Here is a 56,708-nt window from a genome sequence, read left to right as displayed (position 1 = left end):
GCGTGGCGACGACGGCGAGCCCGGTCGTTGCCCGGGCGGCTGGGACGAGTGGCAACATGCGAAGCAAATTACATGTATTGCCGTACGTGTAACACCCATCGCTCGTGTGGCGTGGGTCTCGCTAGGGTCCTCCCATGTCCGCCGAGCGCTCCTGGACCTTCCTCAGCAACCACGGCCACGTCCTCGTCGCCGTGGCCCGACAGCCGGACGGCCGCATACGCGACATCGCAGCGACGGTGGGCATCACCGAGCGTGCGGCGCAGCTGATCCTGCGCGACCTCGAGCAGTCCGGCTACGTGGCGAAGACCAAGGTCGGGCGTCGCAACGTCTACTCGGTCAACGCCGACGGCATGCTTCGCCACCCGGCCGAGACCGAGACCTCGGTCCGCGACCTGCTCTCGATCTTCCACTGATCCAGGCTGGATGCCGACGAGTGGATCCTGGTCGACCCCCCGCCCCCGGGGAACCCACTAGATTTGCGCCGTGACCGTCGGCTCCGAGCAGGACCAGCCCGTCTCCGCCTCCGCCCCGAGGCACTGGGAGGCCGACGTGCTGCTGCGCGACGGCAGCACCGCCCACATCCGGCCGATCCGCCCCGAGGACGCCGAGCTCCTCGTGGAGTTCTACGGCCGCGTCTCGGACCGCTCGAAGTACTACCGCTTCTTCTCCCCGATGCCGCGGTTGTCGGACCGCGACGTCGAGCGCTTCACCCGGGTCGACCACGACCGCCGGGTCGCGCTGGTGCTGACCCTGCAGGGCCAGATGATCGCCGTGGGCCGCTACGACACCATCCGCACCGGCGAGGCCGAGGTCGCCTTCCTGGTCGAGGACCAGCACCAGGGCCGTGGCATCGCCCAGCTGCTGCTGGAGCACCTGGCCCAGGCCGGGCGCGAGCGCGGCCTGGAGAAGTTCATCGCCGAGGTGCTGCCCGACAACTCCCGGATGATCCAGACCTTCCGCGACGCCGGCTACCGCGTGGCCACGGAGTACGAGGACGGCGTCCTGGTGCTGGAGTTCCCCATCGACGCCACCGACACCGCGATCGGGGTCATGCAGGGGCGCGAGCACCGGGCCGAGGCCGCCTCGATCGAGCGCTTCTTCAACCCGCGCTCCGTGGCGATCATCGGCGCGAGCCGTCGCCAGGACACGATCGGCCAGACCCTGGTGCGCAACCTGGTCAACGGCGACTTCACCGGGCGGGTGTACGCCGTCAACCCGACGGCCGGCGCGGTGTCGGGCCTGCCGGCGTACAAGTCCGTGACCGACATCCCCGACGACGTGGACGTGGCCATCGTCGCGGTCCCGGCCGACGCCGTGCAGGACGTCGTGCTCGACTGCGCCGCCAAGGGCGTGCACGGCCTGGTCGTCATCTCCAGCGGCTTCGCCGAGACCGGCGAGGAGGGCCGGCAGCGCCAGCGCCGCCTCGTCGGGCTCTCCCGCTCCTACGGCCTGCGGCTGATCGGCCCCAACTGCCTGGGCATCATCAACACCGACCCGGGCGTCTCGATCAACGCCTCGCTGTCGCAGGTGATGCCGCCGCGCGGGCGCGCGGGCTTCTTCTGCCAGTCCGGTGCCCTGGGCTCGGCGATCCTCGAGAAGGTGCAGAACCGTGGTCTGGGCCTGTCGACCTTCGTCAGCGCTGGCAACCGCGCCGACGTCTCCGGCAACGACCTCCTGCAGTACTGGGAGGAGGACGAGTCCACCGAGGTCGTCCTGCTCTACCTGGAGTCGATCGGCAACCCGCGCAAGTTCTCCCGCATCGCGCGCCGGGTGAGCCTGCGCAAGCCGATCATCGCGGTGCGCTCGGGCCGCACCACCCAGGGCGTGCCGATGGGCCACGCCGTGCGCAAGATCGCCGCGCCGCCGGCCGCCGTCGACGCGATGTTCCGCCAGGCCGGGGTGATCCAGGTCGACACGCTCGAGGAGATGTTCGACGTCGCCCAGCTCGTCGCCCACCAGCCGCTCCCGCGCGGGCGCCGGGTCGCGATCGTCGGCAACTCCGACGCCCTGGGCCTGCTGGCCGCCGACGCAGCCGCAGCCGTCGGGCTCGTGGTCAACAAGTCGGTCGCCCTGGGCGCCGAGGCCGGCGCGGAGGACTTCGAGGACGCCCTCGACGCCGCCATCGACGACCCCGACGTCGACTCGGTCGTCGCCGTCTACATCCCGCCGCTCAACGTCTCCGGGGAAGAGGTCGCCAACGTCCTGGCAGCCATCGGGGAGCAGTCCGACAAGCCCCTGGTCTCGACCTTCCTCGGGGTCGAGGGCGTGCCCGAGCTGCTCCGCGTCCCCGACGTGGCCGGGTCGACCGCCGGCCGCGGCTCCGTGCCGTCGTACCCCGCGGTGGAGGCGGCGGTGCGCGCCCTCGCGCGCGTCGTGGAGTACGCCGTGTGGCTGCGCACCCCCGACGGTCCGCCGCCGCACCCCGACGAGGTCGACGGCGACGGCGCCCGCGCGATCGTCACCCGGCTCCTGGGCGACCGGCCCAGCGGCGTGGACGTCTCCCGCGACCAGCTGCGCGAGCTGCTGGCCGCCTACGAGATCGACCTGTGGCCCGCGCCGGCGGTGACGACCGTCGACGAGGCGATCGCCGCGGGCGAGGAGCTCGGCTGGGACGTCGTGCTCAAGGCCACCGCCGAGCACCTGCGCGAGCGCCCGGACCTGGCCCACGTGTGGCGCAACATCGACGGTCCCGACCACATGCGCGACGCCTGGGCGGCCCTGCACGCCCTGGTCGGCGACGACGAGAGCGGCGGCTTCATCGTCCAGCGCACCGCGCCGCCGGGGGTCCCCATCGCGATCCGCAGCATCGAGGACCCGCTCTTCGGCCCGGTCGTCTCCTTCGGCATCTCCGGGCCGATGACCGAGCTGCTCGCCGACCGCTCCTACCGCATCCCGCCGCTGGGCTCGCGCGACGCCGCGGCGATGGTGCGCGAGGTGCGCTCGGCGCCGCTGCTCTTCGGCTACCGGGGAGCCGAGGTGGTCGACGTCGGCGAGGTCGAGCGGCTGATCCGGCGGGTCGCGCAGCTGCAGAACGACATGCCCCAGGTCAGTGCCCTCGAGCTCGGACTGGTCCTCGCCGGGCCCCACGGCTCGAGCGTGCTGAGCGCCGAGGCGCGCCTGGAGCCGGTCTCCGACGCGCGCTCGGACTGGTTCGTGCGCCGCATGCCGACGCAGGCCGGGGACACCCTGCCCTCCTGATGCGGGGGCGGGACGCCCGGGAAGTAGGCTGCCCGCCATGGTGATCTCCGACAGGGCACGCCTGCTCTTCGTGCACGTGCAGAAGACGGGCGGGTCGACGATCCACAACCGGCTGACGGAGGTCCTCCCGGACGCCCGCCAGGTCAAGGGTGTGGACCGGCACGGCACCCTGAACCAGATCCTGCGCCTGGAGCCGGAGCTCTCGACGTACTGGACCTTCGGGTTCGTCCGGAACCCCTGGGCCCGGATGCTGTCCTGGTACAACATGGTCGACCGCTTCCGCGCCTCCAAGGAGGGCGGCGCGGCCCGCCTGGACCGCAAGAACAACTTCATGCGGTCGGTGGGGGAGACCTGCCCCGACTTCGAGTCCTTCGTCATGAAGGGCCTCGACGAGTTCAAGCGGCTGCAGACCCCGCAGTGGCGCTACCTGGCCACCAAGACCCGGCGCGCTGACTTCATCGGCCGCCAGGAGACCCTCGAGGACGACCTGCGCGCCGTGCACGCCAAGTTCGACATCGAGTGGACGCCGCTCTCCAGCGTCAACATCGACCGCTCGCGCCCCGACTACAAGACCGGCGCGCCCCAGCTCGGCGGGCGCGACACCCGCTACCGCGAGCACTACACCGACGAGATGCGCCACCGCGTGGAGGCCGTCTTCGCCCGCGACGTGCAGGCCTTCGGGTACGAGTTCTGATGCGCTCCACCCAGGACCGCGACCTCTCCACCGAGCTGCGCAAGGCGATCGAGCGCACCGGCTACTACCCCGAGGTCGTCCACGACGCCGTCGCCTCCGCGGTCGCGGGGGAGCAGGTGGTCTCCTTCTACGTCCACCACGAGCCGACCTTCGAGCACGACGAGGTACGCCGCCACCAGAGCGTCGTCGTGCTCACCCCGACCCGGCTGCTGCTGGCGCACACCGACGAGCACGCCGGCGACGACCTGCTGCCCGAGCCCTACACCTCCACCTCCACCGAGGCGATCTCGCTCGCCGCGGTCCGCTCGGTCGTGGTGACCCGGATGATCACCAACCCGACCAAGGGCCCGAGCCGGCCCGCCGAGGCCAACGTGACCATCGGCTGGGGTGGCGTCTCGCGCGTCGACCTCGAACCGGCCGGCTGCAACGACCCCAGCTGCGACGCCGACCACGGCTACACCGGGGTCCTGGCCTCCGATGACTTCTCGCTCCGGGTCTCCGCCGCCGCCGACGGCGACGACGCGGTCGTGGGGCTGCTCGCCTTCGCGGAGCAGCTCAGCGCCCGGACCCGTTCCTGACTCGCGTGGGGTTCCTCCCGCCGGCGTACGGCGACCGGTCGCTGGGTGACGTGGTGCCCGCCGTCGGCCGAGCGCTCGGCGTCGGCGGGCCCGAGGACGGGCCTAGCGGGCTGCACCTGCCCGAGGCCCCGGCGTACGTCGTGTTCCTGGTCGACGGGCTGGGGGCGCGGCTGCTCGAGCGCTACTCCCACGCCGCGCCGTACCTCTCCTCCCTGCGGCAGGTCGCGCCCGACGCCACCGCCGGCGTGCCGTCGACGACCGCCACCTCGCTGACCTCGCTGGGCACCGGGCTGGTCCCGGGTGCCCACGGCGTCGTCGGCTTCACCTCACGCATCCCCGGCACCGACCGGCTGCTCAACGCCCTGGCCTGGGACAAGGGCGTGGACCCGCAGGAGTGGCAGCCGCACCCGACCGCCTTCGCGGGGCTGCGCTCGGCAGGCGTCGACGTCACGGTGGTCAACAAGCGCGAGTTCCGCGGCAGCGGCCTCACCGTCGCCGCCCACCGGGGTGCCGACTACGTCGGCGCGGACAAGGTGGGCGAGCGGATCGCCGCGGCGGTGGCTGCCTCCGTCGAGCGGCCCGCGCTGACCTACCTCTACGACGCCGACCTCGACTGGACCGGCCACAAGTTCGGTGTCTCCTCGTCCCAGTGGCTCCAGCAGCTGGCGATGATCGACGCCGAGGCCGAGCAGCTGCGCGAGGCGCTGCCCCGCGACGTGCGGCTGGTCGTCGTGGCCGACCACGGGATGGTCGACTCCCCGGACTCCGCCCGGATCGACGTCGACACCACCACCGAGCTGCGCGACGGCCTGGCCCTCTTCGGCGGTGAGGCCCGCTTCCGCCAGCTCTACTGCCTGCGCGGCGCGGTCGACGACGTCGTCTCCACCTGGACCGGCATCCTCGGCGCCCGCGCGACGGTCCTGCGGCGCGAGGAGGCGGTGGCCCGCGGGTGGTTCGGCGCCGTCGGCCCGGGGGTCGGGCCGCGCATCGGCGACGTCGTCGTCGCCTGCCATGACGACGTGGCGATCCTCTCCACCGAGGAGTGGGGCTACGAGGCGACGCTCGTCGGGCTGCACGGCTCGCTCACGCCCGACGAGATGCTCATCCCCGTCCTGATCGACTAGGGTCCCTCCCGATCCACCAGATCGACATCCTTTAAGTAGGCGTCCCGTGAGGCGCAGAAGGAGGTCCGGGAGCGCGTGTCCGCACAGCCGCCGCCCAGCCCTGAAGCAGGTGTCCCCGAGGGACGCACCGTTCTCGACGAGCGCGACATCGCCCGGGCCCTGACCCGCATCTCGCACGAGATCCTCGAGCGCAACAAGGGCGCCGCCGACCTCGTGCTGCTCGGCATCCCGAGCCGTGGTGTGCCGTTGGCCCGCCGGGTCGCCGCGCGGATCGCCGCGGTGGAGGGCGTCGAGGTGCCCGTGGGCAGCCTCGACGTCACGATGTACCGCGACGACCTGCGCAAGCACCCCGCCCGCGGCCCCCAGCACACCGAGATCCCGCCCGGCGGGATCGACGGCCGCACCGTGGTGCTGGTCGACGACGTGCTCTACTCCGGGCGCACCGTCCGCGCCGCGCTGGACGCCATGAACGACATCGGCCGCCCCGACGTCGTGCGGCTCGCCGTGCTGGTCGACCGCGGCCACCGCGACCTGCCGATCCGCGCCGACCACGTCGGCAAGAACCTCCCCAGCGCCCGCACGGAGCGCGTCGCCGTCCGCCTCTCCGAGCTGGACGGCGTCGAGGGGGTCTGGATCTCGTGAACCGGCACCTGCTCTCCATCGACGACGTCACCCCCGACGACATCGCCGAGATCTTCGCGACCGCGGCCGAGATGCACGACGTCCAGCGCCGCGAGGTCAAGAAGCTCCCCGCCTTGCGCGGCCGGACCGTCATCAACCTCTTCTTCGAGGACTCCACCCGCACCCGCTCCTCCTTCGAGATCGCGGGCAAGTGGCTCTCGGCGGACACCATCAACATCACCGGCAAGGGCTCCTCGACCTCGAAGGGCGAGTCGCTGCGCGACACCGTGCTCACGATCGCCGCGATGGGCGTCGACGCCCTGGTCATGCGCCACCACGCCAGCGGTGCCGCGCACCAGGTCAGCCAGTGGGTCGACGCCAGCGTCATCAACGCAGGCGACGGCACGCACGAGCACCCGAGCCAGGCGCTGCTGGACGCCTACACCCTGACCCGCCGGCTCGGCGGCCTCGAGGGCCGGCACGTCGTGCTGGTCGGGGACCTCACCCACAGTCGGGTCTTCCGCAGCAACGTCCTGTGCCTGACCAAGCTCGGCGCCCGCGTCACCGTGGTCGCCCCGCCCACGCTGATGCCGAGCGGCGTCGGGGCGTGGAGCCGCGCGGCCGGGTTCGAGACGTCGTACGACGTCGACGCGGTGCTGCCCACCGCTGACGCGGTGATGATGCTGCGCGTCCAGAAGGAGCGGATGAGCGGCGGGTTCTTCCCCAGCCCCCGGGAGTACACCGTCGGGTACGGCCTGACCCGCGACCGGCTCGCGCTGCTGGGCCCGGACGTCCCGATCCTGCACCCCGGCCCGATGAACCGGGGGCTGGAGATCGCCGCCGACGCCGCCGACGCCGCGCAGTCGGTGATCCTCGACCAGGTCTCGGCCGGCGTCGCCGTCCGAATGGCCATCCTCTACCACCTGCTCGCAGGGGAAGGGAGCGCCGCGTGAGCGCCGCACCGCAGCGCCTGCTGATCCGGGGCGCCCGCGTCCTGGGGGAGACCACCGCCGACCTGCTCGTGGTCGACGGCACCATCACCGAGGTCGGCGGCGGCCTGGAGGCAGCGGGAGCTGAGGTGGTCGACGCCGACGGGCTCGTGGCCCTGCCCGGCCTGGTCGACCTGCACACCCACCTGCGCGAGCCCGGCCGCGAGGACGCCGAGACCGTGCTGACCGGCTCCCGCGCCGCCGCGGTGGGTGGGTTCACCGCGGTGCTGGCGATGGCCAACACCAACCCCGTCACCGACACCGCCGAGGCGGCCGAGCGGGTCCACGACCTCGGGGTCGCCGCCGGGCTCGTCGACGTCGTGCCGGTCGGCGCGGTCACCAAGGGCCTGGCCGGCGAGGAGCTGGCCGAGCTCGGGCTCATGCACCGCTCCCGTGCCCGCGTCACGGTCTTCTCCGACGACGGGAAGTGCGTCGCCGACCCCCGCGTGATGCGCCGGGCGCTGGAGTACGTCAAGGCCTTCGGTGGGGTGGTCAGCCAGCACTCCCAGGACCCCTCACTCGCAGGGCCCAGCGCCTGCTGCCACGAGGGCGAGCTGTCCGGCCGCCTCGGGCTCCCGGGCTGGCCCGGCATCGCCGAGGAGGTCGTCGTCGCCCGCGACGTGATGCTCGCCCGGCACACCGGCTCGCGCGTCCACGTCGCCCACGCCAGCACGGCCGGCACGGTCGAGGTGCTGCGCTGGGCCAAAGCGCAGGCCGCGCAGGACGGGACCTGGGCGGTCACCGCCGAGGTCACCCCGCACCACCTGCTGCTGACCACCGACCTGCTGAGCGGGTACGACCCGACGTACAAGGTCAACCCGCCGCTGCGGCCCGACGAGGACGTCGAGGCGCTGCGCGAGGCGCTGGCCGACGGCACGATCGACGCCGTCGCGACCGACCACGCCCCGCACGCGCGGCACGACAAGGAGCACGCCTTCGTCGACGCCGCCTTCGGGATGCTCGGTCTCGAGACGGCGCTGCCCGTGGTCGCGCAGGTCATGGTCGAGAGCGGCCGGATGACCTGGGCCGACCTTGCCCGGGTCATGTCCACCACGCCCGCGCGCATCGCCGGGCTGGCCGGCCAGGGGCAGGGCCTCGAGGTCGGCGCGCCGGCGAACATCACCCTCGTCGACCCGTCCGCCGACGTGACCGTCGACCGGGCCGCGTCGGTGTCGCTGAGCCGCAACAACCCCTGGCACGGTCGCACCTTCGGCGCCGCCGTGCGCACCACGTTCCTGCGCGGACGGGCGACCTTCCGCGACGGGGCTCTCACCTAGAGAGATCCATGCACCACGAAGCAGGACGGGGGTCGCGGCGCTGGTAGCCTCGCCCCTGCTCGAACATCCTTTAACCACCGTCCCGTGAGGCGGAGAAGGAGGTCGGCGTGCCGTCGCATGCCCCCGCGATCATGGTCCTCGAGGACGGTCGCACCTTCCACGGCGAGTCCTTCGGAGCCGAGGGCGAGACCTTCGGCGAGGCGGTCTTCAACACCGGCATGACCGGGTACCAGGAGACGCTGACCGACCCGTCGTACCACCGGCAGGTCGTCGTGATGACCGCGCCGCACATCGGCAACACCGGCGTCAACGACGAGGACCCGGAGTCCCGCCGCATCTGGGTCGCCGGGTACGTCGTCCGCGACCCCGCCCGGGTGCCGAGCAGCTGGCGCTCGGTGCGCACCCTCGACGAGGAGCTGGCCGCCCAGGGCGTCGTCGGGATCTCCGGCGTCGACACCCGCGCCCTGACCCGCCACCTGCGCGAGCGCGGCGCGATGCGCGTGGGCATCTCCACCACCGAGACCGACCCCGAGGCGCTGCTGGCCCGGGTCCGCGCGTCCGGCGAGATGGCCGGCACCGAGCTGGCCGGGGAGGTCTCCACCACCGAGGCCTACCTCGTGCCCGCCCAGGGGGAGAAGCGCTTCACCGTCGCCGCGCTCGACCTCGGCATCAAGGCGATGACGCCCTACCGGATGGCCGAGCGCGGCATCGACGTCCACGTCCTGCCCGCGACCGCCACCCTCGAGGACGTCCTCGCGGTCCAGCCCGACGGGCTCTTCTTCTCCAACGGCCCCGGCGACCCGGCCGCGACGACCTCGCAGGTCGAGCTGCTCCAGGGGGCGCTGGAGCGCGGCCTGCCCTACTTCGGGATCTGCTTCGGCAACCAGCTCTTCGGGCGTGCGCTCGGCTTCGGCACCTACAAGCTGAAGTACGGCCACCGCGGCATCAACCAGCCGGTGATGGACCGCACCACCGGCAAGGTCGAGGTCACCGCCCACAACCACGGCTTCGCGGTCGACGCGCCGCTGGAGGGCAGCACCGCCACGCCGTACGGCGAGGCGACGGTCAGCCACGTCTGCCTCAACGACGACGTGGTCGAGGGCCTCGAGCTCCGCGACCCGGCATCCGAGGGGGGCCGCCTCAAGGCGTTCTCCGTCCAGTACCACCCGGAGGCCGCGGCCGGCCCGCACGACGCCGCCTACCTCTTCGACCGGTTCGTGCAGCTGATGGCGGGGGAGCTCTGACATGCCGAAGCGTGAAGACATCAAGTCCGTGATGGTCATCGGCTCCGGCCCGATCGTCATCGGCCAGGCCTGCGAGTTCGACTACTCCGGCACCCAGGCCTGCCGCGTGCTCAAGGCCGAGGGCCTGCGCGTGATCCTGGTCAACTCCAACCCGGCCACGATCATGACCGACCCGGAGTTCGCCGACGCGACGTACGTCGAGCCGATCACCCCCGAGTTCGTCGAGAAGGTCATCGCCAAGGAGCGCCCCGACGCCCTGCTGCCGACCCTGGGCGGGCAGACCGCGCTCAACGCCGCGATGAACCTGCACGCCGCCGGCGTCCTCGAGAAGTACGACGTCGAGCTGATCGGCGCCAACGTCGAGGCGATCGAGAAGGGCGAGAACCGCGAGCAGTTCAAGCAGATCGTCGAGGGCCTGCCGGCCGAGTGGGGTGCCGAGGTCGCGCGCAGCGTGATCTGCAACGGCGAGGAGCTCGGCGCAGACGCGCCCAAGGAGGCCAAGGTCGCCCACGCGCTGGCCACGGCACTGGCCGGTGCCGAGGAGCTCGGCTACCCCGTCGTCGTGCGGCCCTCGTTCACCATGGGCGGTGCCGGCTCGGGCCTGGCCTACGACGAGGCCGAGCTGCGCCGCATCGCCGGTCAGGGCCTCTCGGCCAGCCCCACCACCGAGGTGCTCCTGGAGGAGTCGATCCTCGGCTGGAAGGAGTACGAGCTGGAGGTGATGCGCGACAAGGCCGACAACGTCGTCATCGTCTGCTCGATCGAGAACGTCGACCCCGTCGGGGTCCACACCGGCGACTCCATCACCGTCGCCCCGGCCATGACGCTGACCGACCGGGAGTACCAGCGGCTGCGCAACATCTCCATCGGCGTCATCCGCGAGGTCGGCGTCGACACCGGAGGCTGCAACATCCAGTTCGCGGTCAACCCCGTCAACGGCCGGATCGTCGTCATCGAGATGAACCCCCGGGTCAGCCGCTCCAGCGCGCTGGCCTCGAAGGCCACCGGCTTCCCGATCGCCAAGATCGCCGCCAAGGTCGCCATCGGCTACACCCTCGACGAGATCCCCAACGACATCACCAGCCAGGCCGGCGGCCTGAGCACCCCGGCGTCCTTCGAGCCCACCCTCGACTACGTCGTGGTCAAGGTCCCGCGCTTCGCCTTCGAGAAGTTCCCCGGCGCCGACCCGACGCTGACCACCCACATGAAGTCCGTGGGCGAGGCGATGGCCATCGGGCGCAGCTTCACCGAGGCGCTGCAGAAGGCGCTGCGCTCGCTGGAGGCCAAGGACGCCGTCTTCGACTGGGCCCAGGAGTGGGTCGACCTCGACAAGGAGACGCTGCTCCGCGAGATCACCGTCCCGCACGACGGCCGGCTGAAGAAGGTCATGGACGCGATCCGGGCCGGCGCCACGCCGCAGGAGATCTTCGACGCCACCGCCATCGACCCGTGGTTCGTCGACCAGCTCGCGCTCATCAACGAGGTCGCCGTCGAGGTCACCGCCGCCGAGGAGCTGACGCCCACCCTGCTGCGCAAGGCCAAGCGGCACGGGTTCTCCGACGCCCAGATCGGCAAGATCCGCGGCATGAGCGCCGACGTCGTGCGCGGGGTCCGGCACGCGCTGGGCATCCGACCGGTCTACAAGACCGTCGACACCTGCGCCGCGGAGTTCGCGGCCCGCACCCCCTACCACTACTCCTCCTACGACGAGGAGACCGAGGTGGCGCCGCGCGAGCGCGAGGCCGTCATCATCCTGGGCTCGGGCCCCAACCGGATCGGCCAGGGGATCGAGTTCGACTACTCCTGCGTCCACGCCTCGCTGGCGCTGTCCGAGGCCGGCTACGAGACCGTGATGGTCAACTGCAACCCCGAGACGGTCTCGACCGACTACGACACCTCCGACCGGCTCTACTTCGAGCCGCTCACGCTCGAGGACGTCCTCGAGGTGGTCGCGGCCGAGCAGGCGGCCGGTCCGCTGGCCGGGGTCATCTGCCAGCTCGGTGGCCAGACCCCCCTCGGCCTGGCCCAGGGCCTCGCGGCGGCCGGCGTGCCGATCGTCGGCACCAGCCCCGACGCGATCGACCTGGCCGAGGAGCGCGGCGCCTTCGGCCGCGTGCTCGCCGAGGCCGGCCTGACCGCGCCCAAGCACGGCACGGCCACGTCGTACCCCGAGGCCCAGCGGATCGCCGCCGAGATCGGCTACCCGGTCCTGGTGCGGCCCTCCTACGTCCTGGGCGGGCGCGGCATGGAGATCGTCTACGGCGACGACGCGCTCCAGACCTACCTGGAGAAGTACGTCGCCGCCGGGCTCATCAGCCACAGTGCACCAGTCTTGGTCGACCGCTTCCTCGACGACGCCGTGGAGATCGACGTCGACGCGCTCTTCGACGGCGAGGAGCTCTTCCTCGGCGGGGTCATGGAGCACATCGAGGAGGCCGGCATCCACTCCGGCGACTCCTCCTGCGCGCTGCCGCCGATCACGCTGGGCCACCGCGAGATCGAGCGGATCCGCGAGGCCACCGAGGCCATCGCCCGTGGTGTCGGCGTGCGCGGGCTGCTCAACATCCAGTTCGCGCTGGGCTCGGACATCCTCTACGTCCTGGAGGCCAACCCCCGCGCCTCGCGGACCGTGCCCTTCGTCTCCAAGGCGACCGCCACCCCGCTGGCCAAGGCCGCGGCCCGGGTGATGCTCGGGGAGTCTGTCGCCGACCTGCGCCGCGCCGGCGTGCTGCCCGCCGAGGGCGACGGCGGAGACCTGCCGGCCGACCAGCCGATCGCGGTGAAGGAGGCGGTGATGCCCTTCAACCGCTTCCGCACCGCCGACGGCTCCCAGGTCGACACCGTCCTGGGCCCGGAGATGAAGTCCACCGGCGAGGTCATGGGCTTCGACCGCGACTTCGGCACCGCCTTCTCCAAGAGCCAGGCCGCGGCCTTCGGGCCGCTGCCGACCTCGGGCAGCGTCTTCGTCTCGGTCTCCAACCGCGACAAGCGCTCGATGATCTTCCCCGTCAAGGTCCTGGCCGACCTGGGCTTCGAGATCCTCGCCACCCAGGGCACCGCCGAGGTCCTGCGCCGCAACGGCGTGGACTGCACGATCGTGCGCAAGCACTTCGAGGGCCCCGGCCCCGACGGCGAGCCGACCACGGTCCAGCTGATCCACGACGGGCGGATCCAGCTCATCGTCAACACGCCGTACGGTGCCGGCACCGGCGGCCAGGCGCGCCTGGACGGCTACGAGATCCGCACCGCGGCGGTCATGGCCAACGTCCCGTGCATCACCACCGTGCAGGGCCTGGGTGCCGCCGTGCAGGGCATCGAGGCGATGCGCCGCGGCGACATCGGGGTCCGCAGCCTGCAGGAGTGGGCTGCTCGGTGACGCTCTACGACCACCTCTTCACCCACGTCGCGACCCGGATCGACCCGGAGCGGGCCCACCACCTGGGCTTCCGGGCGGTCCGGGCGGGGGCGCCGCTGCTGCGGGCCTCGCACGCCGCGACCGGGGTGGAGGGGCGGCCGGTGGAGGTCATGGGGTTGCGCTTCCCGCACCCCCTGGGGCTGGCGGCCGGCTTCGACAAGAACGCCGTCGGGATCGACGCGCTGGGCGCGCTCGGCTTCGGGCACGTCGAGATCGGCACCGTGACGGGGCTGGCCCAGCCCGGCAACCCGAAGCCGCGGCTCTTCCGGCTGCCGCAGGACCGCGCGGTGCTCAACCGGATGGGCTTCAACAACGACGGCGCGGCCGCCGTCGCCGAGCGGCTGCGCCGCCGTGCGCTGCGCGGTGACCGGACCTCCGGACCGGTGCTCGGGGTCAACATCGGCAAGTCCAAGGTCGTCCCCGAGGACGACCAGGCCGCCGTCGAGGGTGACTACGAGACCAGCGCCCGGCTGCTCTCGCCGTACGCCGACTACCTCGTCGTCAACGTCTCCTCGCCCAACACCCCCGGCCTGCGCGACCTCCAGGCCGTCGAGAAGCTGCAGCCGCTCCTGGAGCACGTGCGCCGCGTCGCCGACGCCGCCACCGGCGACCGCAGGGTGCCGCTGCTGGTCAAGATCGCCCCCGACCTCGCCGACGAGGACGTCGACGCGGTGGCCGACATGGCTGTGGCGGGCCGTCGCGACGGGGTGCTCGACGGGATCATCGCGACCAACACCACGATCTCCCGCGCGGGCCTGGCCACGCCGTCCGCCGAGGTCGAGACGATGGGCGCCGGTGGGCTCTCGGGCCGCCCGCTGACCGCCCGCTCGACCGAGGTGCTGCGCCGGCTGCGCGCGCGGGTCGGGCCCGACCTGGTGCTCGTCGGCGTCGGAGGCATCACGACCGTCGAGGACGCCCGCGAGCGGCTCGAGGCCGGCGCCGACCTGCTGCAGGGCTACACCGCCTTCGTCTACGAGGGCCCCGGGTGGCCACGGCGGCTCGTGCGGGGGCTCTCGGAGTGACCCGGAGCCGAGTGGACCCACGCTGCGAGCGGGCGATGATCGGGCGATGACCCCGGTCCACGTCACCGCCGAGGTCCTGGCCAGCAAGCGGATCGGCGCCCACCAGCACCTCACGCTGGTGGCCCCGGGCGTGGGCGAGCGGTTCCGACCCGGCTCCTTCGTCGCCGTCTCGGTCGGCTCGGCGGCCGAGCGCTGGCACCTGGCCCGCCGGGCGTTCTGGATCCACCAGGTCCGACCCCTCGGCGGGTACGCCGCCACCGTGACCCTGGTCGTGGAGCCGCGTGGCCCGGGCAGCCGCTGGCTGGCCGCGCGCCAGCGCGGCGACACCGTCGAGGTCACCGGACCGCTCGGCGGGCGCGCCTTCGCCCTGCCCAAGGAGCCGGTCCCGGTCCTGCTCGTGGGGGAGGGGTACGCCGCCGCGCCCCTGTTCGCCCTCGCCGAGCGGCTGCGCGAGCGCGACTGCCCGGTCAGCCTGGTCCTCGGCGCGGCCGACGAGGCGCACCTGCTCTCCGCGCTGGAGGCCCGCCGGATCGCCCGCTCGGTCACGGTCGTGACCGGCGACGGGTCGGTCGGCGCCCGCGGCACCGTCCCCGACGTGCTGCCCGAGGCGCTGCGCCGCTCGGGCGCCGCGGTCGTCTACGCCGCGGGGAGCACCCCCACCCTGCACGCCGCCGCCCTGGCGGCGGAGGAGCACGGTGCGTGGAGCCAGGTCGCGCTGGAGCAGCAGACCACCTGCGGCACCGGGCTCTGCCTGGGCTGCCCGGTGCCGGTCGTCGGCGAGGAGGGCGTGGCCCGCACCGCCCGCGCCTGCGTCGACGGCCCGGTGCTCCGCGGCGACCGGGTCCGCTGGGGAGAGCTCGGATGACGGTGACCGTCGCGGGCCTGGTGCTCGCCTCCCCGGTGATGGTCGCCTCGGGCTGTGCCGGCACCGGCCGCGAGCTGGCCGGCTACGCCCCGCTGTCGACGTACGGCGCGGTCGTGACCCGCTCGATCACCCGCGACCCACGCCCCGGCGCGCAAGTGCCGGGCATTGCCGAGACCCCCGCGGGGCTGGTGCACGCCACGGGTCTGCCCAACCCCGGGCTCGACGGCTTCCTCGCCACCGAGCTCCCGTGGCTGCTCACCGAGGGCGCGCGCGTCGTGGTGTCGGTCGTGGCCCGCGAGCTGGGGGAGTACGCCGAGGTGGCCCGTCGCCTGGCCACCGCCCCCGGGGTCAGCGCCATCGAGGTCAACCTCGCCCAGCCCGACGCCGTCGCGGTCGGGGTCCTGGACGTGCGCGAGCCCTTCCACGTGGGTGCGGCGGTCTCCGCGGTGCTGCGTGAGCTGCCCCGTGGCGTGCCGGTCCTGGCCAAGCTGCGACCCGACACCGTCCGGGTCGCGGAGGCCGTGAAGGTCGCCGCCGACGCCGGGGCAGCCGCGGTCGTCCTCGGTGGCGCGCTGCCGGCGGCCCTGCCCGACGGGCGCGACGCCGGCCTGAGCGGTCCGGCCGTGCGCCCGCTGGCCCTGCGCTGCGTCGCCGACGCGCGGCGGGCGCTGGACGCCGCGGGCGCCACGTGCGACGTGGTCGCCTCGGGTGGCATCGTCACGCCCCAGGACGCCCGGGCGTTCCTCGACCTCGGCGCGGTGGCCGTCCAGGTCGGCAGCGCCCTCCTCCACGACCCCACCACGGCCGCGCGGCTCGCGACGGCCCTGAGCACCCCCGAGGTGACCCCATGACCCAGACCTCCCACGCAGGAGCCGCGGAGCCATTCGGCACCCGGCTGCACCGGGCGATGTCGGAGCGCGGTGCCTTCTGCGTCGGCATCGACCCGCACGCCGCGCTGCTGGCCGAGTGGGGCCTGACCGACGACGTGGCGGGGCTGGAGCGCTTCGCCCTCACGGTCGTGGAGGCCGTGGCGCCGCTCTGCTCGGTCGTCAAGCCGCAGTCGGCGTTCTACGAGCGGTTCGGCAGCCGCGGCGTCGCGGTGCTGGAGCGGGTCGTGGAGGAGTCGCGGGCAGCCGGTGCGCTGGTGCTGCTCGACGTGAAGCGCGGCGACATCGGCTCGACCTCGCAGGCCTACGCCGACGCCTACCTCGACCCGTCCTCACCGCTGGCCTGCGACGCCATCACCGCCAGCCCCTACCTCGGCTTCGGCTCGCTGGACCCCATGGTGGAGACCGCCCAGCGCCACGGCGCGGGCGTCTTCGTCCTCGCGCTGACGTCGAACAAGGAGGGCCCCGAGGTCCAGCACGCCCGGGTCGACGACGGTGCCGGCCCGGCGGGGGAGCGGGTCGCCGACCGCGTGCTCGCCCACCTGCGGCGGCTCAACGCCGGGGCCGAGCCGCTTGGCTCCTTCGGCGCGGTCGTGGGTGCCACCATCGGCGACGCCGGTGCCGACCTCGACTTCGGCGGACCCGTCCTGGCCCCCGGCTTCGGCGCCCAGGGCGGCACGGTCGCCGACCTCGCGCGGATCTTCGGCTCGCGGGTGCGCCACGTCCTGGCCAGCTCCTCGCGCGAGGTGCTGCGGCTGGGCCCGGACCCGGTGGCAATGGCCGACGCCGTGCGGCGCACCCACGACGAGCTGGCGAGCCTCGTCAGGCCGCTCCGGTGACCCGGAGCCTCGGCCGGCCCGCCCGGGTGCGGCGCTCCGCGGCGGCCGGAGCGGTCGCGGCGGCCCTCGGCGGATCCCTGCTCGCAGGTTGCTCCTCGGACCCCTTCGAGGCCTACTGCGAGCGGGTCGAGGAGCACCAGGAGGCGCTGACCGAGGCGGTCGCCGGTGGCGGGCCCGACGCGCTGCTCTCGGTCCTGCCGCAGCTGCGCGACCTGCGCGACGCCGCCCCGGGCGACGTCGTCGACGAGTGGCAGCAGGTCGTGGGGCGGCTCGAGGCGCTCGAGGACGCGCTGGAGGACGCGGGCGTCGACGCGGCGTCGTACGACCGGGAGGACCCGCCGGCGGACCTCGCCGAGGACGAGCGCACCGCGATCGACGCGGCGGCCCGCGAGCTGGTGCGTCCGCAGACCGCGCAGGCGCTCGCGGTGCTGGAGACCCAGGTGCGCGACGTGTGCCAGACCCCGCTCTACCTCTAGGGAATCGCGGCACCGGGACCGTCCAGGGAGAGCCTGGACTGTTTGCCGGGGTCAAGGAACTCTGACTAGATTGACGCGCGCCCCGCTCCTCCGGCCCCCCAGATCTCGAAGGACCCTTCCGTGGCTCTCCCCCCTCTCACCCCCGAACAGCGACAGGCGGCCCTCGAGAAGGCCGCTGCCTCCCGTCGGGAGCGGGCCGAGGTGAAGAACCGCCTCAAGAACTCCGGAGCCTCGATCGTCGACGTGCTGCGCGAGGGCCAGACCAACGAGGTCATCGGCAAGATGAAGGTCGTCGACCTGCTGCAGGCGATGCCCGGCCTGGGCAAGGTGCGCGCGCGCCAGGTGATGGAGCGGCTCGGCATCGCCGAGAGCCGCCGGGTCCGCGGGCTCGGCGTCAAGCAGGTCGCCGCCCTGGAGAAGGAGTTCGGCGGCGCGTGAGCCCCGCACCCAGCCGCCTGGTCGTCCTGGCCGGGCCCACCGCCGTCGGCAAGGGCACCGTCGCCGCGGCGGTCCGCGAGACGCACCCCGAGGTCTGGATCTCCGTCTCCGCCACCACGCGCGCCCCGAGGCCGGGTGAGGTCGACGGGGTCCACTACCACTTCGTCAGCGACGCCGAGTTCGACCGGATGGTCGCCGAGGACGACCTGCTCGAGTGGGCGGTGGTCCACAAGGCGGCCCGCTACGGCACGCCCCGTCGACCCGTCGAGGAGGCGCTGGCCGCCGGTCGTCCCGCGATGCTGGAGATCGACCTGCAGGGCGCCCGCCAGGTGCGGCGCACCATGCCCGGGGCGCTCTTCGTCTTCCTCGCGCCCCCGTCGTGGGAGGAGCTCGTGCGCCGGCTGGTCGGCCGGGGCACCGAGACCGAGGAGGAGCGCGAGCGCCGCCTCGTCACCGCGCGCGAGGAGCTGGCCGCCGAGCCCGAGTTCGACGTGACCATCACCAACCACGAAGTTCGTCGCGCCGCCGACGAGTTGGTATCGTTGATGGTTGGCTCCGGGCGTCCCGCCCAGGGGCCTGCACTTCTGTCCGACGACACGTGAGGAAGACCAGACCTGTGTCTGCTCCCAACATCGCCGCCGAGGGCGTCACCAACCCCTCGATCGACGACCTGCTGACCAAGACGGACAGCAAGTACCAGCTGGTCCTCTACGGCGCGAAGCGCGCCCGCCAGATCAACGCCTACTACTCCCAGCTCGGCGAGGGCCTGCTGGAGTACGTCGGCCCGCTCGTGGAGACCCACGTGCAGGAGAAGCCGCTCTCGATCGCGCTGCGCGAGATCAACGAGGACCTGCTGACCTGCGAGCACGTGGACCCCGCCGAGCTCGCGGCCGAGGAGGCAGCGGCCCAGGCCGCGGCCGCCGACGCCGCCACCGGTCTGGAGTGACCCCGTCCCCGTGACGGACCCCGGCAGCACCACCTCGGAGGCCGCTTCCCCGTCGGGGGAGCGGCCCTCCGCCATTTCGCCGCAGCGACGTCGGGTGGTCCTCGGTGTCGGCGGCGGCATCGCGGCGTACAAGGCCTGTGAGCTCCTGCGCCGCTTCACCGAGTCCGGCCACGACGTGACCGTCGTGCCGACCGCCTCGGCCCTGCAGTTCGTCGGTGCGGCGACCTGGGCGGCCCTGTCGGGCAAGCCGGTGAGCGCCGAGGTCTGGGACCGCGTCCACGAGGTGCCGCACGTGCGGATCGGGCAGACCGCCGACCTGGTCGTGGTCGCCCCGACCACCGCGGACCTGCTGGCCAAGGCCGCCCACGGCCTGGCCGACGACCTGCTCACCAACACCCTGCTCACCGCGCGCTGCCCGGTCGTGCTGGTGCCCGCCATGCACACCGAGATGTGGGAGCACCCGGCCACCCGCGCCAACGTCGACACGCTGCGCGAGCGTGGCGTGCTTGTGGTCGAGCCCGCCGAGGGGCGCCTGACCGGTGCCGACACCGGCAAGGGTCGACTGCCCGAGCCCGCCGAGGTCTTCGCGCTCTGCGTCGACGTCCTCGATCGCGACGGTGACGCGGGCCGCGACCTCGTCGGTCGCCACGTCGTGGTCAGCGCCGGAGGCACGCGGGAGTACCTCGACCCCGTCCGCTTCCTCGGCAACCGGTCCTCGGGCCTCCAGGGCTACGCCCTGGCCCGCGCCGCCGCCTCCCGGGGCGCCAAGGTCACCCTGGTCGCCGCCAACACGGCGCTGGCCGACCCGGCCGGCGTCGACGTCGTCCGCGTCGAGACCACCGAGCAGCTGCGCGAGGCCGTCCTCACCGCCGCCGCCACCGCCGACGCGGTCGTGATGGCCGCGGCCCCGGCCGACTTCCGGCCGACCTCGCGCAGCGAGGCCAAGATCAAAAAGGCCGAGGACGGCTCCGCCCCGGCCATCGAGCTCGAGCAGAACCCCGACGTCCTGCGCGAGCTCGCGGGCCATCGGGCCCACGAGGGCCAGGTCGTGGTCGGCTTCGCCGCCGAGACCGGGGACGCGACCGGGTCGGTGCTCGACCTCGCGCGCGCCAAGCTGGCCCGCAAGGGGTGCGACCTGCTGGTCGTCAACGACGTCAGCGGGGGTGCGGTCTTCGGCAGCCCCGACAACGAGGCAGTCATCCTCGAGGCCGACGGTGCCTTCGTGGAGGTGCCCCGGGGCTCCAAGGGCGCCCTCGCCCACGCCATCTGGGACCGCATCGGCGCCCGCTGGGCCGCCGTCTAGGCTTGCGCGCATGACTGGACGCCTGTTCACCTCCGAGTCCGTGACCGAGGGACACCCGGACAAGATCGCTGACCAGATCAGCGACGCCGTGCTCGACGAGATGCTGCGGCAGGACCCTACGTCACGGGTCGCGGTGGAGACGCTGCTGACCACCGGCCTGGTGGTGGTCGCGGGTGAGGTGACCACCAGTGGGTACGTCGACATCAAGTCGATCGTGCGGCAGAAGATCCTCGACATCGGCTACGACCACTCCGAGAAGGGCTTCGACGGCGCCTCGTGCGGCGTGATGGTCGCGATCGGCGGCCAGTCCGGCGACATCGCGCAGGGCGTGGACACCGCGCACGAGTCCCGCACCGAGGAGTCCTCCGACGAGCTGGACCGCCAGGGCGCCGGCGACCAGGGGCTGATGTTCGGCTACGCCTGCGACGACACCCCCGAGCTGATGCCGCTGCCGATCAAGATCGCCCAGACGCTCTCCGAGCGGCTCTCCGAGGTGCGCAAGGACGGCACGCTGCCCTACCTGCGCCCCGACGGGAAGACCCAGGTCACCATCGAGTACGACGAGGACGACCGCGCCGTGCGCGTGGACACCGTCGTGCTCTCCACCCAGCACGAGGCCGGGATCGACCTGGAGACCCGGCTGCAGCCCGACATCGCCAAGCACGTCATCGCGCCGGTGCTCGAGCAGTTCGACATCGACTCCGACGGCTACCGCCTGCTGGTCAACCCCACCGGCACCTTCGTCGTGGGCGGCCCGATGGGCGACGCCGGCCTGACCGGTCGCAAGATCATCGTCGACACCTACGGCGGCATGGCCCGCCACGGCGGCGGCGCCTTCTCGGGCAAGGACCCCTCGAAGGTCGACCGCTCGGCCGCCTACGCGATGCGCTGGGTGGCCAAGAACGTCGTGGCTGCGGGCCTGGCCCGTCGCTGCGAGGTCCAGGTCGCCTACGCCATCGGCAAGGCCCAGCCCGTGGGTGTCTTCGTGGAGACCTTCGGCACCGGCACGGTCTCCGACGAGCGGATCCAGGCCGCGGTGCTCGAGGTCTTCGACCTGCGCCCGGCCGCGATCATCTCCGACCTGCAGCTGCTGCGCCCGATCTACGGCCAGACCGCGGCGTACGGCCACTTCGGCCGCGAGCTGCCCGACTTCACCTGGGAGCGCACCGACCGCGCCGAGGCCCTCAAGGCCGCCGTCGGCGGTGGCGTCGGTCCAGGCTGGTAGAACTCGCGCATGCCCGCCAGCCCCGAGGAACAGCCCGAGCTGCTCCCGGGGCTGGTCCGCTCGACGGTGAAGCAGGCGCAGGCCAAGGCCCGCGCCACCCGTGAGCGCAAGGCCGCCGGAGCCGCGATCACCGACGTCGACCCGGTGGCGCGCGTGCTCCTCGACCTCCCGCTCGCACACCTCGACCGGCCCTTCGACTTCGCCGTCCCCGCGGCGATGGCCGAGGCCGCCCGCCCCGGGGTGCGCGTGAAGGTGCGCTTCGCCGGCCAGGACGCCGACGGGTTCGTGCTGGAGCGCGTCGCGACCTCCGAGCACCCCGGCGTGCTGCAACCGCTGCGGCGCGTGGTCAGTCCCGAGCCGGTGCTGGTCCCCGAGGTGGTCGAGCTGGCGGGAGCCCTGGCCGAGCGGTACGCCGGCACCCGCGGCGACGTGCTGAGGTTGGCCGTCCCGCCCCGGCACGCGACGACCGAGGCCGAGGAGCAGGCCTCCGCCACCGGCGTCGTCCCCCGCGACCCGGCCGCCGCCGAGGCCGCCTGGGCCGAGCACCCGCTGGCAGCCGCCTGGCTCGGGCACCTGCGCTCCGGCACTGCCCCGCGCGCGGTCTGGAACCCGCCGCCCGGCGCCGACTGGCCGCGCCTGGTGGCCGAGGCGGCGTTGACCGCTCCCGGCGGGGTCGTCGTGTGCCTGCCCGACGGCAAGGACGTCGAGCGCGTCGACGCCGCGCTGCGGGCCACGGGGGAGCCGGAGCAGCACGTCGTGCTCACCGCGGACCTGGGGCCGGCTGCGCGCTACCGCTCGTTCCTGCGGGTGCTGCGTGGCCAGCGGCGGATCGTCGTCGGCACCCGGGCAGCGGCCCTGGCGCCGGTGCGCGACCTCGCGCTCGTCGTCGTCTGGGACGACGGCGACGACCTGCACGCCGAGCCGCGCGCGCCCTACCCCCACACCCGCGAGACGCTGCTGATGCGCGCCGAGCGCGCTGGTGCCGCCGCGCTGCTGGGTGCCTTCGCCCGCTCGGTTGAGTGCGAGCACCTCGTGCGCAGCGGGTGGGCCCCCGAGATGCTGGCGCCCCGCGCGGTGCTGCGCGCCGCGGTGCGCACCGCGGTCGCCGGGGCCACCGAGCACGACCTGGTGCGCGACGCCCACGCCCGCGCGGCGCGGATGCCCAAACAGGTCCACGACCTGCTGCGGGAGGCCGTCGCCGAGGGACCGGTGCTCGTGCAGAACCCGCGCCACGGCTACGTCCCGGCGCTCGCGTGCGAGCGGTGCCGCACCCCCGCGCGCTGCACCGCCTGCACAGGGCCGCTGCGCCTCGGCTCGCCCACCGAGCCGCCCGCCTGCCGGTGGTGCGGGGAGGTGCACGCCGCGTGGTCCTGCCCCGAGTGCGGGCACCGCGGCCTGCGCGCCCCGGTCATCGGCCAGTCCCGCACCGCGGAGGAGATCGGCCGCGCGCTGCCGAGCGTCCGGGTGCGCACCTCGGCCCGCGACGGCGTCCTGGCGCGCGTCGACGGGCGGCCCCAGGTGGTCGTGGCGACGCCGGGGGCCGAGCCCGTGGCCGAGGGCGGGTACGCCGCGGTCGTGCTGCTCGACGCCTGGCTGCTGCTCTCCCGCCCCGACCTGCGCACCGAGGAGGAGGCGTTGCGGCGCTGGGCGAACGCCGTGGCGCTGGTCCGCCCGGGGGGCCGCGCCCTCGTCGTGGGCGACCCGGCCCACCCGGCCGTCCAGGCGCTCGTGCGCTGGGACATGGGTGGGTTCGCCGCCCGCGAGTCCGCCGCCCGGGTCGAGGCGCACCTGCCGCCGGCCACCCGGCTGGCGACCCTCGTCGGTGCCCCCGGCGCGCTCGACGACGCCCTCACGCTGCTCGACGTCCCCGACCCGGTCGAGGTCCTGGGTCCGGTCGACCTGCCCGACCCGGACCCCTACGCCGAGGGCCCGCCACGCCAGCGGGTCGTGGTCCGGGTCCCGCGCGCCCACGGCGCGCGCCTCTCCACCGCCCTCGGCGAGCTCCAGCGGCTCCGCTCGGCCCGCAAGCTCGACCCCGTCCGCATCCAGGTCGACCCCCCGACCTTGTGAGACGAGGTCGCCGTCGGTGGAGCGGGGCCGCAGTCTCCCGGGTCGCGCCGCCCACACCCCCTTCGTCGCACCCACCAGCCTCGTTCGTCCCTCACGAGGCGGGGGCCAGTCCCATCCACGCTCCTCCGGGGGCGTGGGCGGCGCGACCCGTCCGACCACGACCCCGCCCGGACCATCGGTGAGCCGGCGCCAGCTCGAGCGTGACTCGGCGCCCGTTCGAGGGTGACTCGGCGCTGGTTCGAGCGCGAGTCGGCGCTGGTTCGAGCGCGAGCCGGCACCGGCGGCCGTGACCGCGGCGCGAAATCGCCGTCCTGCGGCGGCGCTCCTAGACTCGCGCCCATGCCCGTCCAGCCGATCCGCCTCTTCGGCGACCCGATCCTGCGCCGGCCGGCCGTCGAGGTCGTCGACTTCGACCGGGAGCTGCACCGCCTCGTCCAGGACCTCACCGACACCATGCTGGCCGCGCCCGGCGCCGGTCTGGCCGCGCCCCAGATCGGGGTGGGGCTGCGCGTGTTCACGTGGAACGTCGACGGCGAGGTCGGCCACCTGGTCAACCCGACCCTCGAGCTGTCGCAGGAGCAGCAGGACGGCCTCGAGGGTTGCCTCTCGATCCCGGACATGAGCTTCGAGTGCCTGCGGGCGCTCTCGGTCGTGGCCAACGGCTTCGACATGCACGGCGAGCCGGTGACCATCCACGGCAGCGACTACCTCGCGCGCGCGATCCAGCACGAGACCGACCACCTCGACGGGGTGCTGTTCGTGGACCGCCTCGACGAGGAGACCCGCAAGCTGGCGATGAAGGAGATCCGCGAGGCCGAGTGGTTCGGCGCGGCTCCTCCGACCGTCAAGCTCTCCCCGCACCCGATCATGAAGGGACTCGGCACCTGATGCGCGTCGTGTTCGCCGGCACCCCCGAGGTCGCCCTGCCCGCCCTGGACGCGATCGCTGGCTCCCGCCACGAGCTGGTGGGGGTCGTGACCCGCCCCGACGCGCCCGCGGGACGCGGCCGCAAGCTCGTGGCGAGCCCGGTCGCCCAGCGCGCCGAGGAGCTCGGTGTGCCAGTGCTCAAGCCCGAGCACCCGCGGGACCCGGAGTTCCAGGAGGCGCTGCGCGCGCTGCGGCCTGACTGCTGCCCGGTGGTCGCGTACGGCGCGCTGCTGCCGCAGTCGGCGCTCGACATCCCGCCGCACGGCTGGGTCAACCTGCACTTCTCCTGCCTGCCCGCGTGGCGCGGGGCCGCCCCCGTGCAGCACGCGATCTGGGCCGGTGACGAGGTCACCGGCGCCACGACCTTCCGCATCGTCAAGGCCATGGACGCCGGTCCGACATTCGGCGTGATGACCGAGCGGATCCGCGAGCACGACACCGCGGGCGACCTGCTGACCCGGTTGGCCGAGGGTGGCGCGGGCCTGCTGGTCACGACCCTCGACGGCATCGAGGACGGCGTCCTCGTGCCCCGGGAGCAGCCCGAGGAGGGGGTCTCGATGGCGCCGAAGATCCTCGTCGAGGACGCGCAGGTCGACTGGACCGAGCCCGCGCAGGCCGTCGACCGCCGCATCCGTGCGTGCACGCCCTTCCCGGGCGCCTGGAGCACCTTCGAGGGCGAGCGGATCAAGATCGGCCCGGTCACCCTGGCCGCCTCGAACCTCGAGCCCGGGGAGATCGCCGTCGGCAAGAACCACGTCCTCGTCGGCACCGGCACCTCGGCCGTGCGCCTCGGGGAGGTCAAGGCGTTCGGGAAGAAGCAGATGGCCGCGGCCGACTGGGCGCGCGGCGTCCGGTTGGAGGACGGGGCGCGGCTGGGTGGGTGACCCCGCCCGCGCCACCGCGCCCGACGTCGCCCGCACGGCAGCGCTCGAGGTGCTGGTCGCGGTCCGCGAGCAGGACGCCTACACCAACCTGCTGCTCCCGACCGTCCTGCGCCGCCACGGGCTGACCGGCCGCGACGCCGGACTGGTCACCGAGCTCGTCTCCGGGACCGTACGACGCCAAGGCACCTACGACGCGGTCCTGGCCGCCTGCCTGGACCGGCCGCTGCGCCGGCTCGCCCCGGTGGTCCTCGACGTGCTGCGCCTGGGCGCCCACCAGCTGCTCGCCATGCGGGTGCCTGCCCACGCCGCGATCACCACCTCGGTCGACCTGGCCCGGGAGGCCGCGGGTCGCGGGGCCGGGGGACTGGTCAACGCCGTGCTGCGCCGGGTCTCCGAGCGCGACCTGGACGGCTGGCTCGCCGAGGTCGCCCCGCCGCGCGACCGGGGCTCGGACCGCCACGACGCGGTCGTCCACAGCCACCCCGCCTGGGTCGTCGCCGAGCTGCGTCGGGCCCTGGGGGAGCGCGGGCCGACCGAGGTCGAGGCGCTGCTCGCCGCCGACAACGCACCGCCCCGGGTGACCCTGGTCGCGCGCCCCGGACTGGCCACCCGGGACGAGCTGCCCGGCGAGCCGACCCGGCTCTCGCCGTACGGCACCGTCCTGGAGGGCGGTGACCCCGGTGCCGTGCCGGCGGTGGCCGAGGGGCGCGCCGGTGTGCAGGACGAGGGGTCCCAGCTGGTCGCGCTGGCCGCGGCCGCGGCGCCGCTGGTGGGCCGCGACGCGCGCTGGGCCGACTGGTGCGCGGGCCCCGGTGGCAAGAGCGCCCTGCTGGCCGGCCTCGCAGCCGACCGCGGCGCGAGCCTGCTCGCGCTCGAGCGCACCCACCACCGCTCCGGCCTCGTGCGACGCAACCTCGCAACCACCCCCGCCACCCACCTGGTGGCGACCGCCGACGCCACCCGGCCCCCGGTCGCCCCCGGCTCGCTGGACCGGGTGCTGGTCGACGCACCGTGCAGCGGCCTCGGCGCCCTGCGCCGCCGGCCCGAGGCGCGCTGGCGCCGCACCAAGGACGACATCCGCGGCCTCGTGCCGCTGCAGCGTCGGCTGCTGACCTCGGCGCTCGACGCGGTGCGTCCTGGCGGCGTGGTGCTCTACGCGACCTGCTCCCCGGCGCTGCCCGAGACCGCCGGTGTCCTCGAGCACGCCCTCGCCGCGCGTGACGACGTGGAGCCGGTCGACCTCGGCCCCGTCCTCCCGCAGGTCGAGGACGCGGCCGGCCCCGTCGCCGGCACGCTGCAGCTCTGGCCGCACCGCCACGGCACCGACGCGATGTTCCTCGCCCTCCTGCGGCGGGTCGACGCCCGGTGACGCGGCGGCCGGGTCGAGTGCTGGTCCTCCTGCTGCTGGTGGTCGCCCTGGCAGCGGCGCTCCTGTGGGCCCGGCCGTGGCAGCCGTCGCTCTCCGCGGTCACGACAGGAGAGGTGTCCTGCACCTGGGAGGACGGCCGGGCCGTCATCCGGGTCCCGGTGCGGGTGGAGGGACGCGGCGAGGTCCCGGTCTCCGTCCGCGGCTTCGTCCACCGGGTCCGCGAGCCGAGCGTGCAGCCCTACGTCTCGACCGAGCGCGCGCGGGTCGAGGCCGGGACGCGACGGGTGCTCGTGGTGACCGTGCCGATCACCCGGGCGGAGTGGCGCGACGGACGGTCGGCCTGCAGCGCGGCCGCCGCGGTCGGCCAGGACGCACCTGCTCTGCCCTGAGAGGACTCAGTCGATGACGTGCCGCAGGTAGCGCTGCGGCTCCTCGAGGTAGCGGCGCCAGTGCTGCACCAGCTCCAGCTCCTCCCAGGCCGCCTCGCGCAGACCCCACTCGCCGACCTCGAGGATCGTGGCGCCCGGCATCGCGGCCAGCACGGGGGAGTGGGTCGCGCAGAGCACCTGACCACCGTCGCGGACGAGGTCGTGCAGCGTGCCGATGAGGGCCAGGGTTGAGGAGAACGACAGCGCGGCCTCCGGCTCGTCCAGGCAGTAGAAGCCGGGGGAGTCGAAGCGGGTGCGGAGCACCTCGAGGAACGACTCGCCGTGGCTCATCTCGTGGAGCCGACCTCCGCCGCCGACCTCCCGCTCCTGGTAGGTGTACCAGCCGTGCATGGTCTCGGCCCGCAGGAAGAAGCCCCATCGGCCGGCGCCCAAGCCTCGCTGCAGGCGCACCACGTCGGAGAGCGCCGACTCCGTCGGCCGGGTCGAGTGCCGGCTGTGGATCGACCCGCCCTCCGGTGACAACCCGTAGGCCATCGCGACCGCCTCCACCAGCGTCGACTTGCCCGAACCGTTCTCGCCCACGAGGAACGTCACGCCTCGCCCCAGGTCCAGTCCGGTGCGCACCAACTGCTGCACCGCGGGCAGGCGTCCCGGCCACGCATGGGCGTCGAGGGCGTCGCGCGGCTCCACCGTGACCCGCACGACGGGAGGCTGGTCGAACAACACGGGGCGAGCGTAGGCGCCCGCACCGACGGGTGGGACCGCTCAGCGCTGGCCCGCGGCTAGGGTCGCCGCCATGCCCTCAAAGCCGCCCGCCGTCGAGATCGAGGTCGACGACAAGGTGGTGCGGGTCTCCAACCCCGACCGCGTCTACTTCCCCGAGACCGGCGCGACCAAGCTGGACCTGGTCGACTACTACCTCGCCGTCGGACCGGGCATCGTCAACGCCCTGCGCGAGCGGCCCTGCATGCTGCACCGGTTCCCGAAGGGCCTGGCTGGGCCCAAGGTGCACCAGAAGCGGCTTCCCGCCGGCGCCCCGCCGTGGGTGGAGACCGTCCGGCTGCACTTCCCGCGGTGGGACCGCACGGCCGACGAACTGTGCGTCACCGAGCTCGCGCAGGTGATCTGGGCGGTGCAGATGAGCACCGTGGAGTTCCACCCGTGGAACAGCCGCCGCGCCGACACCGAGAAGCCCGACGAGTGGCGCATCGACCTCGACCCCGGACCGGAGTGCGACTACGCCACGGTCCGCCGGGTCGCCCACGTCGTGCACGAGGTGCTCGACGAGCTCGGCGCGGAGGGCTTCCCCAAGACCAGCGGCAGCAAGGGCCTGCACGTCTACGTCCGCATCCGCCCCGACCACGGCTTCAAGGACGTGCGCCGGGCGGCGCACGCCTTCGCCCGCGAGGTCGAGCGCCGCACCGACGACGTCACCACCACCTGGTGGACCAAGGACCGCGACCCCAGCCAGGTCTTCGTCGACTACAACCAGAACGCCCGCGACCACACCATCGCCGCGGCGTACTCCGTGCGCGGCCTGCCCGACGCCCGCGTCTCCACCCCAATCCGCTGGGACGAGGTCGACGATGCCGACCCGCGCGACCTCACCATCGCCACGGTCCCGCAGCGCTTCGCCGAGCTCGGCGACCTGCACGAGCGGATCGACGAGACCGTCTGGGACATCAGCCCGCTGCTGGAGTGGGCCGATCGTGACGACGCCGAGCCCGAGGGGGACGTCGAGGACACCGACGGCAGCGAGGAGGGCGCGGGGTGAGGGGCACCTGGGACGACGTCAACCGGCGCCTGGCCGGGGCGATCCTGGCCCTGGACCTCGACGACGTGCTCGTGGTCGGCGAGCGGGTCGAGCCGGTCAAGCGGGGCCTGTTCCGCAAGGCGCCCGCGGCGGCACCGCGCCGCTGGGCCTCCGTCACCGCCGCCCAGAGCGCGCTCCTCGCCGAGGTCGTCGGGTCGACGTCCTTCGGCGGGGAGTGGGAGACCGCCCCCGAGGTCGAGGCGCAGTTGCGAGGCCAGGGCTGGCAGGAGCCCTGGTCGCCGGACTTCCGCACGTGGAACCGCGAGGCCCCGCTGGTCAAGGCGCCGGTCATCGCCCTCGCCATCGTCCGCGCGCTGGAGGCCCTGGGCTGCGAGGTCGCCGACCTCGAGGTGACGCTGCGCCGCGAGGACCCGCAGGCCTGACCGACGCCGACCGCGGCCGCCGGCAGCGGTCTCATCGTCTCCTCACGAAGTCCTCACCGACGTCTCATCCCCGCGACCTAGCGTCGGTCCCGTGATCGTCCCCGGCACCCAGGTCCCCGTCGTCCTCAACCCGGGCTCGCGCCGTGGCGCCGCCGCCTGGCCCGAGGTACGCCGGCTGCTGACCGAGGCCGGTGTCGAGCCCCGGCTCCACGCCGTCGGCGAGGGTCGCACGCTGACCTCGGCGCTCGACGAGGCCCTCGCAGGTCGACCGCCGGCCCTGGTCGTCGGCGGGGGAGACGGCACCGTCGGCTGCGCGGCCGCCCGGGTCGCGGGCACCACGACCGTGCTGGGGGTGCTGCCCCTCGGGACCGCCAACGACTTCGCGCGCACCCTGGAGCTGCCCGGCGACCTCGTCGCCGCCACCAGGAACCTGCTCGAGGGCCGGGTCGTGGACGTCGACCTGGGTCGGGTCGACGGCGAGGCCTTCCTCAACGTCGCCTCGCTCGGGCTCTCGGTGGGCGTGACCCAGCGGCTCACCCCCGGGCTCAAGCGTCGGCTCGGGCCGGCGGCGTACCCGGTCGCCACCCTGCTCGCCTACGGCCGCCACGACGGCTTCCGCGCCCGGCTGGAGTTCCCCGAGGGCGACCACGCGCCGCTGGAGCTCGACGACCTGCTGCAGGTCGCCGTCGGCAACGGGGTGCACTACGGCGGGGGCAACACGGTCTCGCCGACCGCCTCGGTCGACGACCACCTGCTCGACGTCTACGCCATCGTGCGGGGCCGGGTGCGCGACCACGTCTCGATCGCGCGCTTCCTGCGCACGGGGGACTTCGTCGAGCACGAGCTGGTCCACCACGTCACGACCCGGGCCGTGCGGGTGGTCACCGACGAGCCGATGCCGGTCAACCTCGACGGCGAGCTCGCGGCGAGGACCCCGGCCACCTTCACCGTGGAGCGCAACGCCGTGCACGTCGTGGTGCCCCGGCACAGCCGGGCCGCGCGGCTCGACGGCCCGGCGGGGGAGCACCCGCAGGCGGTGTGAGCCCGGGTCTGGGAAGATGACCGCCCGTGGGACACGTCCAGATCACGCCGAGCATCCTCAACGCCGACTTCGCCGCCCTCGGGGCCGAGGTGGCCCGCATCCCCAGCGCCGACTGGATCCACGTCGACGTGATGGACAACCACTTCGTCCCGAACCTCACGTTCGGCCCGACGATGGTCGAGGCGCTCGCGCGGTCCACCGAGATCCCGCTCGACGCGCACCTGATGATCGCCGACGCCGACCGGCACGCCCCGACGTACGTCGAGGCCGGCTGCGCCTCGGTGACCTTCCACGTCGAGGCGGCCGCCGCCCCCGTCCGGCTGGCCCGCGAGATCCGCGCCGCCGGCGGTCGCGCCAGCATGGCGCTCAAGCCCGCGACGCCCGTCGAGCCCTACGAGGACCTGCTCCCCGAGCTCGACATGCTGCTGCTCATGACCGTCGAGCCCGGCTTCGGCGGCCAGAAGTTCCTCGACCTGGTGCTGCCCAAGATCCGCCGGGCCCGCGCCCTCATGGACAAGCACGGCGTCGAGACCTGGCTGCAGGTCGACGGCGGCGTCTCGCTGGAGACCATCGAGCGCTGCGCCGAGGCCGGCGCCGACACCTTCGTCGCCGGCTCGGCGGTCTTCTCCGCCGACGATCCCGACGCGATGGTGGGTGCCCTGCGCGAGAAGGCGGACGCCGCCCGGGCGTGACCGGGGTCACCGGGAACAGATGTCGACCATCGTGGTTGACTACTCCAGACGAGTGAACATGCTCGCGTGCTCTGGGGGCGGTGGAAATCCGCACCGGCGGTGAGCGGTCGAGAGGCCGCGAGCCCGCGACCCGGTGACAGCCAGTCACCGGTTGACCAGGTGGGAATCCTGGGCCGACGGTCAAAGTCCGGATGGGAAGTGCACGCCGCGGCAGGTCACCCGCGCGCCGTCACGCACGACGGCCGTGGTCGCCCGCCGTCCCCCCGAGTCCGCGACCGGACCGAGGACGAGCGTTGACCGACCAGACGAGCAGGCAGGCGTGGACCGCCGCCGAGACCGCCGCGATGCGGCGCGCGCTCGAGCTGGCGGCGACCCCCGGCGTCCCGCTCGGCCCCAACCCGCGCGTCGGCTGCGTCCTGCTCGACGACGACGGCCGCACCGTGGCCGAGGGCCACCACCGCGGCGCCGGCACCGCCCACGCCGAGGCGGACGCCCTCGCCCGGGCCGGCGAGCGGGCCCGCGGCACCACCGCGGTCGTCACCCTCGAGCCCTGCAACCACACCGGTCGCACCGGCCCGTGCGCCCAGGCCCTCCTGGCCGCCGGCGTACGACGGGTGGTGCACGCCCAGGCCGACCCCAACCCGGTGGCGGCAGGCGGCGCGGACACCCTGCGCGCCGCAGGGGTCGAGGTGGCCTCGGGGCTGCTCGCCGACGAGGCGCGCGCCCTCAACCGGGTCTGGACCTTCGCTGTCGAGACCGGGCGCCCGTTCGTCACCTGGAAGACCGCCACCACCCTCGACGGCCGCAGCGCCGCGCTCGACGGCACCAGCCGCTGGATCTCCAGCACCGCCGCCCGGCGCGACACCCACCGGTTCCGCGCCCTGGCCGACACCATGCTCGTCGGCACCGGGACGGTGCTCGCCGACGACCCGCGGCTCACCGTGCGCGACGCCCACGACCGCGACCTGCCCCACCAGCCGCTGCGCGCGGTGATGGGCCTGCGGGACCTGCCGCCGACCAGCCGGGTGCTCGACGACGCCTCCGAGACGCTGCTGCTGCGCACCCGCGACCCGCACGAGGCGCTGGCGACGCTGCGGCAGCACGACCGCCAGCACGTCTTCCTCGAGGGCGGCGCCGCGCTCGCGGCCGCCTTCATCCGGGCCGGTCTGGTCGACGAGGTCGTCGCCTACGTCGCGCCCGCCTTCCTCGGAGCGGGCACCGGCACCGTGGCCGACCTCGGCATCACCACCGTCTCCGCCGCCTGGCGACCGCGGGTCGTGGACGTCACCGTCCTCCAGCCCGTCGTCGACGGCGAGCAGCCCAACGTCCGGCTCACGCTCGAGCCGCCTTCAGCGGTCGAGGTGCGAGCGGAGCGAGCCACGAGACCCGAAGAAGGAGACAGCTGATGTTCACCGGCATCGTCGAGGAGCTCGGCACCGTCGAGTCCGTCGAGGACCAGGGCGACGCGATCCGCCTCACCGTGCGCGCCGAGACCGTGCTCGAGGGCACCGGCCTGGGCGACAGCATCGCCGTCAACGGCTGCTGCCTCACCGTCACCACCATCGACGACGGCACGTGGACCGCCGACGTCATGCAGGAGACCCTCGACAAGACCAGCCTGCACGGCGTGCGGCCCGGCGACCGGGTCAACCTCGAGCGCGCGGTCACCGCCGACAAGCGCCTGGGCGGCCACATCGTCCAGGGCCACGTCGACGGCGTGGGCCACGTCCTGGCTCGCCACCCCAGCGAGCACTGGGAGGTCGTCGAGGTCTCGCTGCCGGCCGAGATGGCGCCGTACCTCGTCGACAAGGGCTCGGTCACCGTCGACGGCGTCAGCCTCACCGTGGTCGAGGCCCGCCCCACCAGCTTCACCGTGAGCCTCATCCCCGAGACCCTCGCGCGCACCACCCTCGGTCACCGCCAGGTCGGCGACCGGGTCAACCTCGAGACCGACGTGATCGCCAAGCACGTCGCCAAGCTGGTCGCGGCCTACCTGCCGCAGGTCCAGGAGAGCAAGGAGCAGGACGCATGACCCGCATCGACGAGTCCAAGGACGGCCACGAGGCCGACGCCCCCCACGACAACCCCACGCTGCGCCGGATCCGTCTCGACACCATCGAGCGCGCCCTGGCCGACATCGCCGACGGCAAGGCGGTCGTGGTCGTCGACGACGAGGACCGCGAGAACGAGGGCGACATCATCTTCGCCGCCGCGAAGGCGACTCCGGAGCTGATGGCGTGGACGATCCGCCACTCCAGCGGCGTGATCTGCGTGCCGATGCCCGGCGAGATGCTCGACCGGCTCGAGGTCCCGCTGATGACCCCGCACAACAAGGACGCCTACCGCACGGCGTACACCATCTCCGTCGACGCCCGCGACGGCGTCACCACCGGCATCTCCGCTGCCGACCGCGCCCGCACCGCGCGCGTGCTCGCCGACTCCGCGACCGAGCCCTGGGAGATCACCCGGCCCGGCCACGTCTTCCCGCTGCGCTACCGCGAGGGCGGCGTGCTCGTGCGCCGGGGGCACACCGAGGCCGCCGTCGACCTGGCCCGGATGGCCGGTCTGACGCCGGCCGGCGTGCTGGTCGAGGTCGTCAACGAGGACGGCTCGATGAAGCGCGGGCAGGAGCTGCGCGACTTCGCCGACGAGCACGGGCTGGCGATGATCAGCATCGAGGACCTCGTCCGCTACCGCCGTCGTCACGAAAACCTCGTCGAGCGCCGGGCCGTCACCCAGCTGCCGACCCGTGCCGGCGACTTCACCGCCTTCGGCTACCGCATCACCGTCGACGGCTCCGAGCACATCGCCCTGGTGCACGGCGACCCCGCGGCGCTGAGGGACGGCGAGCCGGTCCTCACCCGCGTGCACTCCGAGTGCCTCACCGGGGACGTCTTCGGCAGCTACCGCTGCGACTGCGGGCCGCAGCTCGAGGAGGCCCTGGAGCGGGTCGTCGAGGAGGGCCGCGGCGTCGTGGTCTACCTCCGCGGTCACGAGGGCCGCGGGATCGGCCTGCTGGCCAAGCTCCAGGCCTACCAGCTCCAGGACGGCGGCCGCGACACCGTGGACGCCAACCTCGACCTCGGCCTGCCCGCCGACGCCCGCCACTACGGCACCGCCACGCAGATCCTGCGCGACCTGGGCATCGGCAGCGTCCGGCTCATGACCAACAACCCCGACAAGGTCAGCAACCTCGAGGACTTCGGGATCACCGTCACCGAGCGCGTGCCGCTGACCCCGCACCCCAACGACCACAACCTGGCCTACCTGCTGACCAAGCGCGACCGGATGGGCCACGTGCTGCCCGACCTCGGCGACACCGCAGCGCGCGGGGCCCACACCAACGACGACCTGATCCAGGGAGCTTGAGATGAGCGGACACGGCGCACCCACCACCGAGCCCGTCGACTGCAGCGACCTGCGGGTCGCGGTCGTCGCGGCCTCGTGGCACACCGAGGTCATGGACGGTCTGCTGGCCGGTGCCGAGCGCGCGCTGGCCGCGCACCAGGTCGCCGAGCCCTTGGTCGTCCGGGTCCCCGGCACCTTCGAGCTCCCGGTCGTGGCCTCGGCGCTGGCGGGGGAGGGCTACGACGCCGTCGTGGCCCTCGGCGTGGTGATCCGCGGGGGCACCCCGCACTTCGACTACGTCTGCTCCGCGGCCACCGACGGCCTGACCCGGGTCGCGCTCGACCACACGGTCCCCGTCGGCTTCGGCGTGCTCACCTGCGACACCGACGAGCAGGCCCTGGACCGCGCCGGCCTGGAGGGATCCAGCGAGGACAAGGGCTGGGAGGCCACCGCCGCCGCCCTGCTCACCGCGCGCACCCTGCGTGACCTGCGCCGCGGCTGAGCCACTGCGGGTCAGGTCCCTCCCGGTGAGGGTCTCGCGGGCGCACGCGGATGTCGGCCGGCTGTGGCCCACCGCCTAGGCTGGGCGACCGTGAAGACCTTCGACGGCCTGTGGGCCGAGCTCAGCGAGAAGGCCAGGACCCGCCCCGAGGGCTCGGGCACCGTCGCCCAGCTGGACGCCGGCGTCCACGCGATCGGCAAGAAGCTGGTCGAGGAGGCCGCGGAATCCTGGATGGCCGCCGAGCACGAGGGCCGCGAGCGTGCCGCCGAGGAGATCTCCCAGCTGCTCTACCACGCCCAGTGCCTGATGCTCGCCACGGGCATCGAGCTCGACGACGTCTACGCCCACCTCTGAGGACCCGATGACCACCAGTGCAGACCAGCCGCTGCTGCGCGTCGCGGTGCCCAACAAGGGCGCCCTGTCGGAGTCGGCCACCGACATGCTGCGCGAGTCCGGCTACCGCCAGCGCAGCGACTCCAAGCAGCTGACCCTCGTCGACGCCGAGAACGGCGTGGAGTTCTTCTACCTCCGCCCCCGCGACATCGCGCTGTACGTCGGGGAGGGGACCCTCGACGTCGGCGTCACCGGCCGTGACCTGCTCGCCGACTCCGGCGCCAAGGCCGAGGAGGCCCTGCAGCTGGGCTTCGGGCGCAGCCGCTTCCGCTTCGCCGGCCCCGCGGGCCGGTTCACCGAGCTCTCGCAGCTGGCCGGGGCGCGGATCGCGACGTCGTACGTCGGGGTCGTGCGCGCGTTCCTGGAGGAGCGCGGCATCGAGGCCAGCGTCGTGCGCCTGGACGGTGCCGTCGAGACCAGCATCCAGCTCGGCGTGGCCGACGTGATCGCCGACGTCGTGGAGACCGGTTCGACGCTGCGCCGTGCGGGCCTGGAGGTCTTCGGCGAGACGATCCTGGACTCCGAGGCCGTCCTCATCACCCGCACCGGCACCGCCCCGGCGGGTCTCGAGGTCTTCCGCCGCCGGGTCGAGGGCGTCCTGGTCGCGCGCAGCTACGTGATGATGGACTACGACATCCCGACCGCGCAGGTCGAGCACGCCGTGCGGCTGACCCCCGGCATCGAGAGCCCCACGGTCGCCCCGCTGCACAAGGAGGGGTGGTCGGCGGTGCGGGCGATGGTCCCGCGCGACGGCGCCCAGCGCCTCATGGACGAGCTCTACGGCCTGGGTGCCCGCGGCATCCTGCTGACCGACATCCATGCCTGCCGCCTCTGAGCCGGGCCCGGGGCCGCAGCCCCCGCTCGCCCCGACGCTCCCGCACACCTGGCGCCCGCTCGGCCCGCGGCTGGTCGGCGCCGTCCTCGGCGTCGGGCTGATCGTCGTGTACGCCGCAGCCTGGCTCTCCTTCGACCAAGAGGTCCGCGACGCGTTCACGGGGTTCCAGATCGGGACGGTCTTCGCGCTGACCGGCCTCGGCCTGTTCTGCGTCTACGCCCTGGTCCGCTCGCGCGCCACCGCGACCCGCGAGGGCCTGCTGGTCGTCAACGGCTACCGCCGCCGGCAGCTGGCCTGGGAGCAGATCGTCGAGGTCCGGCTCTCGCCCGGCGCCCCGTGGGTGGTCCTCGACCTGGCCGACGGCACCACCTGCAACGTCATGGCCATCCAGGGCTCCGACGGCTCCCACGCGCGCACGTCCGCCCGCCAGCTCCGGGCGCTCGTCATGGAGCTGCCCCGCTGACTCGGCGCTGCTTCGACGGTGACTCGGCGCTGGTTCGACGGTGACTCGGCACCGGTTCGACGACGAGGGTCAGCGCGACGCGGCCCCGTCGACGACGAGGTCCGCCCGCTCGCGGCCGCGGTCCCGGGCGAAAGTCTCGACCTCGCTGGCCTCCCAGCGCTCCCACACCGCCTCGTACGCCGGCCCGTCCCGCTCCACCCCGCGCCGCCGACGCAGGTCGCGCGGGGCGTCGACCCAGACCAGTACGGTGCCGAGGTGCGCGACCCCGGGGGCCGCCGCGCCCACCCCCTCGACGACCAGCAGGTCCACCGGCTCCACGGTCCCGGTCCCGTCGTAGCGACCGGCCACCCAGTCGTAGCGCCGGTAGGCGCCGGGGCGCCCCTCGGCGAGCGGAGCGAGCAGTGCCGCCAGCGAGGAGCCGATCCCGGGGAGCCCCTCCCACCCGTCGTACATCGCGTCGAGGTGCACCACCCGCGAGGCGACGGCCCGCGCCCCAGCGGCGGCGGCCACCGCCGCTGCCAGGGTCGTCTTGCCGGCACCCGACGGCCCGTCGACGAGCACCAGCCGGCCCGCCCCCAGTGTCGGGGGTCGTGACAGGGCGAGGTCCAGCACCTGCTCGGCGGCGCGAGCCGCGGCGCCGGTCGCCCCGACCGGGGCGTCGGGCGGGGGAGCGGCGGTCAGGAGATGCCCTTGCTGCGCAGCAGCGCCTCGATGTCGGCGAGGTCGTCGTCGATGGCGGGGGTGCCGCGACCGGCGGGACCCGCGGCGGGCGCGTCGCCGGAGCGCCCGGGCGCCACCGCGTTCCGTGCCCGGACGCCGGTGCCGCGCCGCGCCAGCATCCCGGCGACCACCAGCAGCACCACCGAGACGCCGGCGAGCGTCACGCCCGTCCACACGACGGGGGAGAAGACCAGGCCCAGGGTCCAGTCGGCCACGGCGTCGCCGATCCGGGTGAACATCCGCAGCGTGTCGGTGAGCCACGCCGCCGGCACGAGGAGGGTGAGCGCGGCGGCCCGCAGCCCGGCGACCAGGCCGCGCCGGCGCCACAGCAGCCAGGTCGCGGCGGCTCCGACGGTCGTGAGGGTCAGGGCGAGGGCGGTCCAGGCGGCGTCGTCCACCCCTCCAGCCTGCCACAGCGGCCAGGGGGCAGGATGGAGCCGTGAGCAGCCCCGAGGGGCGGAGCCTGCTGGGCTCCGAGTTCCCCGATGACACCGGTGACGACGACCCGCGCCTGCGCACCGCGCTGACGGCGTACGACGCCGCCGCCGACGCCCGGGAGCGGCGCGCGCTGCTGCCCGCCTGCCTCGAGGCCCTCCTGGGCGCGCGCCTGCTGGTCCCGGTGGTCGCCGTCCTGGGGGAGGTCGAGGTCGGCGACGACGGGCTGGCCCGCGACAAGTCCAGCGACATGGCCGCCGTCCTGCTCACCGGCCGCGACGGCCGCAACGCGCTGCTCTCCTTCACCCACACCGCCGCCATGCAGGCCTGGGACCCCCAGGCGCGACCGGTGCCCGTGCGCGCGCAGCTCGCCGCGCAGGCCGCGATCCAGGAGGGGGCCGCCGCGCTGCTGGTCGACGTCGCCGGCCCGACCCGGCTGGTCGTCGAGGGCGTGGACCTCGAGGGCCTGGCCCGGGGCTGGCGGCTCGCGCGCGTGGGCGGCCAGGTCGGGTGGGTCAAGGACGCGGATTGGTCCGAGCCGGGAACAAGCGCCTAGTATCTGCTGTTGACCGATCTGTTCCACGTGCCCGGGTGACCGGGGGCGCGGAGTCGATCCACAAGCGGGGACCAGAACGACATGTCTCCCACCCGCACCGACCGCCGCTGCAGCACCACCGCAGCACCAGCTCCATCCAGCCACATCCAGGTCGTCGGGTCCGGTCCGCGAGAGCCTCGTGCCCTCGCTGGTGCACCCCCTCTCCGGGGTAGGTCCGCGGAGAGCGCGCGTGTCATGACTGGGTTCCGCTTGTCCATCAAGCCCCAGGAGGACACATCAGCACTGAGCTTCGTATCAACGACCGGATCCGGGTTTCCGAGGTCCGACTCGTCGGTCCCAACGGAGAGACCGTCGGCATCGTGCCGACGGGCGACGCGCTGCGCCTCGCGCAGGAGGCCGACCTCGACCTCGTCGAGATCGCCCCGATGGCGCACCCCCCGGTCTGCAAGCTCATGGACTACGGGAAGTTCAAGTACGAGAACGCCCAGAAGGCCCGCGAGGCGCGCCGGAACCAGACCAACGTCATCATCAAGGAGATGAAGCTCCGGCCGAAGATCGACGCCCACGACTACGAGACCAAGAAGGGTCACGTCGTGCGGTTCCTCAAGGCCGGCGACAAGGTCAAGATCACGATCATGTTCCGTGGTCGCGAGCAGCACCGCCCCGAGCTGGGCTTCCGCCTGCTCCAGCGCCTGGCCGAGGACGTCACCGAGCTGGGCTTCGTGGAGTCCGCGCCCAAGCAGGACGGCCGCAACATGATCATGGTGCTCGGCCCGCACAAGAAGAAGGCCGAGGCGAAGGCCGAGATCAAGGCCGCCAAGAACATCGCCGCCGCCGAGAAGGCCGAGCTCGAGGCGGAGGAGAAGGCCGAGCGCACCGCCGCCAACGCCGGCCGCACCGGCGTGGCCAAGGAGCGTGGCCGCTCCGAGAACCTCGATCCCGAGATCGAGGCCTGACCCCCTGATCCCCCTGTCCGCCCTCGCGGGCGGGCGTGGCGAGACCACCGCAACTAGGAAGAGACAACGATGCCCAAGAACAAGTCGCACTCCGGCGCCTCCAAGCGGTTCCGGGTGACCGGCTCCGGCAAGATCCGCCGCCAGAAGGCGGGCATGCGCCACAACCTGGAGAAGAAGTCCTCCCGGGTGACGCGCCGCCTCTCCGGCACCGCCGAGGTCGCCACCGCCGACGTCCCGCGCGCCAAGAAGCTGCTGGGCCGCTGATCCCACGGGGGCTCCGCCCCCGTACGCCCCCACTGGGTCCCACCCCAGATCCCGGGCCCCCGGCCCCCTGAGAACGTCCGCAAGCAAGGAGCAACAGACATGGCACGCGTCAAGCGCGCAGTGAACGCCCAGAAGAAGCGTCGTACCACCCTCGAGCGCGCCAGCGGTTACCGCGGCCAGCGCTCGCGCCTCTACCGCAAGGCCAAGGAGCAGGTCACCCACTCCCTGGTCTACAGCTACAACGACCGCCGCAAGAACAAGGGCAACTTCCGTCGTCTGTGGATCCAGCGCATCAACGCCGCCGCGCGTGCGCAGGGCATGACCTACAACCGCTTCATCCAGGGCCTGAACCTGGCCGGCGTCGAGGTCGACCGCAAGATCCTCGCCGACCTGGCCGTCAACGACATCGCCGCGTTCAACGCGCTCGTCGAGACCGCCAAGGCCGCGCTGCCCGAGGACGTCAACGCGCCCAAGGTCTCGGCCTGACCCGTTGATGGTCGAGCAGCGAGCGCACCGCGCGGGTGCCGACACCCCGCTGGCGCACTCCAACGCTCGCCTCAAGGACCTACGCCGGCTCAGCCGCCGCTCGGAACGCTCCGAGCGGCGGCTGTTCCTCGCTGACGGCCCGAAGGCAGTCGAGGGTGCTCTCGCGGCCGGCTGCGTCGAGGAGGTCTTCGTCCGCCCCGACGCGCTCGGGCTGGTGCCCGAGCTGCCCGCCGACGTACGCCTCACCCTCGTCGAGGACCGCGCCCTGGCCGCCCTCAGCGACTCGGTGAGCCCGGCCGGCGTCGTGGCCCTGTGCCGCTTCGTCGACGTGCCGCTCGCCGACGCCCTGGCCGGTGCCCGGCTGGTGGCGATCTGCGCCGACGTCCGCGACCCCGGCAACGCCGGCACCGTCGTGCGCTGCGCCGATGCCGCCGGAGCCGACGCCGTGGTGCTCGCAGGCAGCTCGGTGGACCTCTACAACCCCAAGACGCTGCGCGCCAGCGTCGGCTCGGCCTTCCACCTCCCGGTGGCGCTCGAGCCCGACCCCGTCGCGGCCGTGCACGCCGCGCGAGCCGCCGGCCTGACCGTGCTGGCCGCCGACGGCGCAGGCGAGCGCGACCTCTTCGCGATGGACGACGTGCTCGCCGCGCCCACCGCCTGGCTGCTCGGCAACGAGGCCTGGGGCCTGCCCGAGGAGCTGGCGGCCCTCACCGACCACCGCGTCGCCATCCCCATCCACGGCCGCGCGGAGTCGCTCAACCTCTCCACCGCCGCCGCGCTCTGCCTCTACGCCTCCGCCCGGGTCCACCGCGCCTGACGCCGACGGGCGGGCGGCCGGGCCTAGGGTGGGCCGCGTGGACCCGAGCGCTCAGGACGTGGTGGACGCCCTCCCCGACGGGGTCCTGCTGGCCGGGCCCGACGAGCGGGTCGAGCTGGTCTCGTCCACCGCCGCCCGGATGCTCGGGCTGGGCCCCGACGGCGGTGCCGGTGCCGTCGGCCGCCCGCTGCGCGAGGTCCTCGCGCTGCGCGACACCGACGGCCAGACCTGGTACGACGTCCACTGCCCGTTCGCGGGCATCAGCACCCGCACCGGCGTGCCCGAGCAATCGTGGCGGCTGCCGGACGGCAGCGAGGTCCTGGTCACCGCGCGGCTGCACCGCGCCGGCCGTGGCCGACCCGTGGAGCGGGTGGCGGTCAGCCTGCGCTCGGGTCGCGGCCGGGCCCGGCTCGACCGTGACCGCTCCGACCTCGTCGCCACCGTCGCCCACGAGCTCCGCTCGCCGCTGACCGGCGTGAAGGGCTTCGTGCAGGCGATGCTCAACCGCTGGGACAAGCTCAGCGACGAGCAGAAGAAGCTGATGCTCACCACGGTCCACGCCGACTCCGACCGGTTGAGCCGGCTGATCGCCGAGCTGCTCGACGTGGCCCGGATCGACACCGGCCGCCTGCAGCTGCACCCGCGCCCGACCGACGTCGCCACGGTCGTGGGCCGGGTCGTGGAGTCGATCAGCGCCGGGACCGCCCGCCCGGTGGAGCTGGAGCTGCGGCCCGACCTGCCGCGCGTCTCCGCCGACCCCGACAAGCTCACCCAGGTCGTCACCAACCTCGTGGAGAACGGGCTGCGCCACGGCGAGGGCACCGTCCGGGTCACCGTGGAGCACCTCGCGGCCGAGCCGGCCCGGCCCGAGCACCCGGAGGTCGCGGAGTCGGTGCGGATCACCGTCGACGACCAGGGCACCGGCATCCCCGAGGAGCTGCGGCGCCAGGTCTTCACGAAGTTCTGGAAGCACGGGGCCCGCGGGGGGTCCGGGCTCGGGCTCTACATCGTCGGCGGGCTGACCCGCGCGCACGGCGGGGACGTGGTCATCGACGACGCCCCGGGTGGCGGGGCGCGCATCGTGGTGCGCTGGCCGGTGGAGGACCACCGCACGCGCTGACGCTGCGACGTGTGCCGGTTCGTCGGGGTGGAGGCGCGCTTCCTAGACTGCGCCCCATGTCCGGTCCGAACTCCGAGTACGACCCCGTCGAGGTCACCCCGCTGCAGGCCGAGCACGTGGCCGCGGCCCGCGACGAGGCGATCGCCGCCATCGCGGCGGCCGCCGACCTCGAGGCGCTCAAGCAGGTCCGGATCGCCCACACCGGCGACCGCTCCCCGCTGGCCCTGGCCAACCGGGAGATCGGCGCGCTGCCGCCGCAGGCGCGCAAGGAGGCCGGCCAACGGATCGGCCAGGCCCGCGGCGCGGTCAACCAGGCGCTCGCCGCCCGCCAGGAGGTGCTCGAGGCCGAGCACGAGGAGCGGATGCTGGTCGAGGAGACCGTCGACGTCACGTTGCCCACGGACCGCCGCCGCCGCGGCGGCCGGCACCCGATCACCCTGCAGTCCGAGCTCATCGCCGACATCTTCGTCGCGATGGGCTGGGAGATCGCCGAGGGCCCGGTCGTGGAGGCCGAGTGGCTCAACTTCGACGCCCTCAACCTCGGGCCGGACCACCCGGCCCGCACCATGCAGGACACCTTCTGGACCGAGCCCGCCGAGCGGCACGTCGTGCTGCGCACCCAGACCAGCCCCGTGCAGGCGCGCACCATGCTCACCCGCACGCCCCCGATCTACGTCGCCTGCCCGGGACGGGTCTTCCGCACCGACGAGTACGACGCCACGCACTCCCCGATGTTCCACCAGGTCGAGGGCCTGGTCGTCGACGAGGGCATCACCATGGCGCACCTCAAGGGTTCCCTCGACCACCTGGCGAGCCAGCTGTTCGGCGCCGGCATCGACACCCGGTTCCGCCCGTCGTACTTCCCCTTCACCGAGCCCTCGGCCGAGGTCGACGTGCGTTGCTTCGTCTGCCGCGGGGTGGACGCAGACTCCTGCCGCACCTGCCGCGGCGAGGGCTGGATCGAGTGGGGTGGCTGCGGTGTCGTGAACCCGCGCGTGCTCGTGGCGTGCGGCGTGGACCCCGAGCGCTACTCCGGCTTCGCCTTCGGCATGGGCATCGACCGCAGCTTCATGTTCCGCCACAACCTCGAGGACCTGCGACCGCTCTTCGAGGGCGACGTCCGGTTCAGCGCCGCCTTCGGCACCGAGATCTGAGAAGAGAGCCCTGAGATGAAGGCCCCCAAGTCCTGGATCCTCGAGCACGTCGACGTGCCGGAGGGCACCTCCACCGACGAGCTCACCGCCCGCCTGACCCTCACCGGGCTCAAGCTCGAGGCGATCGAGTCGGCCGGTGCCGACATCAGCGGCCCGCTGGTCGTCGGCCGGGTGCTCACCAAGGAGCCGGAGCCGCAGAAGAACGGCAAGACCATCAACTGGTGCACCGTCGACGTCGGCGACGCCAACGGCACCGGAGAGCCCCAGGGCATCGTCTGCGGAGCGCACAACTTCGAACCCGGCGACCTGGTCGTCGTGGTGCTCCCGGGCGGCGTGCTGCCCGGCGGCTTCGAGATCAGCGCCCGCAAGACCTACGGACACGTCTCCGCGGGCATGATCTGCTCGGCCCGCGAGCTCGGCCTGGGTGAGGACCACGACGGCATCATCGTGCTGCCCGCCGACGCCGGCGAGCCAGGCCAGGACGTGCGCGGCATCCTCGGCCTCGACGAGGAGGTCATCGAGCTCGAGGTCAACCCCGACCGCGCCTACGCGCTGTCGATCCGCGGCATCGCCCGCGAGGTCGCCGTGTCGGTCCAGGGGGCCACCGGCTTCCGCGACCCGGCCCTGCGCGACACCCCGCCGGCCGACGACCAGGGCCACCCCGTGCGGCTCGAGGACACGACCGGCTGCCCGGTCTTCGTCGCCCGCACGGTCAGCGGCTTCGACCCCGCGGCACCCACCCCCGACTTCATCGCCCGGCGGATCACCGCTGCCGGCATGCGCCCGATCTCCCTGGCCGTCGACGTCACCAACTACGTCATGCTCGAGACCGGTCGTCCGATCCACGGCTACGACGCCGACAAGGTGCAGGGCGCGATCGTGGTCCGCCGGGCGAGCGAGGGCGAGCAGCTCACGACTCTCGACGGCACCCGGCGCACCCTCAGCGCCGAGGACCTCGTGGTCTGCGACGACTCCGGCCCGATCGGCCTCGGCGGCGTCATGGGCGGGGAGTCCACCGAGATCTCGGCGACGACCACGCGCGTGCTCGTGGAGTCGGCCCACTGGGACGCGGTCTCGATGTTCCGCACCGGCCGCCGGCACAAGATCACCTCCGAGGCCGGCAAGCGCAACGAGCGCGGCGTCGACCCGACGATCTGCGAGGCCGCGGCCGACCGCGTGGTCGAGCTCCTGACGACGTACGGCGGAGCGAGCGCCGAGCCCGGCGTGACCGTCGTGGGGCAGGCCCCGGCGATGCCGACGGTCACCATGGCGCTGGACCTGCCGGCCCGCGTGTCCGGGCTCCCCATCGAGCCGGCCACGACCGTGGCCCACCTCGAGGCCGTCGGCTGCACGGTCACTGTGGACGGGGGAACCCTCACCGCGACCCCGCCGCCGTGGCGCCCGGACGTCACCGACCCCTACGACCTGGTCGAGGAGGTCGTGCGGCTCGTCGGCTACGACACCATCCCGTCGGTCCTGCCCGCCGCCCCCGGCGGTCGCGGGCTGACCCGGGCCCAGCAGCTGCGGCGCCGGATCGGCCGGACCCTGGCCGGCGCGGGCTGGGTCGAGGTCGTCGACTTCCCCTTCGTGGGGGAGCCGGACCTCGACGCGCTCGGCCTGGAGGCCGACGACCCGCGCCGGAGCGTGCTGAGGCTCTCGAACCCCCTCAGCAGCGAGGCCCCGGCCATGACCACCACGCTGCTCCCCGCGCTGCTGCGCACGGCGGGTCGCAACGTCGGCCTGGGCGCCTCCTCGGTGGCGGTCTTCGAGACCGCGACCGTGACGCTGCCGCGATCCACCGACGCCGCACCGATCCTGCCCGTCGACCGCCGCCCCACCGACGCCGAGCTCGACGCCCTGGTCAAGGCGCTGCCCGACCAGCCGCTGCACCTGGGGCTGGTCGCCGCCGGCGAGGCCGACCCCGCCGGCTGGTGGGGTCCCGGCCGACCCGTGGAGTGGTCCGACGCCGTCGACGCCGTGCGCTCGGTGGCCGACGCCCTCGGCCTGGAGCTCGACGTCCGGCCCGCGGCCCTCGCCCCCTGGCACCCCGGCCGCTGCGCGGAGCTGCGGCTCGGCGACGCGCTCGTCGGCCACGCCGGTGAGCTGCACCCGCGGGTCTGCACGACCTTCGGGCTGCCGGCCCGGTCGGTGGCGGCCGAGGTCGACCTCGACGTCCTGATCCAGCACGCCGTGCACCTGCGGCCGGCCCCCACCTTCTCGACCTTCCCGGCCGCCAAGGAGGACGTCGCCCTCGTGGTGGCCGAGTCCGTGGAGGCCGCCGCGGTCGAGGCCGCCCTGCGCGAGGGCGCCGGTGACCTGCTGGAGTCGATCCGGCTCTTCGACGTCTACCGCAGCGAGCAGCTGGGGGAGGGCCGCAAGTCCCTGGCCTTCGCCCTGCGCTTCCGCGCCCCCGACCGCACCCTCACCGACGAGGACACCACCGCCGCCCGCGAGGCGGCCGTGGCCCTCGCCGCCGAGCGCACCGGAGCCGTCCAGCGCGCCTGAGCTGCCCGCGACCCGTCGCCAGGTTGCGCGTGACCCGTCGCCAGGTCTCAGTCGATCGGCTGGTCCACGGCGTCCAGGAACGCCGCGAACGCCGCCTCGGACCCGCTGACCGCCAGCCGCGCGCGGTCCGTACGACGCCACAGCCACGCGTCCACGTCGGCAGCGCCCCCGCGCACGACCGCGTCGGCCGGCGCGTCGTCGGCGGCCCGCACGAGGTGCGGCACGTCGTAGGCCGTGCCCGACCCCGGGTCCGTGCCGGTGAACCGTCCGGTCCGCAGCACCAGCCGGTCCCCGGTGTCGGTGAGCTCGAGGGCCGTGGTGTGCCCGTCGGGGGTGAAGGCCCCCCACGCGGGCGGCTCGCCGCCCTTCATCACGTCCACGACCTCGGCCACGCCGTCCGCGGCGAGCTCGGCGGGCAGCGCGGTCACGGCGCCGGCGGCCAGCTCGGCGTCGAGCCGGTGGACCATCGCCTCGTGGGCCTGCCGTCGCTGGGTGAAGCCGACGGTCTGCTCGTCCGCCCACGTCCACGCCGGCTCGTCCGGCGGGAGCGAGCCCAGCAGCGCGGCGAGCCGCTCGGACGCCTCGTCGAAGAAGGCCAGCAGTCCCTCGCGGTCCGCGGGTCGCGCCGGGTGCTCCTCGGGCGGCCCGGCGGGGCGTGAACCGACGACCTCGCCCCAGAACCACTGGACCTCGCCGAGGTGCCACAGCAGGTCGTCGGCGTCCCAGTCCGGGCACGACGGCACCCGGGCCACCGCCGGGGTGGTGGTGAGGACGTCGCGGAAACGGGTTGACTCCCGACGCAGGTGGGCAACGTACTGGGCAGGGTCCAGGCGGCTCATGACCGCAACCTAGGCCGCGGCCACGTGATCGGCAGCCGACTTTCCCGCGCCGGACCACCCCGATTTCACATACTCATGCAGACCTTTGTATAGTCATGCACATGAGTCGCACGCGGGTCGCCGTCGCCGGAGCGAGCGGGTACGCCGGAGGTGAGCTGCTGCGCCACCTGCTGGCCCACCCCGAGGTGGAGATCGGTGCCCTCACGGGGGCCTCCAACGCCGGCCAGCCGCTCGGCGCCCTGCAGCCGCACCTCGTGCCGCTCGCCGACCGGGTGCTGGAGGAGACGACCACCGAGGTCCTCTCCGGCCACGACGTCGTCTTCCTCGCCCTCCCGCACGGGCAGTCCGGCGCGGTCGCGGCCGAGCTGGGGGAGGGCACCGTCGTCATCGACTGCGGCGCCGACTTCCGCCTGCAGGACCCCGCGGCCTGGGCCGCCTTCTACGGCGGCGAGCACGCCGGCACCTGGCCCTACGGCCTGCCCGAGCTGCCCGGGGCGCGCGAGCGCCTGCGCGGGGCCACGCGGGTCGCCGTCCCCGGCTGCTACCCGACCGTCTCGACGCTGACCCTCGCCCCCGCCGTGGCCGCCGGCCTGGTCGAGCCCGACGTCGTCGTGGTCGCCGCGAGCGGCACCTCGGGCGCCGGCAAGGCCGCCAAGCCGCACCTGCTCGGCAGCGAGGTCATGGGCAACGCCTCGGCGTACGGCGTCGGCGGCAGCCACCGGCACACGCCCGAGATCACGCAGAACCTGTCGGGCCTCGTCGGCGGCACCGTCAGTGTCTCCTTCACCCCGCTGCTCGTCCCGATGTCGCGCGGCATCCTCGCCACCTGCTCCGCGCCGCTGGCCCGCGACGTGGGTGCCGCCGAGGCCCGCGAGGTCTACGAGAAGGCGTACGCCGACGAGCGGTTCGTCCACGTGCTGCCCGAGGGGCTGTGGCCCCAGACCCAGTCGGTCACCGGCTCCAACGCCGTCCACGTGCAGGTGACCGTCGACGAGGCGGCCCGCCGCCTGGTCGCGGTCGGCGCCGTCGACAACCTCGCCAAGGGCACCGCCGGCGCCGCCGTGCAGTGCATGAACCTCGCGCTCGGCCTCGACGAGGGCACGGGCCTGACCACGATCGGACTCGCCCCGTGAGCACCACCGCCCCCGCAGGGTTCTCCGCCGCCGGTGTCGCCGCCGGCCTGAAGTCGACCGGCGCCAAGGACGTCGCGCTCGTGGTCAACCACGGCCCGACGTACGACTCCGCGACCGTCTTCACCTCCAACCGCTGCAAGGCCAACCCGGTCCTGTGGAGCCAGGAGGTCGTCAAGGACGGCACCGTCCGCGCCGTGGTCCTCAACTCCGGCGGCGCCAACTGCTACACCGGTGCGGAGGGCTTCCAGACCACCCACGCCGTGGCCGAGCGGGTCGCCGAGCGGCTCGGGATCGGCGCGATCGACGTGGTCGTCTGCTCGACGGGCCTGATCGGGCTGGCCAACGACCGCGACGACCTGCTCGCCGGCGTCGACGCCGCGCACGCGGCCCTCTCCACCGAGGGCGGTGGCGAGGCCGCCGAGGCGATCATGACCACCGACTCGGTCAGCAAGCAGGTCGTGGTCGAGGGCGCCGGATGGTCCATCGGCGGGATGGCCAAGGGTGCGGGCATGCTCGCCCCCCAGCTGGCCACCATGCTGGTCGTCCTCACCACGGACGCCGTCGTGCCGGCCGCCGACCTCGACACCGCCCTGCGTGCCGCGACCCGGGTCTCCTTCGACCGGCTCGACTCCGACGGGTGCATGTCGACCAACGACACCGTCACCGTCATGGCGAGCGGGGCCAGCGGCATCACCCCGAGCCTGGAGGACTTCACCGCCGCGCTCACCCAGGCCTGCACCGACCTGGCCATGCAGCTGCTCAAGGACGCCGAGGGCGCCGACCACGAGATCGCCATCACCACCCTCAACGCCGTGAGCGAGGAGGAGGCGGTCGAGGTCTCGCGCAGCGTCGCCCGCAGCAACCTGTTCAAGGCCGCCGTCTTCGGCAAGGACCCCAACTGGGGCCGCGTGCTCGCCTCCATCGGCACCACCACCGCAGCCTTCGACCCCGCCGACCTCGACGTCGCGATCAACGGCGTCTGGGTCTGCCGGCAGTCCACGCCCCACGAGGACCCGACGAAGGTCGACCTAGAGCCGCGCGAGGTCAGCGTGACGATCGACCTCAAGGCCGGCACCGAGCGGGCCACCGTCTGGACCAACGACCTGACCCACGCCTACGTCCACGAGAACAGCGCCTACTCCTCATGAGCGACGACACCACGAACGCAGCCACCAACCCCGCCCTGGACCCCGCGTCGATGGTCTTCAGCGAGGTCCCGCCCGCCGACTCCACGAAGGCCGGCGTCCTCGCCGGTGCCCTGCCCTGGCTCAAGCGCTACCACGGCAAGGTGGTCGTGGTGAAGTACGGCGGCAACGCGATGACCGACGACGCGCTCAAGCGCGCCTTCGCCGAGGACGTCGCCTTCCTCCGCTTCGCCGGCTTCAAGCCGGTCGTGGTCCACGGCGGTGGCCCGCAGATCTCCCAGATGCTCGACAAGCTCGGCATCGAGTCGGAGTTCCGCGGCGGGCTGCGCGTCACCACGCCCGAGGCGATGGACGTGGTCCGGATGGTCCTGGTCGGCCAGGTCCAGCGCGAGCTGGTCGGCCTGATCAACTCCCACGGCCCCCTGGCCGTCGGCATGTCGGGCGAGGACGCCGGTCTCTTCACCGCCGAGCCCACCAACACCATCGTCGACGGCGAGGAGGTCGACCTCGGCCTGGTCGGCGAGGTCGCCAAGGTCCGCCCCGAGGCGGTCCTCGACATCATCGAGGCCGGGCGCATCCCGGTCGTCTCCAGCGTCGCGCCCGACGTCCACGGTGCGGTGCACAACGTCAACGCCGACACCGCGGCCGCGGCCCTGGCGGTCGCGCTGGGTGCCGAGAAGCTCCTGGTCCTCACCGACGTCGAGGGGCTCTACCGCGACTGGCCCGACAGCGACGACGTCATCTACGAGATCAGCCCCGAGACCCTGGGTGAGCTGCTGCCCACGCTCGCCAGCGGGATGGTCCCCAAGATGGAGGCCTGCCGCAAGGCGGTCGCCGAGGGCGTCCCGCGGGCCACCGTCGTCGACGGTCGCGAGCCGCACGCCGTCCTGCTGGAGCTCTTCACCGACGAGGGCGTCGGCACCCAGGTGCTGCCCGGCGTCGAGACGAAGGTCCGCAAGGCCCGGAAGCAGGCGATGGTCAAGTGAGCACCCCCACGAGCGACCTCACCGAGCGCTACACCCACGCGCTGATGAACACCTTCGGCCCGCCCAAGCTGGCGCTGGTCCGGGGTGAGGGCACCCACGTCTGGGACGAGCACGGCAAGGAGTACGTCGACCTGCTCGGCGGGATCGCGGTCAACTCCCTCGGCCACGCCCACCCGGCCCTGGTCGCCGCGGTGACCGAGCAGCTGCAGACCCTCGGCCACGTCTCCAACTTCTTCACCACCGGCCCGCAGGTCGAGCTCGCCGAGAAGCTCCTGGCGCTGCTCGGCGGTCACGAGGGCAAGGTCTTCCTCGCCAACTCCGGCGCCGAGGCCAACGAGGGCGCCTTCAAGCTCACCCGGCGCACCGGCCGCACGCACGTGGTCGCGGCCGAGGGCGGCTTCCATGGCCGCACGATGGGCGCGCTCGCGCTCACCAGCAAGGCGGCCTACCGCGAGCCGTTCGAGCCGCTGCCGGGCGAGGTCACCTTCGTCCCGTACGGCGACGTCGAGGCGCTCGCCGCCGCCGTCACCGACCGGACCGCGGCGATCTGCCTGGAGCCGATCCAGGGCGAGGCCGGCGTCGTGGTCGCCCCCGACGCCTACCTCGCCGCGGCCCGCGCGGTCGCCGACGAGCACGGTGCGCTGCTGTGGCTCGACGAGGTGCAGTCCGGCGTCGGCCGCACGGGGGAGTGGTTCGCCCACCTGCGCCACGGCGTGGTCCCCGACGTGGTCACGCTCGCCAAGGGACTGGGCGGCGGCTACCCGATCGGTGCCGTCGTGGGTCTGGGCCGGGCCGCCGACCTGCTGCAGCCGGGCAACCACGGCACCACCTTCGGCGGCAACCCCGTCGCGTGCGCCGCGGCGCTCGCCGTGATCGCCACGATCGAGGGCGAGGGGCTGCTCGAGCACGTCGCCGTCCTCGGGCAGAAGATCCGCGACGGCCTGGCCGCCGACCCCCGGGTCACCGAGGTCCGGGGCGAGGGCCTGCTCATCGGCCTTGACCTGGTCTCCGAGACCGCGGCCCAGGTGGTCGAGGCCGCCCAGCACGCCGGCTTCATCGTCAACGCTCCCACGCCGCGCCGCATCCGGCTCGCCCCGCCGCTCGTCCTCACCGACGAGGACGCCGCCGCCTTCCTGGCCGCCTGGCCGGGCATCCTCGACGCCGCGGGGGTGTGAGGTGGCCGCCCCGACCCTGCGCCACTTCCTGCGCGACGACGACCTGAGCCCGGCCGAGCAGGCCGAGGTCCTCGACCTCGCGGCCGCCATGAAGCGCTCGCCGTACGACGCCAAGCCGCTCGCCGGACCGCAGTCGGTCGCGATGATCTTCGACAAGCCGACACTGCGCACCCAGGTCTCCTTCGGCGCCGGCATCGCGGAGCTCGGCGGCAACCCGATGCTCGTCGAGGGCAGGCTCGCCGGGATCGGGGTCCGCGAGTCCGTCGAGGACGTCGCGCGCGTGCTGGGCCGCCAGGTCTCCGTGGTCGTGTGGCGCACCTTCCACCAGTCCGACCTGGACACGATGGCCGCCCACGCCGGCGTCCCCGTGGTCAACGCGCTCACCGACGACTTCCACCCGTGCCAGCTCATCGCCGACCTGCTGACGGTCCGCGAGCACAAGGGCGACCTCGCCGGCCTGACCGTCGCCTTCGTCGGCGACGGCGCCTGCAACATGGGCAACTCCTGGCTGCTCGCCGGCACCACCGCCGGCATGCACGTGCGGGTCAGCGCGCCGGAGGGCTTCATGCCCTCGGAGGCGATGTTCGAGCGCGCCCGCGAGATCGCCGCGACCACGGGCGGCTCCGCGGTCGCCGAGCCCGACCCGCGCGCGGCCGTCACCGGGGCCGACGTCGTCGTCACCGACACCTGGATCTCGATGGGCAAGGAGAGCGAGGAGTCCGCGCGGGCCGCGGCCTTCGCGGCCTGGTCCCTGGACGCCGAGCTGCTCGCCTGCGCGGGGCCGGACGCCATCGTGCTGCACTGCCTGCCGGCGTACCGCGGCAAGGAGATCTCCGCCGACGTGCTCGAGGGCCCGCAGAGCGCGGTCTGGGACGAGGCGGAGAACCGGCGTCACGCACAGAAGGCCGTCATGGCGTGGCTGCTCCGGGCCGGGGAGGGGGCGTTGCTGCGATGAGCGAGCAGGCCCTGCGACCCACGACCAAGAACGCCCGGCACCAGCTGATCGTCGAGCTGGTCGGCTCCCGGGAGATCCACTCCCAGGGCGAGCTCGCCGTGCTGCTGGCCGAGAACGGCGTGCGCGTCACCCAGGCGACGCTGTCGCGCGACCTGGTCGAGCTCGAGGCCGTCAAGGTCCGCGGCGCCTCCGGCACCCTGGTCTACGCCGTGCCGGCCGAGGGCGGCGACCGCACCCCGCTGGCACCCGCCGACACCGCCACCGGCCGCGCGCGGCTGGCCCGCCTGCTGGCCGAGCTGCTGGTGAGCGCGGAGGCCAGCGGCAACCTCGTCGTGCTGCGCACCCCGCCGGGGGCCGCGCAGTTCCTGGCCTCGGCCTTCGACAAGGCCGAGCTCAACGACGTGCTGGGCACCATCGCCGGCGACGACACCGTGCTGGTCATCGGCCGCGACCCGATCGGCGGCGACGACCTCGCCCACCGCCTCCTGGCGATGGCCGAGCACCCGCCGGCCAGCCAGGGCCCGGTCTCCCTCCTGGACACCCCCCGGACCCCTGGCACCATCCCCCCGAGCACACCCCCGAGCACACCCCCGAGCACGACCGTCACCGACACAGACACCGAGGAGCACCCGTGAGCAAGGTCCTGACCACGTTGCCGAAGGGCGAGCGCGTGGGCATCGCGTTCTCCGGCGGACTCGACACCTCCGTCGCGGTGGCCTGGATGCGCGACAAGGGCGCCGTGCCCTGCACCTACACCGCCGACATCGGGCAGTACGACGAGCCGGACATCTCCGGGGTGCCCGACCGGGCCCTGCAGTACGGCGCCGAGATCGCCCGCGCCGTGGACTGCCGCCGCCAGCTGGTCGAGGAGGGTCTGGCCGCGATCGCGTGCGGCGCCTTCCACATCCGCTCGGGCGGGCGCGCGTACTTCAACACCACCCCGCTCGGCCGCGCGGTCACCGGCACCATGCTGGTGCGCGCCATGCACGAGGACGGCGTCGACATCTGGGGCGACGGCTCGACCTTCAAGGGCAACGACATCGAGCGGTTCTACCGCTACGGCCTGCTGGCCAACCCCGACCTGCGGATCTACAAGCCGTGGCTGGACCCGGAGTTCGTGCACGAGCTCGGCGGGCGCGCGGAGATGAGCCAGTGGCTGGTCGAGCACGACCTGCCCTACCGCGACTCGAAGGAGAAGGCCTACTCCACCGACGCCAACATCTGGGGTGCCACCCACGAGGCCAAGACCCTGGAGCACCTCGACGTCTCGCTGGAGACCGTCGAGCCGATCATGGGCGTGAAGTTCTGGGACCCCTCGGTGCAGATCGAGACCGAGGACGTGCGGGTCCGCTTCGACCAGGGTCGCCCGGTGGCGATCAACGGTGAGACCTTCCGCGACCCGGTCGCGCTGGTGATGGAGGCCAATGCGGTCGGCGGTCGCCACGGCCTGGGCATGTCGGACCAGATCGAGAACCGGATCATCGAGGCCAAGTCGCGCGGCATCTACGAGGCGCCGGGCATGGCGCTGCTGTGGATCGCCTACGAGCGGTTGCTCAACGCGATCCACAACGAGGACACGGTCGCGCAGTACCACAACGAGGGCCGCAAGCTCGGTCGGCTGCTCTACGAGGGCCGCTGGCTCGACCCGCAGGCGCTGATGATCCGGGAGGGCCTCCTGCGCTGGGTCGCCTCCCTGGTCACCGGCGAGGTGACGCTGCGGCTGCGCCGCGGCGAGGACTACACCGTGCTCTCGACCGTCGGCAAGGGCTTCTCCTACCACCCCGACAAGCTCTCGATGGAGCGCACCGAGAACGCCGCCTTCGGCCCGCTGGACCGGATCGGCCAGCTCACGATGCGCAACCTCGACATCGCCGACTCGCGCGCCAAGCTCGAGATGTACGCCGGGCAGCCGCTGGACCAGGGCCAGATCCTGGTCGAGAACGGCACGCTCTTCGGTGAGATCGAGCCGGGCGGCGCCAGCCGGATCGCCGAGAACGCCGAGCTCGGCCAGACCGGAGACGAGGCGCTGGACGCGGCGGCCATGGAGTTCGGCACCGATTGATGGACGAGCCGATGGTGACCACCCCCGGTGAGCCGACGCTGCGGGTCACCGCGCGGGTGCTGCCGGTCAACCACCGCGGCGAGGTGCTGCTGCTCCTCGACCAGGACCCCGGACGGCCGGGCGTCGCGCGCTGGGGCACCATCGGCGGTGCCGTCGACCCGGGGGAGACCCTGCACGACGCCGCCGTGCGCGAGATGCACGAGGAGACCGGGATCCGGATCGAGGCCGCCGACCTGGTCGGCCCGGTGCACCGTGACCTCGTGCCCTTCAGCTACGACGGTCGGTCGTTCCTCGGCGACTCGACGTTCTTCGCCCTCACGCTCGCGCACGACGTCGAGGTCGTCTTCGACCACCTCGAGCCCCTCGAGGTCGACAACGTGCTCGACCACGGCTGGTGGAGTCCCACCGACCTCGCCGCCGACGGTCGCGCGGTCTTCCCCGATCTCCCCGACATCATGATCAAGGCCGTCGAGGCCGTGGCCGACCTGGCCGCCGACGAGAGGAACCCCCAGTGACCGGCACCGCCGACCCGCTCGAGCCCGGCAAGGGCGAGGGCACCAACACCGGCAAGCTCTGGGGCGGTCGCTTCGCCGGGGGACCCTCGCCGGAGCTCGACGCGCTGTCCCGGTCGACCCACTTCGACTGGCGGCTCACGCCCTACGACCTCGCGGGCTCGCGGGCCCACGCCAACGCGCTGCACCGCGCCGGTCTGCTCTCCGACGCCGACCACGCCGAGCTGCTGCGCGGCCTCGCGGTGCTGGGGGAGCGGTACGCCGCCGGCGAGCTGCACCCCGACCCCACCGACGAGGACGTGCACGGGGCGCTGGAGCGGCTGCTCCTGGAGGAGGTCGGCCCCGACGTCGGTGGCCGGCTGCGGGCCGGCCGGTCGCGCAACGACCAGATCGCCACGCTGTTCAAGGTGTTCCTGCGCGACCACGCCCGCGTCATCGGTGGCCACGTGCTGGACCTCGTCGGGGCGCTGGCGACCCAGGCCGAGGCGCACCTGGGCTCGGAGGAGACCGGCGGCACCGGGCCGACGATCATGCCGGGACGCACCCACCTCCAGCACGCGCAGCCGGTGCTGCTGTCGCACCACCTCATGGCGCACGCCTGGGCGCTGCTGCGCGACGTCGACCGCCTGGCCGACTGGGACGCCCGGGTGGCCGGCGACTCGCCGTACGGCTCGGGAGCGTTGGCGGGCCAGTCCCTCGGCCTGGACCCGACCGGTGTCGCCGCGGAGCTGGGCTTCACGGGCTCGACCGCCAACTCCATCGACGGCACCGCCTCGCGCGACTTCGTCGCCGAACTGGCCTTCGTGGCCGCCCAGATCGGGGTGGACGTCAGCCGGATCGCCGAGGAGGTCATCCTCTGGGCGACGCACGAGTTCGGCTTCGTGACGCTGCACGACTCGTGGTCGACCGGGTCCTCGATCATGCCGCAGAAGAAGAACCCGGACATCTCCGAGCTGGCGCGCGGCAAGGCCGGCCGCCTCATCGGCAACCTGTCCGGCCTCATGGCCACGCTCAAGGCGCTGCCGCTGGCCTACAACCGCGACCTCCAGGAGGACAAGGAGCCGGTCTTCGACTCCGTCGACACCCTCGAGGTGCTGCTGCCTGCCTTCACCGGTCAGGTTGCGACGCTGGTCTTCCACGGGGAGCGGACCGCCGACCTCGCGCCCCGCGGCTTCTCCCTGGCGACCGACATCGCGGAGTGGCTGGTGCGACAGGACGTGCCGTTCCGGATCGCCCACGAGCTCGCCGGTGCCTGTGTCCGGGCGTGCGAGGAGCGGGGGATCGAGCTGCACGAGCTCAGCGACGAGGAGTTCGCCGCGATCTCCCCGCACCTGACCCCGGGGGTCCGCGAGGTGCTCACCGCAGCCGGATCGGTCGCCTCGCGTGACGGCCGCGGTGGCACGGCTCCGGTGCGGGTCCGCGAGCAGCACGCCGAGCTGGTGGCCCGCGCGGCCGAGCTGCGTGGCCGGCTCGCCTGACCTCTCGTCGCTCGCCGGGGACGTGCTCGACGTGGCGCCCCGGCTCCTCGGCGCGCATGTCTCGCACGCAGGCGTCACGGTGCGGCTGACCGAGGTGGAGGCGTACGCCGGGGAGTCCGACCCCGGCTCCCACGCCTTCCGGGGCCGGACCGACCGCAACGCAGTGATGTTCGGGCCAGCCGGGTTCCTGTACGCCTACCTCATCTACGGCATGCACGTCTGCGCCAACGTCGTCACCGGCACCCCGGGCACCGCCTCGGCCGTGCTGCTCCGGGCCGGCGAGGTCGTGGAGGGTCTCGACGTCGCGCGCGCTCGGCGGCCAGGCGCCTCCGACCGGGACCTCGCGCGGGGACCGGCCCGGCTGTGCCGTGCGTTGGCCATCGGTCTCGAGCACGGGGGAGCGGACCTGGCCAGGGGACCGGTCCGGCTGCACCTGGCCACGGAGCCGGTCGGTCCGGTGGCGACCGGACCACGGGTGGGTCTGCGCCAGGCGGCCGAGCACCCCTGGAGGTACTGGCTGGCAGGCGAGGCGACGGTGTCGGCGTACCGCCCCGCCGCACCGCTGCGGAGGCGTCCTCGCGGGTGAGGTGACCCCCGATTTTGTGTGCTCCCGGGGCATGTGTAATGTTCCTTCTCGCCGCGGCAAGCGGAACTCCTCGGAGCGAGGCCCTCGGGCCAGCTCGAACCAGGGGCTCTGTCATGTCCGCAGCACGGAGGCTCACCAGCCTGCCACAGCCCAGCAGCTCCCCGGAGTTGACGAGGCCGAGACAGACAGGTAAGTTTCTGCAGGTTGCCCCGCCGCCGGTCGCGAGAGCGAACGGGACGGTGCGCGTCTGATTCTTGAGAACTCAACAGTGTGTCATAGTCGACGAATTAGTTTGTTATGCCCCGTCGATCATCTGGGCCTTTTGGGGTCTGGTTGGTCGGTGGTTTCTTTGACAATGATTCTGACAAATTTCCTGATCGGTTTGTGCCGGTTGGGTGTCAGGGTTCTTCTGTCAGGGGCATCTCTTTTTCCATCGTCTGGCCTTTGGGTTGGGTGGTGGTGTTGTTTTTCAACGGAGAGTTTGATCCTGGCTCAGGACGAACGCTGGCGGCGTGCTTAACACATGCAAGTCGAGCGGAAAGGCCCTTTCGGGGGTACTCGAGCGGCGAACGG

At 73.5% G+C, this 56,708-nt stretch carries 59 protein-coding genes, 1 rRNA gene and 1 riboswitch (1 of these 61 running past the window's edge); of the genes, 55 read left to right on the top strand and 5 right to left on the bottom strand.

The window, feature by feature from the left end:
* A protein-coding gene (locus ACYVID_RS11065; protein WP_460736963.1) for a putative inorganic carbon transporter subunit DabA crosses the window boundary here: on the bottom strand, positions 1 to 58 show its beginning. Its footprint begins 3,785 nt before the window's first position; the window shows 58 of its 3,843 coding nt (coding positions 1-58); the start codon lies at positions 56 to 58; its stop codon lies off the left edge, out of view.
* 76 nt (positions 59 to 134) lie between these two features.
* Here ACYVID_RS11065 and ACYVID_RS11060 point away from each other — a divergent pair, with 76 nt between their 5' ends.
* The 25 genes from ACYVID_RS11060 (at position 135) to ACYVID_RS10940 (ending at position 26,780) form a co-directional block, all read left to right on the top strand.
* Positions 135 to 413, top strand: a complete 279-nt coding sequence (locus ACYVID_RS11060) for a helix-turn-helix transcriptional regulator (RefSeq protein WP_460736961.1) — start codon at positions 135 to 137, stop codon at positions 411 to 413.
* A 70-nt stretch (positions 414 to 483) separates the two neighbouring features.
* Entirely contained in the window at positions 484 to 3,198 is a 2,715-nt protein-coding gene (locus ACYVID_RS11055; RefSeq protein WP_460736959.1) for a bifunctional acetate--CoA ligase family protein/GNAT family N-acetyltransferase, read from the top strand.
* Between the two features lie 37 nt (positions 3,199 to 3,235).
* A complete protein-coding gene (locus ACYVID_RS11050) occupies positions 3,236 to 3,892 on the top strand; it encodes a sulfotransferase family 2 domain-containing protein (RefSeq protein ID WP_300644396.1) in 657 nt (218 codons plus the stop codon).
* On the top strand, positions 3,892 to 4,470 hold the full coding sequence (locus ACYVID_RS11045) for a DUF5998 family protein (RefSeq protein ID WP_300644395.1): 579 nt from the start codon (positions 3,892 to 3,894) through the stop codon (positions 4,468 to 4,470). Before ACYVID_RS11050 ends, ACYVID_RS11045 begins: the two co-directional genes overlap by 1 nt.
* Before the next feature lie 5 nt (positions 4,471 to 4,475).
* Positions 4,476 to 5,594: an alkaline phosphatase family protein gene (locus tag ACYVID_RS11040; RefSeq protein ID WP_460736956.1), complete on the top strand. Its 1,119-nt coding sequence runs from the start codon at positions 4,476 to 4,478 to the stop codon at positions 5,592 to 5,594.
* Between the two features lie 75 nt (positions 5,595 to 5,669).
* Positions 5,670 to 6,236 carry a bifunctional pyr operon transcriptional regulator/uracil phosphoribosyltransferase PyrR gene (pyrR, locus tag ACYVID_RS11035; RefSeq protein WP_460736954.1) on the top strand — a complete coding sequence of 189 codons (567 nt, stop codon included), beginning with the start codon at positions 5,670 to 5,672 and terminating at the stop codon, positions 6,234 to 6,236.
* Entirely contained in the window at positions 6,233 to 7,168 is a 936-nt protein-coding gene (locus tag ACYVID_RS11030) for an aspartate carbamoyltransferase catalytic subunit (RefSeq protein WP_460736952.1), read from the top strand. Before pyrR ends, ACYVID_RS11030 begins: the two co-directional genes overlap by 4 nt.
* A complete protein-coding gene (locus ACYVID_RS11025) occupies positions 7,165 to 8,481 on the top strand; it encodes a dihydroorotase (RefSeq protein WP_460736950.1) in 1,317 nt (438 codons plus the stop codon). The genes ACYVID_RS11030 and ACYVID_RS11025 overlap by 4 nt, the downstream gene beginning before the upstream one ends.
* A gap of 131 nt (positions 8,482 to 8,612) precedes the next feature.
* Positions 8,613 to 9,725 (top strand): glutamine-hydrolyzing carbamoyl-phosphate synthase small subunit, encoded by a 1,113-nt coding sequence (carA, locus tag ACYVID_RS11020; RefSeq protein WP_300644392.1) that lies wholly within the window; start codon positions 8,613 to 8,615, stop codon positions 9,723 to 9,725.
* Position 9,726: 1 nt separating this feature from the next.
* Positions 9,727 to 13,101, top strand: coding sequence for a carbamoyl-phosphate synthase large subunit (gene carB, locus ACYVID_RS11015; RefSeq protein WP_460736948.1), 3,375 nt, complete (start codon positions 9,727 to 9,729; stop codon positions 13,099 to 13,101).
* A complete protein-coding gene (locus ACYVID_RS11010) occupies positions 13,098 to 14,162 on the top strand; it encodes a quinone-dependent dihydroorotate dehydrogenase (protein WP_460736946.1) in 1,065 nt (354 codons plus the stop codon). The genes carB and ACYVID_RS11010 overlap by 4 nt, the downstream gene beginning before the upstream one ends.
* Positions 14,163 to 14,208: 46 nt before the next feature.
* Positions 14,209 to 15,027 carry an iron-sulfur cluster-binding protein gene (locus ACYVID_RS11005; protein WP_460736944.1) on the top strand — a complete coding sequence of 273 codons (819 nt, stop codon included), beginning with the start codon at positions 14,209 to 14,211 and terminating at the stop codon, positions 15,025 to 15,027.
* Positions 15,024 to 15,878 (top strand): beta/alpha barrel domain-containing protein, encoded by an 855-nt coding sequence (locus ACYVID_RS11000; RefSeq protein ID WP_460736943.1) that lies wholly within the window; start codon positions 15,024 to 15,026, stop codon positions 15,876 to 15,878. The genes ACYVID_RS11005 and ACYVID_RS11000 overlap by 4 nt, the downstream gene beginning before the upstream one ends.
* Positions 15,875 to 16,753 carry an orotidine-5'-phosphate decarboxylase gene (pyrF, locus tag ACYVID_RS10995; protein WP_460736941.1) on the top strand — a complete coding sequence of 293 codons (879 nt, stop codon included), beginning with the start codon at positions 15,875 to 15,877 and terminating at the stop codon, positions 16,751 to 16,753. Before ACYVID_RS11000 ends, pyrF begins: the two co-directional genes overlap by 4 nt.
* A complete protein-coding gene (locus tag ACYVID_RS10990) occupies positions 16,750 to 17,229 on the top strand; it encodes a hypothetical protein (RefSeq protein ID WP_460736939.1) in 480 nt (159 codons plus the stop codon). The genes pyrF and ACYVID_RS10990 overlap by 4 nt, the downstream gene beginning before the upstream one ends.
* 120 nt (positions 17,230 to 17,349) lie before the next feature.
* Entirely contained in the window at positions 17,350 to 17,667 is a 318-nt protein-coding gene (gene mihF / locus ACYVID_RS10985; protein WP_300644387.1) for an integration host factor, actinobacterial type, read from the top strand.
* Positions 17,664 to 18,269, top strand: a complete 606-nt coding sequence (gene gmk / locus ACYVID_RS10980) for a guanylate kinase (protein ID WP_460736937.1) — start codon at positions 17,664 to 17,666, stop codon at positions 18,267 to 18,269. The genes mihF and gmk overlap by 4 nt, the downstream gene beginning before the upstream one ends.
* Before the next feature lie 14 nt (positions 18,270 to 18,283).
* Entirely contained in the window at positions 18,284 to 18,613 is a 330-nt protein-coding gene (rpoZ, locus tag ACYVID_RS10975) for a DNA-directed RNA polymerase subunit omega (RefSeq protein ID WP_179531295.1), read from the top strand.
* A 94-nt stretch (positions 18,614 to 18,707) separates the two neighbouring features.
* Positions 18,708 to 19,916 carry a bifunctional phosphopantothenoylcysteine decarboxylase/phosphopantothenate--cysteine ligase CoaBC gene (gene coaBC / locus ACYVID_RS10970; protein ID WP_460736935.1) on the top strand — a complete coding sequence of 403 codons (1,209 nt, stop codon included), beginning with the start codon at positions 18,708 to 18,710 and terminating at the stop codon, positions 19,914 to 19,916.
* A 10-nt stretch (positions 19,917 to 19,926) separates the two neighbouring features.
* Positions 19,927 to 21,141: a methionine adenosyltransferase gene (metK, locus tag ACYVID_RS10965; RefSeq protein WP_460736933.1), complete on the top strand. Its 1,215-nt coding sequence runs from the start codon at positions 19,927 to 19,929 to the stop codon at positions 21,139 to 21,141.
* Between the two features lie 9 nt (positions 21,142 to 21,150).
* A complete protein-coding gene (locus ACYVID_RS10960) occupies positions 21,151 to 23,211 on the top strand; it encodes a primosomal protein N' (protein WP_460736931.1) in 2,061 nt (686 codons plus the stop codon).
* 339 nt (positions 23,212 to 23,550) lie between these two features.
* A complete protein-coding gene (gene def, locus ACYVID_RS10955; protein ID WP_460736929.1) occupies positions 23,551 to 24,099 on the top strand; it encodes a peptide deformylase in 549 nt (182 codons plus the stop codon).
* Positions 24,099 to 25,022, top strand: a complete 924-nt coding sequence (fmt, locus tag ACYVID_RS10950) for a methionyl-tRNA formyltransferase (RefSeq protein ID WP_460736927.1) — start codon at positions 24,099 to 24,101, stop codon at positions 25,020 to 25,022. Before def ends, fmt begins: the two co-directional genes overlap by 1 nt.
* A complete protein-coding gene (locus tag ACYVID_RS10945) occupies positions 25,015 to 26,391 on the top strand; it encodes an RsmB/NOP family class I SAM-dependent RNA methyltransferase (protein ID WP_460736925.1) in 1,377 nt (458 codons plus the stop codon). The genes fmt and ACYVID_RS10945 overlap by 8 nt, the downstream gene beginning before the upstream one ends.
* Positions 26,392 to 26,408: 17 nt before the next feature.
* Positions 26,409 to 26,780: a hypothetical protein gene (locus ACYVID_RS10940; RefSeq protein WP_460736923.1), complete on the top strand. Its 372-nt coding sequence runs from the start codon at positions 26,409 to 26,411 to the stop codon at positions 26,778 to 26,780.
* A 6-nt stretch (positions 26,781 to 26,786) separates the two neighbouring features.
* Here the strand turns inward: ACYVID_RS10940 and ACYVID_RS10935 are convergent, their stop codons facing one another.
* Positions 26,787 to 27,506: an AAA family ATPase gene (locus ACYVID_RS10935; RefSeq protein ID WP_460736921.1), complete on the bottom strand. Its 720-nt coding sequence runs from the start codon at positions 27,504 to 27,506 to the stop codon at positions 26,787 to 26,789.
* A 70-nt stretch (positions 27,507 to 27,576) separates the two neighbouring features.
* Here ACYVID_RS10935 and ligD point away from each other — a divergent pair, with 70 nt between their 5' ends.
* The 11 genes from ligD (at position 27,577) to ACYVID_RS10880 (ending at position 36,251) form a co-directional block, all read left to right on the top strand.
* Positions 27,577 to 28,554, top strand: coding sequence for a non-homologous end-joining DNA ligase (ligD, locus tag ACYVID_RS10930; protein ID WP_460736919.1), 978 nt, complete (start codon positions 27,577 to 27,579; stop codon positions 28,552 to 28,554).
* A complete protein-coding gene (locus ACYVID_RS10925; protein ID WP_460736917.1) occupies positions 28,551 to 28,976 on the top strand; it encodes a TY-Chap domain-containing protein in 426 nt (141 codons plus the stop codon). The genes ligD and ACYVID_RS10925 overlap by 4 nt, the downstream gene beginning before the upstream one ends.
* A gap of 91 nt (positions 28,977 to 29,067) precedes the next feature.
* Positions 29,068 to 30,018 (top strand): lipid kinase, encoded by a 951-nt coding sequence (locus ACYVID_RS10920; protein WP_460736915.1) that lies wholly within the window; start codon positions 29,068 to 29,070, stop codon positions 30,016 to 30,018.
* Positions 30,019 to 30,044: 26 nt separating this feature from the next.
* On the top strand, positions 30,045 to 30,710 hold the full coding sequence (gene rpe / locus ACYVID_RS10915) for a ribulose-phosphate 3-epimerase (RefSeq protein WP_460736913.1): 666 nt from the start codon (positions 30,045 to 30,047) through the stop codon (positions 30,708 to 30,710).
* Positions 30,711 to 30,772: 62 nt separating this feature from the next.
* Positions 30,773 to 30,918: riboswitch (FMN riboswitch) on the top strand.
* Between the two features lie 136 nt (positions 30,919 to 31,054).
* Positions 31,055 to 32,116 (top strand): bifunctional diaminohydroxyphosphoribosylaminopyrimidine deaminase/5-amino-6-(5-phosphoribosylamino)uracil reductase RibD, encoded by a 1,062-nt coding sequence (gene ribD / locus ACYVID_RS10910; RefSeq protein WP_460737080.1) that lies wholly within the window; start codon positions 31,055 to 31,057, stop codon positions 32,114 to 32,116.
* Positions 32,116 to 32,742 carry a riboflavin synthase gene (locus ACYVID_RS10905; RefSeq protein WP_460736911.1) on the top strand — a complete coding sequence of 209 codons (627 nt, stop codon included), beginning with the start codon at positions 32,116 to 32,118 and terminating at the stop codon, positions 32,740 to 32,742. Before ribD ends, ACYVID_RS10905 begins: the two co-directional genes overlap by 1 nt.
* Positions 32,739 to 34,079 (top strand): bifunctional 3,4-dihydroxy-2-butanone-4-phosphate synthase/GTP cyclohydrolase II, encoded by a 1,341-nt coding sequence (locus tag ACYVID_RS10900; protein ID WP_460736908.1) that lies wholly within the window; start codon positions 32,739 to 32,741, stop codon positions 34,077 to 34,079. The genes ACYVID_RS10905 and ACYVID_RS10900 overlap by 4 nt, the downstream gene beginning before the upstream one ends.
* Before the next feature lies 1 nt (position 34,080).
* Entirely contained in the window at positions 34,081 to 34,560 is a 480-nt protein-coding gene (gene ribH, locus ACYVID_RS10895) for a 6,7-dimethyl-8-ribityllumazine synthase (RefSeq protein ID WP_460736907.1), read from the top strand.
* A gap of 90 nt (positions 34,561 to 34,650) precedes the next feature.
* Entirely contained in the window at positions 34,651 to 34,914 is a 264-nt protein-coding gene (locus ACYVID_RS10890; RefSeq protein WP_460736905.1) for a phosphoribosyl-ATP diphosphatase, read from the top strand.
* A gap of 7 nt (positions 34,915 to 34,921) precedes the next feature.
* Positions 34,922 to 35,788, top strand: coding sequence for an ATP phosphoribosyltransferase (gene hisG / locus ACYVID_RS10885; protein ID WP_460736903.1), 867 nt, complete (start codon positions 34,922 to 34,924; stop codon positions 35,786 to 35,788).
* On the top strand, positions 35,772 to 36,251 hold the full coding sequence (locus tag ACYVID_RS10880; protein ID WP_460736901.1) for a PH domain-containing protein: 480 nt from the start codon (positions 35,772 to 35,774) through the stop codon (positions 36,249 to 36,251). The genes hisG and ACYVID_RS10880 overlap by 17 nt, the downstream gene beginning before the upstream one ends.
* Before the next feature lie 69 nt (positions 36,252 to 36,320).
* On the opposite strand, the gene ACYVID_RS10875 is transcribed toward ACYVID_RS10880, so the two are convergent.
* On the bottom strand, positions 36,321 to 36,863 hold the full coding sequence (locus tag ACYVID_RS10875; protein WP_460736899.1) for a nucleoside/nucleotide kinase family protein: 543 nt from the start codon (positions 36,861 to 36,863) through the stop codon (positions 36,321 to 36,323).
* Positions 36,864 to 36,928: 65 nt separating this feature from the next.
* Positions 36,929 to 37,369, bottom strand: a complete 441-nt coding sequence (locus ACYVID_RS10870; protein ID WP_460736897.1) for a hypothetical protein — start codon at positions 37,367 to 37,369, stop codon at positions 36,929 to 36,931.
* Positions 37,370 to 37,410: 41 nt separating this feature from the next.
* On the opposite strand from ACYVID_RS10870, the gene ACYVID_RS10865 reads away from it, so the two are divergent.
* The 8 genes from ACYVID_RS10865 to pheT all read left to right on the top strand — a co-directional run bounded on the left by ACYVID_RS10865 (position 37,411) and on the right by pheT (position 45,264).
* Positions 37,411 to 37,962, top strand: a complete 552-nt coding sequence (locus ACYVID_RS10865; RefSeq protein ID WP_460736895.1) for an SseB family protein — start codon at positions 37,411 to 37,413, stop codon at positions 37,960 to 37,962.
* A 275-nt stretch (positions 37,963 to 38,237) separates the two neighbouring features.
* Positions 38,238 to 38,918, top strand: coding sequence for a translation initiation factor IF-3 (gene infC / locus ACYVID_RS10860; RefSeq protein ID WP_300646021.1), 681 nt, complete (start codon positions 38,238 to 38,240; stop codon positions 38,916 to 38,918).
* Between the two features lie 69 nt (positions 38,919 to 38,987).
* Positions 38,988 to 39,182 (top strand): 50S ribosomal protein L35, encoded by a 195-nt coding sequence (gene rpmI / locus ACYVID_RS10855; RefSeq protein ID WP_300645987.1) that lies wholly within the window; start codon positions 38,988 to 38,990, stop codon positions 39,180 to 39,182.
* Between the two features lie 99 nt (positions 39,183 to 39,281).
* Complete coding sequence (gene rplT, locus ACYVID_RS10850; protein WP_300645985.1) at positions 39,282 to 39,668, top strand: 50S ribosomal protein L20; 387 nt, start codon at positions 39,282 to 39,284, stop codon at positions 39,666 to 39,668.
* A 7-nt stretch (positions 39,669 to 39,675) separates the two neighbouring features.
* A complete protein-coding gene (locus ACYVID_RS10845; RefSeq protein WP_460736893.1) occupies positions 39,676 to 40,485 on the top strand; it encodes a TrmH family RNA methyltransferase in 810 nt (269 codons plus the stop codon).
* Between the two features lie 37 nt (positions 40,486 to 40,522).
* Positions 40,523 to 41,605, top strand: coding sequence for a sensor histidine kinase (locus ACYVID_RS10840; protein ID WP_460736891.1), 1,083 nt, complete (start codon positions 40,523 to 40,525; stop codon positions 41,603 to 41,605).
* A gap of 56 nt (positions 41,606 to 41,661) precedes the next feature.
* On the top strand, positions 41,662 to 42,759 hold the full coding sequence (gene pheS / locus ACYVID_RS10835) for a phenylalanine--tRNA ligase subunit alpha (RefSeq protein WP_460736889.1): 1,098 nt from the start codon (positions 41,662 to 41,664) through the stop codon (positions 42,757 to 42,759).
* Positions 42,760 to 42,774: 15 nt separating this feature from the next.
* Positions 42,775 to 45,264, top strand: coding sequence for a phenylalanine--tRNA ligase subunit beta (gene pheT, locus ACYVID_RS10830; RefSeq protein ID WP_460736887.1), 2,490 nt, complete (start codon positions 42,775 to 42,777; stop codon positions 45,262 to 45,264).
* A gap of 47 nt (positions 45,265 to 45,311) precedes the next feature.
* Here the strand turns inward: pheT and ACYVID_RS10825 are convergent, their stop codons facing one another.
* Positions 45,312 to 46,103: a maleylpyruvate isomerase N-terminal domain-containing protein gene (locus tag ACYVID_RS10825; RefSeq protein ID WP_460736885.1), complete on the bottom strand. Its 792-nt coding sequence runs from the start codon at positions 46,101 to 46,103 to the stop codon at positions 45,312 to 45,314.
* A 95-nt stretch (positions 46,104 to 46,198) separates the two neighbouring features.
* On the opposite strand from ACYVID_RS10825, the gene argC reads away from it, so the two are divergent.
* From argC to ACYVID_RS10770, 11 genes are all read left to right on the top strand, one after another.
* The gene (gene argC / locus ACYVID_RS10820; RefSeq protein ID WP_460736883.1) at positions 46,199 to 47,236 is read left to right on the top strand and encodes an N-acetyl-gamma-glutamyl-phosphate reductase; all 1,038 of its coding nucleotides are present in this window, start codon (positions 46,199 to 46,201) and stop codon (positions 47,234 to 47,236) included.
* Positions 47,233 to 48,384 carry a bifunctional glutamate N-acetyltransferase/amino-acid acetyltransferase ArgJ gene (gene argJ / locus ACYVID_RS10815; RefSeq protein WP_460736881.1) on the top strand — a complete coding sequence of 384 codons (1,152 nt, stop codon included), beginning with the start codon at positions 47,233 to 47,235 and terminating at the stop codon, positions 48,382 to 48,384. The genes argC and argJ overlap by 4 nt, the downstream gene beginning before the upstream one ends.
* Before the next feature lie 50 nt (positions 48,385 to 48,434).
* Positions 48,435 to 49,367, top strand: coding sequence for an acetylglutamate kinase (gene argB, locus ACYVID_RS10810; RefSeq protein WP_460737077.1), 933 nt, complete (start codon positions 48,435 to 48,437; stop codon positions 49,365 to 49,367).
* A complete protein-coding gene (locus ACYVID_RS10805; RefSeq protein WP_460736879.1) occupies positions 49,364 to 50,542 on the top strand; it encodes an acetylornithine transaminase in 1,179 nt (392 codons plus the stop codon). The genes argB and ACYVID_RS10805 overlap by 4 nt, the downstream gene beginning before the upstream one ends.
* Position 50,543: 1 nt before the next feature.
* Positions 50,544 to 51,497 carry an ornithine carbamoyltransferase gene (gene argF, locus ACYVID_RS10800; RefSeq protein ID WP_460736877.1) on the top strand — a complete coding sequence of 318 codons (954 nt, stop codon included), beginning with the start codon at positions 50,544 to 50,546 and terminating at the stop codon, positions 51,495 to 51,497.
* Positions 51,494 to 52,132: an arginine repressor gene (locus ACYVID_RS10795; RefSeq protein WP_460736875.1), complete on the top strand. Its 639-nt coding sequence runs from the start codon at positions 51,494 to 51,496 to the stop codon at positions 52,130 to 52,132. Before argF ends, ACYVID_RS10795 begins: the two co-directional genes overlap by 4 nt.
* Positions 52,129 to 53,559: an argininosuccinate synthase gene (argG, locus tag ACYVID_RS10790; protein ID WP_460736873.1), complete on the top strand. Its 1,431-nt coding sequence runs from the start codon at positions 52,129 to 52,131 to the stop codon at positions 53,557 to 53,559. Before ACYVID_RS10795 ends, argG begins: the two co-directional genes overlap by 4 nt.
* On the top strand, positions 53,559 to 54,074 hold the full coding sequence (locus ACYVID_RS10785) for an NUDIX hydrolase (protein WP_460736871.1): 516 nt from the start codon (positions 53,559 to 53,561) through the stop codon (positions 54,072 to 54,074). Before argG ends, ACYVID_RS10785 begins: the two co-directional genes overlap by 1 nt.
* Entirely contained in the window at positions 54,071 to 55,549 is a 1,479-nt protein-coding gene (argH, locus tag ACYVID_RS10780; protein WP_460736869.1) for an argininosuccinate lyase, read from the top strand. The genes ACYVID_RS10785 and argH overlap by 4 nt, the downstream gene beginning before the upstream one ends.
* Entirely contained in the window at positions 55,533 to 56,135 is a 603-nt protein-coding gene (locus ACYVID_RS10775; RefSeq protein WP_460736867.1) for a DNA-3-methyladenine glycosylase, read from the top strand. The genes argH and ACYVID_RS10775 overlap by 17 nt, the downstream gene beginning before the upstream one ends.
* Positions 56,136 to 56,604: 469 nt before the next feature.
* Positions 56,605 to 56,708, top strand: a 16S ribosomal RNA gene (locus ACYVID_RS10770); the annotation flags it as partial.

It is taken from the genome of Nocardioides ginkgobilobae (assembly GCF_054781275.1).
This window is presented reverse-complemented; position numbering and strand designations above follow the sequence as displayed.

Coding starts and splice junctions, on each gene's coding strand:
- rpmI (WP_300645987.1), top strand. CDS start 38,988: ATGCCCAAGAACAAGTCGCACTCCGGCGCCTCCAAGCGGTTCCGGGTG.
- ACYVID_RS10785 (WP_460736871.1), top strand. CDS start 53,559: ATGGACGAGCCGATGGTGACCACCCCCGGTGAGCCGACGCTGCGGGTC.
- ligD (WP_460736919.1), top strand. CDS start 27,577: ATGCCCTCAAAGCCGCCCGCCGTCGAGATCGAGGTCGACGACAAGGTG.
- ACYVID_RS10825 (WP_460736885.1), bottom strand. CDS start 46,103: ATGAGCCGCCTGGACCCTGCCCAGTACGTTGCCCACCTGCGTCGGGAG.
- ACYVID_RS11005 (WP_460736944.1), top strand. CDS start 14,209: ATGACCCCGGTCCACGTCACCGCCGAGGTCCTGGCCAGCAAGCGGATC.
- pheS (WP_460736889.1), top strand. CDS start 41,662: ATGTCCGGTCCGAACTCCGAGTACGACCCCGTCGAGGTCACCCCGCTG.
- ribH (WP_460736907.1), top strand. CDS start 34,081: ATGAGCGGACACGGCGCACCCACCACCGAGCCCGTCGACTGCAGCGAC.
- ACYVID_RS10900 (WP_460736908.1), top strand. CDS start 32,739: ATGACCCGCATCGACGAGTCCAAGGACGGCCACGAGGCCGACGCCCCC.
- pheT (WP_460736887.1), top strand. CDS start 42,775: ATGAAGGCCCCCAAGTCCTGGATCCTCGAGCACGTCGACGTGCCGGAG.
- ACYVID_RS10795 (WP_460736875.1), top strand. CDS start 51,494: ATGAGCGAGCAGGCCCTGCGACCCACGACCAAGAACGCCCGGCACCAG.
- ACYVID_RS10905 (WP_460736911.1), top strand. CDS start 32,116: ATGTTCACCGGCATCGTCGAGGAGCTCGGCACCGTCGAGTCCGTCGAG.
- argC (WP_460736883.1), top strand. CDS start 46,199: ATGCACATGAGTCGCACGCGGGTCGCCGTCGCCGGAGCGAGCGGGTAC.
- ACYVID_RS11045 (WP_300644395.1), top strand. CDS start 3,892: ATGCGCTCCACCCAGGACCGCGACCTCTCCACCGAGCTGCGCAAGGCG.
- def (WP_460736929.1), top strand. CDS start 23,551: ATGCCCGTCCAGCCGATCCGCCTCTTCGGCGACCCGATCCTGCGCCGG.
- rplT (WP_300645985.1), top strand. CDS start 39,282: ATGGCACGCGTCAAGCGCGCAGTGAACGCCCAGAAGAAGCGTCGTACC.
- ribD (WP_460737080.1), top strand. CDS start 31,055: ATGCGGCGCGCGCTCGAGCTGGCGGCGACCCCCGGCGTCCCGCTCGGC.
- ACYVID_RS10960 (WP_460736931.1), top strand. CDS start 21,151: ATGCCCGCCAGCCCCGAGGAACAGCCCGAGCTGCTCCCGGGGCTGGTC.
- ACYVID_RS10845 (WP_460736893.1), top strand. CDS start 39,676: ATGGTCGAGCAGCGAGCGCACCGCGCGGGTGCCGACACCCCGCTGGCG.
- carB (WP_460736948.1), top strand. CDS start 9,727: ATGCCGAAGCGTGAAGACATCAAGTCCGTGATGGTCATCGGCTCCGGC.
- carA (WP_300644392.1), top strand. CDS start 8,613: ATGGTCCTCGAGGACGGTCGCACCTTCCACGGCGAGTCCTTCGGAGCC.
- hisG (WP_460736903.1), top strand. CDS start 34,922: ATGACCACCAGTGCAGACCAGCCGCTGCTGCGCGTCGCGGTGCCCAAC.
- ACYVID_RS11050 (WP_300644396.1), top strand. CDS start 3,236: ATGGTGATCTCCGACAGGGCACGCCTGCTCTTCGTGCACGTGCAGAAG.
- fmt (WP_460736927.1), top strand. CDS start 24,099: ATGCGCGTCGTGTTCGCCGGCACCCCCGAGGTCGCCCTGCCCGCCCTG.
- metK (WP_460736933.1), top strand. CDS start 19,927: ATGACTGGACGCCTGTTCACCTCCGAGTCCGTGACCGAGGGACACCCG.
- ACYVID_RS11060 (WP_460736961.1), top strand. CDS start 135: ATGTCCGCCGAGCGCTCCTGGACCTTCCTCAGCAACCACGGCCACGTC.
- argB (WP_460737077.1), top strand. CDS start 48,435: ATGGTCTTCAGCGAGGTCCCGCCCGCCGACTCCACGAAGGCCGGCGTC.
- ACYVID_RS10880 (WP_460736901.1), top strand. CDS start 35,772: ATGCCTGCCGCCTCTGAGCCGGGCCCGGGGCCGCAGCCCCCGCTCGCC.
- ACYVID_RS11000 (WP_460736943.1), top strand. CDS start 15,024: ATGACGGTGACCGTCGCGGGCCTGGTGCTCGCCTCCCCGGTGATGGTC.
- pyrF (WP_460736941.1), top strand. CDS start 15,875: ATGACCCAGACCTCCCACGCAGGAGCCGCGGAGCCATTCGGCACCCGG.